Source organism: Bordetella sp. 2513F2 (assembly GCF_054642735.1).
Window position 1 is genome coordinate 2,223,476 of record NZ_CM137755.1, and the last position, 56,201, is coordinate 2,279,676.

At 69.9% G+C, this 56,201-nt stretch carries 51 protein-coding genes (2 of these 51 running past the window's edge); 30 read left to right on the forward strand and 21 right to left on the reverse strand.

From position 1 onward, the window contains the following. On the reverse strand, window positions 1-374 hold the 5' portion of the coding sequence (locus ACYBYQ_RS10500) for a pirin family protein (protein ID WP_459614072.1). The gene continues 334 nt to the left of window position 1, outside the view; the window shows 374 of its 708 coding nt (coding positions 1-374); the start codon lies at window positions 372-374; the stop codon falls past the left edge of the window. Between the two features lie 144 nt (window positions 375-518). On the opposite strand from ACYBYQ_RS10500, the gene ACYBYQ_RS10505 reads away from it, so the two are divergent. Further along, window positions 519-1,442, forward strand: a complete 924-nt coding sequence (locus ACYBYQ_RS10505) for a LysR family transcriptional regulator (protein WP_459614074.1) — start codon at window positions 519-521, stop codon at window positions 1,440-1,442. Window positions 1,443-1,482: 40 nt separating this feature from the next. Here the strand turns inward: ACYBYQ_RS10505 and ntrC are convergent, their stop codons facing one another. The 7 genes from ntrC to ACYBYQ_RS10540 form a co-directional block, all read right to left on the reverse strand. Beyond that, the gene (gene ntrC / locus ACYBYQ_RS10510) at window positions 1,483-2,973 is read right to left on the reverse strand and encodes a nitrogen regulation protein NR(I) (RefSeq protein ID WP_459614076.1); all 1,491 of its coding nucleotides are present in this window, start codon (window positions 2,971-2,973) and stop codon (window positions 1,483-1,485) included. Further along, window positions 2,970-4,037, reverse strand: coding sequence for a nitrogen regulation protein NR(II) (gene glnL, locus ACYBYQ_RS10515; protein ID WP_459618755.1), 1,068 nt, complete (start codon window positions 4,035-4,037; stop codon window positions 2,970-2,972). The genes ntrC and glnL overlap by 4 nt, the downstream gene beginning before the upstream one ends. Before the next feature lie 81 nt (window positions 4,038-4,118). Further along, window positions 4,119-5,531, reverse strand: coding sequence for a type I glutamate--ammonia ligase (glnA, locus tag ACYBYQ_RS10520; protein WP_459614077.1), 1,413 nt, complete (start codon window positions 5,529-5,531; stop codon window positions 4,119-4,121). Window positions 5,532-5,708: 177 nt separating this feature from the next. Next, a complete protein-coding gene (gene hemW, locus ACYBYQ_RS10525) occupies window positions 5,709-6,929 on the reverse strand; it encodes a radical SAM family heme chaperone HemW (protein WP_459614079.1) in 1,221 nt (406 codons plus the stop codon). 9 nt (window positions 6,930-6,938) lie between these two features. Continuing rightward, window positions 6,939-7,562 (reverse strand): RdgB/HAM1 family non-canonical purine NTP pyrophosphatase, encoded by a 624-nt coding sequence (gene rdgB / locus ACYBYQ_RS10530; RefSeq protein ID WP_459614081.1) that lies wholly within the window; start codon window positions 7,560-7,562, stop codon window positions 6,939-6,941. A 59-nt stretch (window positions 7,563-7,621) separates the two neighbouring features. Beyond that, window positions 7,622-9,280, reverse strand: coding sequence for a methyl-accepting chemotaxis protein (locus ACYBYQ_RS10535; RefSeq protein ID WP_459614083.1), 1,659 nt, complete (start codon window positions 9,278-9,280; stop codon window positions 7,622-7,624). Window positions 9,281-9,364: 84 nt separating this feature from the next. Next, window positions 9,365-10,282, reverse strand: a complete 918-nt coding sequence (locus tag ACYBYQ_RS10540) for a LysR family transcriptional regulator (protein ID WP_459614085.1) — start codon at window positions 10,280-10,282, stop codon at window positions 9,365-9,367. Between the two features lie 127 nt (window positions 10,283-10,409). On the opposite strand from ACYBYQ_RS10540, the gene ACYBYQ_RS10545 reads away from it, so the two are divergent. From ACYBYQ_RS10545 to ACYBYQ_RS10620, 16 genes are all read left to right on the forward strand, one after another. Then, window positions 10,410-11,573 carry an acyl-CoA dehydrogenase family protein gene (locus ACYBYQ_RS10545; protein ID WP_459614087.1) on the forward strand — a complete coding sequence of 388 codons (1,164 nt, stop codon included), beginning with the start codon at window positions 10,410-10,412 and terminating at the stop codon, window positions 11,571-11,573. A gap of 7 nt (window positions 11,574-11,580) precedes the next feature. Next, complete coding sequence (locus ACYBYQ_RS10550; protein ID WP_459614089.1) at window positions 11,581-12,948, forward strand: MmgE/PrpD family protein; 1,368 nt, start codon at window positions 11,581-11,583, stop codon at window positions 12,946-12,948. Between the two features lie 83 nt (window positions 12,949-13,031). After that, window positions 13,032-13,889, forward strand: a complete 858-nt coding sequence (locus ACYBYQ_RS10555) for an N-acyl homoserine lactonase family protein (RefSeq protein WP_459614091.1) — start codon at window positions 13,032-13,034, stop codon at window positions 13,887-13,889. Between the two features lie 9 nt (window positions 13,890-13,898). Further along, a complete protein-coding gene (locus ACYBYQ_RS10560; RefSeq protein WP_459614093.1) occupies window positions 13,899-14,864 on the forward strand; it encodes an ABC transporter ATP-binding protein in 966 nt (321 codons plus the stop codon). Beyond that, window positions 14,861-15,574 carry an ABC transporter permease gene (locus ACYBYQ_RS10565; RefSeq protein WP_459614095.1) on the forward strand — a complete coding sequence of 238 codons (714 nt, stop codon included), beginning with the start codon at window positions 14,861-14,863 and terminating at the stop codon, window positions 15,572-15,574. The genes ACYBYQ_RS10560 and ACYBYQ_RS10565 overlap by 4 nt, the downstream gene beginning before the upstream one ends. Next, window positions 15,571-16,914 (forward strand): Gldg family protein, encoded by a 1,344-nt coding sequence (locus ACYBYQ_RS10570; RefSeq protein WP_459614096.1) that lies wholly within the window; start codon window positions 15,571-15,573, stop codon window positions 16,912-16,914. Before ACYBYQ_RS10565 ends, ACYBYQ_RS10570 begins: the two co-directional genes overlap by 4 nt. Beyond that, window positions 16,911-17,450, forward strand: coding sequence for an electron transporter SenC (locus tag ACYBYQ_RS10575; RefSeq protein ID WP_459614098.1), 540 nt, complete (start codon window positions 16,911-16,913; stop codon window positions 17,448-17,450). Before ACYBYQ_RS10570 ends, ACYBYQ_RS10575 begins: the two co-directional genes overlap by 4 nt. 75 nt (window positions 17,451-17,525) lie before the next feature. After that, complete coding sequence (locus tag ACYBYQ_RS10580) at window positions 17,526-18,851, forward strand: ABC transporter substrate-binding protein (protein WP_459614100.1); 1,326 nt, start codon at window positions 17,526-17,528, stop codon at window positions 18,849-18,851. A 54-nt stretch (window positions 18,852-18,905) separates the two neighbouring features. Continuing rightward, window positions 18,906-19,811, forward strand: coding sequence for a branched-chain amino acid ABC transporter permease (locus ACYBYQ_RS10585; protein WP_459614101.1), 906 nt, complete (start codon window positions 18,906-18,908; stop codon window positions 19,809-19,811). Then, entirely contained in the window at window positions 19,811-20,791 is a 981-nt protein-coding gene (locus ACYBYQ_RS10590; RefSeq protein ID WP_459614102.1) for a branched-chain amino acid ABC transporter permease, read from the forward strand. Before ACYBYQ_RS10585 ends, ACYBYQ_RS10590 begins: the two co-directional genes overlap by 1 nt. Continuing rightward, window positions 20,791-21,534, forward strand: coding sequence for an ABC transporter ATP-binding protein (locus ACYBYQ_RS10595; protein ID WP_459614104.1), 744 nt, complete (start codon window positions 20,791-20,793; stop codon window positions 21,532-21,534). The genes ACYBYQ_RS10590 and ACYBYQ_RS10595 overlap by 1 nt, the downstream gene beginning before the upstream one ends. 3 nt (window positions 21,535-21,537) lie before the next feature. Next, complete coding sequence (locus ACYBYQ_RS10600) at window positions 21,538-22,209, forward strand: ABC transporter ATP-binding protein (protein ID WP_459614106.1); 672 nt, start codon at window positions 21,538-21,540, stop codon at window positions 22,207-22,209. A gap of 40 nt (window positions 22,210-22,249) precedes the next feature. Further along, window positions 22,250-23,689 (forward strand): aldehyde dehydrogenase family protein, encoded by a 1,440-nt coding sequence (locus ACYBYQ_RS10605; RefSeq protein ID WP_459614108.1) that lies wholly within the window; start codon window positions 22,250-22,252, stop codon window positions 23,687-23,689. A 1-nt stretch (window position 23,690) separates the two neighbouring features. Then, window positions 23,691-24,440: an SDR family oxidoreductase gene (locus ACYBYQ_RS10610; RefSeq protein ID WP_459614109.1), complete on the forward strand. Its 750-nt coding sequence runs from the start codon at window positions 23,691-23,693 to the stop codon at window positions 24,438-24,440. 61 nt (window positions 24,441-24,501) lie between these two features. Continuing rightward, the gene (locus ACYBYQ_RS10615) at window positions 24,502-25,626 is read left to right on the forward strand and encodes a zinc-dependent alcohol dehydrogenase family protein (protein WP_459614111.1); all 1,125 of its coding nucleotides are present in this window, start codon (window positions 24,502-24,504) and stop codon (window positions 25,624-25,626) included. Between the two features lie 39 nt (window positions 25,627-25,665). Next, window positions 25,666-27,324, forward strand: a complete 1,659-nt coding sequence (locus tag ACYBYQ_RS10620; protein WP_459614112.1) for a VRR-NUC domain-containing protein — start codon at window positions 25,666-25,668, stop codon at window positions 27,322-27,324. 25 nt (window positions 27,325-27,349) lie between these two features. Here ACYBYQ_RS10620 and rph read toward each other — a convergent pair whose 3' ends face one another. Next, window positions 27,350-28,090: a ribonuclease PH gene (gene rph / locus ACYBYQ_RS10625; RefSeq protein ID WP_459614113.1), complete on the reverse strand. Its 741-nt coding sequence runs from the start codon at window positions 28,088-28,090 to the stop codon at window positions 27,350-27,352. Window positions 28,091-28,195: 105 nt separating this feature from the next. Here rph and ACYBYQ_RS10630 point away from each other — a divergent pair, with 105 nt between their 5' ends. Then, window positions 28,196-29,131, forward strand: a complete 936-nt coding sequence (locus tag ACYBYQ_RS10630) for a YicC/YloC family endoribonuclease (protein WP_459614115.1) — start codon at window positions 28,196-28,198, stop codon at window positions 29,129-29,131. A 29-nt stretch (window positions 29,132-29,160) separates the two neighbouring features. Here the strand turns inward: ACYBYQ_RS10630 and ligD are convergent, their stop codons facing one another. The 3 genes from ligD to ACYBYQ_RS10645 all read right to left on the reverse strand — a co-directional run bounded on the left by ligD (window position 29,161) and on the right by ACYBYQ_RS10645 (window position 33,135). After that, window positions 29,161-31,689 (reverse strand): DNA ligase D, encoded by a 2,529-nt coding sequence (ligD, locus tag ACYBYQ_RS10635; protein WP_459614117.1) that lies wholly within the window; start codon window positions 31,687-31,689, stop codon window positions 29,161-29,163. 2 nt (window positions 31,690-31,691) lie between these two features. After that, a complete protein-coding gene (ku, locus tag ACYBYQ_RS10640; RefSeq protein ID WP_459614119.1) occupies window positions 31,692-32,588 on the reverse strand; it encodes a non-homologous end joining protein Ku in 897 nt (298 codons plus the stop codon). A gap of 130 nt (window positions 32,589-32,718) precedes the next feature. Next, a complete protein-coding gene (locus tag ACYBYQ_RS10645) occupies window positions 32,719-33,135 on the reverse strand; it encodes a YbaN family protein (protein WP_459614121.1) in 417 nt (138 codons plus the stop codon). 180 nt (window positions 33,136-33,315) lie between these two features. Between ACYBYQ_RS10645 and ACYBYQ_RS10650 the strand changes: the two genes are divergently transcribed. The 7 genes from ACYBYQ_RS10650 (at window position 33,316) to ACYBYQ_RS10680 (ending at window position 41,321) form a co-directional block, all read left to right on the forward strand. Further along, window positions 33,316-34,200 (forward strand): hypothetical protein, encoded by an 885-nt coding sequence (locus tag ACYBYQ_RS10650; protein WP_459614122.1) that lies wholly within the window; start codon window positions 33,316-33,318, stop codon window positions 34,198-34,200. Between the two features lie 285 nt (window positions 34,201-34,485). Then, window positions 34,486-36,153: an ABC transporter substrate-binding protein gene (locus ACYBYQ_RS10655; protein ID WP_459614124.1), complete on the forward strand. Its 1,668-nt coding sequence runs from the start codon at window positions 34,486-34,488 to the stop codon at window positions 36,151-36,153. A 71-nt stretch (window positions 36,154-36,224) separates the two neighbouring features. After that, entirely contained in the window at window positions 36,225-37,178 is a 954-nt protein-coding gene (locus ACYBYQ_RS10660) for an ABC transporter permease (RefSeq protein ID WP_459614126.1), read from the forward strand. A 4-nt stretch (window positions 37,179-37,182) separates the two neighbouring features. Beyond that, entirely contained in the window at window positions 37,183-38,076 is an 894-nt protein-coding gene (locus ACYBYQ_RS10665) for an ABC transporter permease (protein WP_459614128.1), read from the forward strand. Next, entirely contained in the window at window positions 38,073-39,122 is a 1,050-nt protein-coding gene (locus ACYBYQ_RS10670) for an ABC transporter ATP-binding protein (RefSeq protein ID WP_459614130.1), read from the forward strand. The genes ACYBYQ_RS10665 and ACYBYQ_RS10670 overlap by 4 nt, the downstream gene beginning before the upstream one ends. Next, window positions 39,119-40,132 (forward strand): ABC transporter ATP-binding protein, encoded by a 1,014-nt coding sequence (locus tag ACYBYQ_RS10675; protein ID WP_459614132.1) that lies wholly within the window; start codon window positions 39,119-39,121, stop codon window positions 40,130-40,132. Before ACYBYQ_RS10670 ends, ACYBYQ_RS10675 begins: the two co-directional genes overlap by 4 nt. Before the next feature lie 13 nt (window positions 40,133-40,145). Continuing rightward, window positions 40,146-41,321, forward strand: a complete 1,176-nt coding sequence (locus ACYBYQ_RS10680) for an amidase (RefSeq protein WP_459618756.1) — start codon at window positions 40,146-40,148, stop codon at window positions 41,319-41,321. Between the two features lie 36 nt (window positions 41,322-41,357). Here ACYBYQ_RS10680 and ACYBYQ_RS10685 read toward each other — a convergent pair whose 3' ends face one another. The 4 genes from ACYBYQ_RS10685 to ACYBYQ_RS10700 form a co-directional block, all read right to left on the reverse strand. After that, window positions 41,358-42,734: a type II toxin-antitoxin system HipA family toxin gene (locus ACYBYQ_RS10685; protein WP_459614134.1), complete on the reverse strand. Its 1,377-nt coding sequence runs from the start codon at window positions 42,732-42,734 to the stop codon at window positions 41,358-41,360. Continuing rightward, window positions 42,731-43,036, reverse strand: coding sequence for a helix-turn-helix domain-containing protein (locus ACYBYQ_RS10690; RefSeq protein WP_459614136.1), 306 nt, complete (start codon window positions 43,034-43,036; stop codon window positions 42,731-42,733). Before ACYBYQ_RS10690 ends, ACYBYQ_RS10685 begins: the two co-directional genes overlap by 4 nt. A 115-nt stretch (window positions 43,037-43,151) precedes the next feature. Next, window positions 43,152-44,645: an AMP nucleosidase gene (locus tag ACYBYQ_RS10695; protein WP_459614138.1), complete on the reverse strand. Its 1,494-nt coding sequence runs from the start codon at window positions 44,643-44,645 to the stop codon at window positions 43,152-43,154. Between the two features lie 115 nt (window positions 44,646-44,760). After that, a complete protein-coding gene (locus ACYBYQ_RS10700; protein ID WP_459614140.1) occupies window positions 44,761-44,889 on the reverse strand; it encodes a hypothetical protein in 129 nt (42 codons plus the stop codon). Here ACYBYQ_RS10700 and ACYBYQ_RS10705 point away from each other — a divergent pair. Then, complete coding sequence (locus ACYBYQ_RS10705) at window positions 44,888-45,484, forward strand: C40 family peptidase (RefSeq protein ID WP_459614142.1); 597 nt, start codon at window positions 44,888-44,890, stop codon at window positions 45,482-45,484. The two genes, ACYBYQ_RS10700 and ACYBYQ_RS10705, sit on opposite strands and share 2 nt — an antisense overlap. A 56-nt stretch (window positions 45,485-45,540) precedes the next feature. Here ACYBYQ_RS10705 and ACYBYQ_RS10710 read toward each other — a convergent pair whose 3' ends face one another. Then, window positions 45,541-47,574 (reverse strand): alkaline phosphatase D family protein, encoded by a 2,034-nt coding sequence (locus tag ACYBYQ_RS10710; protein WP_459614143.1) that lies wholly within the window; start codon window positions 47,572-47,574, stop codon window positions 45,541-45,543. 138 nt (window positions 47,575-47,712) lie between these two features. Further along, window positions 47,713-48,480: an SDR family oxidoreductase gene (locus ACYBYQ_RS10715; protein ID WP_459614144.1), complete on the reverse strand. Its 768-nt coding sequence runs from the start codon at window positions 48,478-48,480 to the stop codon at window positions 47,713-47,715. A 142-nt stretch (window positions 48,481-48,622) separates the two neighbouring features. On the opposite strand from ACYBYQ_RS10715, the gene gmk reads away from it, so the two are divergent. Genes gmk through ACYBYQ_RS10730 form a run of 3 tightly spaced genes read left to right on the forward strand, consistent with a single transcriptional unit; the run spans window position 48,623 to window position 51,809 of the window. Further along, window positions 48,623-49,258 (forward strand): guanylate kinase, encoded by a 636-nt coding sequence (gene gmk, locus ACYBYQ_RS10720; RefSeq protein ID WP_459614146.1) that lies wholly within the window; start codon window positions 48,623-48,625, stop codon window positions 49,256-49,258. Between the two features lie 51 nt (window positions 49,259-49,309). Beyond that, a complete protein-coding gene (gene rpoZ / locus ACYBYQ_RS10725) occupies window positions 49,310-49,513 on the forward strand; it encodes a DNA-directed RNA polymerase subunit omega (protein WP_459614148.1) in 204 nt (67 codons plus the stop codon). Window positions 49,514-49,535: 22 nt separating this feature from the next. Continuing rightward, window positions 49,536-51,809 (forward strand): RelA/SpoT family protein, encoded by a 2,274-nt coding sequence (locus ACYBYQ_RS10730; protein ID WP_459614150.1) that lies wholly within the window; start codon window positions 49,536-49,538, stop codon window positions 51,807-51,809. Between the two features lie 22 nt (window positions 51,810-51,831). On the opposite strand, the gene ACYBYQ_RS10735 is transcribed toward ACYBYQ_RS10730, so the two are convergent. Together ACYBYQ_RS10735 and ACYBYQ_RS10740 are read right to left on the reverse strand one after the other, a co-directional pair. After that, the gene (locus tag ACYBYQ_RS10735; RefSeq protein WP_459614152.1) at window positions 51,832-52,800 is read right to left on the reverse strand and encodes a tripartite tricarboxylate transporter substrate binding protein; all 969 of its coding nucleotides are present in this window, start codon (window positions 52,798-52,800) and stop codon (window positions 51,832-51,834) included. A 72-nt stretch (window positions 52,801-52,872) separates the two neighbouring features. Further along, a complete protein-coding gene (locus ACYBYQ_RS10740) occupies window positions 52,873-53,754 on the reverse strand; it encodes a fumarylacetoacetate hydrolase family protein (RefSeq protein ID WP_459614153.1) in 882 nt (293 codons plus the stop codon). 139 nt (window positions 53,755-53,893) lie between these two features. On the opposite strand from ACYBYQ_RS10740, the gene ACYBYQ_RS10745 reads away from it, so the two are divergent. After that, complete coding sequence (locus ACYBYQ_RS10745) at window positions 53,894-54,589, forward strand: FadR/GntR family transcriptional regulator (RefSeq protein WP_459614155.1); 696 nt, start codon at window positions 53,894-53,896, stop codon at window positions 54,587-54,589. Between the two features lie 105 nt (window positions 54,590-54,694). Here the strand turns inward: ACYBYQ_RS10745 and ACYBYQ_RS10750 are convergent, their stop codons facing one another. Continuing rightward, a protein-coding gene (locus ACYBYQ_RS10750) for a hydantoinase B/oxoprolinase family protein (RefSeq protein WP_459614157.1) crosses the window boundary here: on the reverse strand, window positions 54,695-56,201 show its 3' portion. 2,117 nt of this gene lie beyond the right edge of the window; 1,507 of the gene's 3,624 nt are visible here — the last part of the coding sequence; its start codon lies beyond the right edge, outside the window; its stop codon occupies window positions 54,695-54,697.

Consider the following 56,201-nt stretch of genomic DNA (forward strand, 5'->3'; position numbering starts at 1 on the left):
CCGGTGACGTCGGGCTCGATCCAGATCTGCAGCAGGTGGGTCGGCCTGTCGGGCTGCGGGTTGAACTCCGAATGCAGCACGCCCCGGCCGGCGCTCATGCGCTGGACGTTGCCCGGCAGGATGGTGGAGCCGCTGCCCATGCTGTCCTTGTGCGCCACGGCGCCTTCCAGCACATAGGTGATGATCTCCATGTCGCGGTGGCCGTGCGTGCCGAAGCCGCGTCCGGCCGCGATGCGGTCGTCGTTGATCACGCGCAGCGGCCCGAAACCCATGTGGGCGGGATCGTAGTAGTTGGCGAAGGAGAAAGTGTGGTGGGTATCGAGCCAGCCGTGGTTGGCGTGGCCGCGCTCGGCACTGGGACGCAGGGTGATCATGGCGTACTCCTAGGTGGAAGGTTGATGCAGGCGGGGAGCCGTCCTGCACGTCATGGATGCCATTGTGCGCGCCGGTCCGTGCATTGAGAGCGCAAGGGTTTGATGAGATCATTCAAAACATTCGAACGATCCTGGAGGCCGGGAATGGCCGAGCACCCCATCACTCCCGAGCTGCTGGCCATGGTGGACACCATCGCGCGCCATGGCAGCTTCGCCCGGGCGGCGCGCGAGCTGGGCAAGGTGCCGTCCGCCGTGACCTATGCCGTACGCAAGCTGGAAGACCGGCTCGACGTGTTGCTGTTCGACCGCAGCGGCCATCGGGCCCGCCTGACGCCGGCGGGCGAGGCGCTGCTGCAGGAAGGCCGGCACGTGCTGCAGTCGCTGGAAGAGCTGGCCTACCGCGTCAAGCGCGTGGCGACCGGCTGGGAAGTGGAACTGCGCATCGCCGTCAGCGCGGTGCTGCCCTGGGGCCCGCTGTACGACCTGATCGAACAGTTCCGCGTGGCCGGCCCGGGCACCACGCTGCGCTTTTCCAGCGAGGTGCTCAGCGGCACCTGGGATGCGCTGGTATCGGGCCGCGCCGACCTCATCATCGGGGCGGATGCCGCCATCGCGCCCGCGGGGCGTTTCCGCGTGCAGGCCATGGGCCAGGCGCAGTTCGGGTTCTGCGTGGCGCCCCACCATCCGCTGGCCGCCCTGGGCCGGCCGCTCACCGCGCACGATATCGCCGCGCATTGCGCCGTGGTGGTGGGAGACACCTCGCGTGCGCTCCCGGCCCGCACGCGCGGCCTGCTGTCACGCCAGCCCATGATCGTGATGCCCAGCATGCAGGCCAAGATCGACGCCCAGATACGCGGCCTGGGCTGCGGCTACCTGCCCCTCACGCTGGCGGCGCCCTACCTGGCCCAGGGCCTGCTGGTGGCGTGCCCGACCGACGACACCAGCGTGCCGCTGAACGAGAACGTGGTCTATGCCTGGCAGGACCGCGCGCCGGGCGCCGCCCTGCAGTGGTGGCTGGAGAAACTGCGCTCGCCGCGCCTGTGCGAGCGCCTCCTGGGCCTGGCCTGAAGCCGGAGGCCGGGCCGCGGCATGGCGCGCGGCCGGCGCTTCACTCGTCTTCGATGCCGAGTTCGCGCAGCTTGCGCGTGATGGTGTTGCGGCCTATGCCCAGGCGGGAAGCCGCCTCGACGCGCCGGCCGCGGCTGGCATCCAGGGCGCTCTGCAGCAGGATCTTCTCGAACTGGCGCGTGAGCGTGGCCATGACGGCCGGTTCGCCCCGCTCCAGCCGGTGCTGCGCGTCGCGCAGCAAGGCATCCTGCCAGCTGTAGGCCGAGCCGTCGGACGTGGCGGGCAGCACCGTGCCGCCGCCCGCCGCCGGCTCCGCGCCGGCCGCGCGCGGCGCCGCCATGGCGGGCTGCTGGTGCTCCATGGCGCGGATCTCGGGCGGCAGGTCGTTGCGGTCTATGGTCTGGCCCGGCGCCATCACGGTTAGCCAGTGGCAGAAGTTCTCCAGCTGCCGCACGTTGCCGGGGAAATCGAACTTGGTGAGCACGGCGGTGGCTTCGGGCGTGAGCCGCTTCACCGGCACGCCCAGGGCCCGGGCGCTGGCCGCGAGGAAATGATTGGCCAGCGCGGGAATGTCTTCGACGCGCTCGCGCAGCGGCGGCAGGCGCAGCCGGATGACGTTGAGCCGGTGGAAGAGGTCTTCGCGGAACAGGCCCTGCTCGACGCGCTGCTCGAGCGGCTGGTGGGTGGCGGCCACGATGCGCACGTCCACGCGCACCGGCTGCGATCCGCCCACGCGGTAGAAGCTGCCCTCGGCCAGCACGCGCAGCAGGCGCGTCTGCAGCTCGATGGGCATGTCGCCGATCTCGTCGAGGAACAGCGTGCCGCCGTGGGCTTCCTCGAAGCGGCCGCGGCGCAGCGTGTTGGCGCCGGTGAAGGCGCCGCGTTCGTGGCCGAAGAGCTCGGCCTCGAGGAGGTCGCGGGGGATGGCGGCGGCATTCAGCGCCACGAACGGGCCGTTGGCGCGCGCGCCATGGCCGTGCAGTGCCCGCGCCACAAGTTCCTTGCCAGTGCCCGACTCGCCGGTGATCAGCACCGTGACCTTGGACTGCGCCAGCCGGCCGATGGCGCGGAAGACCTCCTGCATGGCCGTGGACGAGGACTGGGTCATCATCCAGCGCTCGCCGGTCTGCTGGCCGTCGCCGGCCCCGGCCGGCGCGTCGGGCTGCGGCTCGGATTCTTCCATCGCCCGCTGGATCAGCGCCACCGCCTCGTTCACGTCGAAGGGCTTGGCCAGATAATCGAAGGCGCCGCCCTGGAAGGCCGACACCGTGCTGTCGAGGTCGGCGAAGGCCGTCATGACGATCACCGGCAGCCCCGGATGGAGCTCCTTGATCTGGCGCAGCAATTCCAGGCCGTTGCCGCCGGGCATGCGGATGTCGGACACCAGCACCGAGGGCGTCTCGCGGCCCATGGCCTCGAGGACGTCGGACGCCTGGAAGAAGCTGCGGGTGGCGATGCCGGACCGCGCCAGCGCCTTTTCCAGCACCCAGCGTATGGCCTGATCGTCGTCGACTATCCAGACAGGTTTCATGAGTTGGGGGGCTCCATCGGTAGGATCAGGCGGAATTCCGTATGACGCGGGCGGGATTCGAATTCGATGATGCCTCCATGCTGCTGCACGAAATCCTGGGCCAGGCTCAGGCCCAGGCCGGTGCCGCCGGGACGGGCGGTGACCAGGGGGTGGAAGATGCGCTCCCGGATGTGCTCGGGCACGCCCGGGCCGTTGTCGATGATGGACAGCACCAGCGCCAGGCGGTGGTGCCGGTGCGCCAGCATGACCTGCCGCGCCACCCGGGTGCGCAGCGTGATCTGCGCGGGAGGAACGTCGGGGCCGGGTTTCTGCAGGGCGAGCTCCTGCGCGGCGTTGCGCGCCACGTTGAGCACGGCCTGCATCAGCCGTGCGGCGTCGCCGTGCAGGTCCGGCACGGAGGCGTCGTAGTCGCGCACCAGGCCCACGCTGTCGCGGAACTCGGCCTGGATCAATGCGCACACGCGCTCGCAGATCTCGTGGATGTTGACCGGCCGGGCGTTCAGCGGCACGCGCTGCGGGCCGCTGAGGCGGTCGACCAGGGCCTGCAGGCGATCGGCCTCGGAAATGATCACCTGGGTGTATTCGGCCAGCGCCGCACTGGGCAGCTCGGCTTCCAGCAGCTGGGCGGCGCCGCGCAGGCCCCCCAGCGGATTCTTGACCTCGTGCGCCAGGTTGCGCAGGAGCTCGCGATGCGATTCGATCTCGTCGACCAGCCGGCTGTTGCGGTCGGCCAGCATGCGTTGCTCGATTTCGCGGGTTTCGATGAGCACGGGCCAGGACTGGCCCGACAGCGCCACCGTGGTGACGGTGACTTCGACGGATTCGGTGTGCCGCCGCACGGACGACAGCTGGCGCACGTCGGCGAACTTGCCGGCGACTGCGCCGTCGATCGAGGATTGCAGGTCTTCGGGATGATCGAACAGCGACACGGCGGACTGCCCGCGCAATTGCTTGCGGGAGCGGCCGAACAGGTCTTCGGCGGCCGCGTTGGCGTATTCGATGTGGCCGCGTTCGTTCAGCAGGAAAACGGACGTGGCGAGTAAATCGAAGGCATCTACATTCATCATTCGAAGCACCGGGGCGGGAAAGTCGGCGGGCCGACCGGCCCGCCCCTATTGGGCGCGATGCGCCCTAGGCCACGCGCATCACAGGCTGTAGTACATGTCGAACTCGACCGGATGCGTGGTCATGCGCAGACGCTGCACGTCGGCTTCCTTCAGCGCGATGTAGGCATCGATCATCTCGTTGCTGAACACGCCGCCGCGGGTCAGGAACTCGCGATCCTTGTCGAGGGCTTCGAGCGCCTGGTCCAGCGACGCGCACACGGTCGGGATCTTGGCGTCTTCGTCCGGCGGCAGGTCGTACAGGTTCTTGTCGGCGGGATCGCCCGGGTGGATCTTGTTCTGCACGCCATCCAGGCCGGCCATCATCAGGGCCGAGAACGCCAGGTACGGATTGGCCAGGGGATCCGGGAAGCGGGTCTCGATGCGGCGGCCCTTGGGGTTGCCCACGTAGGGGATGCGGATCGAGGCCGAGCGGTTGCGGGCCGAGTAGGCCAGCTTGACCGGGGCTTCGAAGTGCGGCACCAGGCGCTTGTACGAGTTGGTGCCCGGGTTGGTGATGGCGTTGAGCGCGCGGGCGTGCTTGATGATGCCGCCGATGTAGTACAGCGCGAACTCGGACAGGCCGGCGTAGCCGTTGCCTGCGAACAGGTTCTGGCCGTCTTTCCAGATGGACTGGTGCACGTGCATGCCGGAGCCGTTGTCGCCGACCACGGGCTTGGGCATGAAGGTGGCCGTCTTGCCGTAGGCATGGGCCACGTTGTGCACAACGTACTTCAGGACCTGGTTCCAGTCGGCGCGCTTGACCAGCGTGTTGAACTTGGTGCCGATCTCGAGCTGGCCGGGGCCGGCCACTTCGTGGTGGTGCACTTCGACGGGCACGCCCATCTGCTCGAGCACCAGGCACATTTCATTTCGCATGTCGAAGAAGGAATCGACCGGGGGCACGGGGAAGTAGCCGCCCTTGATGCCGGGGCGGTGGCCCAGGTTGCCGCCTTCGAACTCGACGGCCGACGACCAGGTGGCCTCTTCCGACTTGATCTTGACGAAGGTGCCCGACATGTCGGTGTTCCAGGTGACGCCGTCGAACACGAAGAACTCGGGTTCCGGACCGAAGTAGGCGGTGTCGCCCAGGCCGGAGGACTTCAGGTAGGCTTCGGCGCGCTTGGCCAGCGAGCGCGGATCGCGGTCGTAGCCCTTCATGTCGGAAGGTTCGACCACGTCGCAGGTGAGGATCAGCGTGGGCTCTTCACGGAACGGATCCAGGTTGGCGGTATCCAGGTCGGGGATGAGCAGCATGTCGGAGGCTTCGATGCCTTTCCAGCCCGCGATCGACGAGCCGTCGAAGGCCTGTCCGCTTTCCAGCTTGTCTTCGTCCACGACGGTGGCGGGCACGGAAACGTGATGCTCGCGTCCCGCCGTATCGGTGAAGCGGAAATCCACGAACTTGACTTCATTGTCGGCGATCTGTTTCAGAACGTCTTTGGGGCTTGCCATGTCATCTCCATTAATAAAAGCGTCGAGGGCGTGCACGCCCGACTGGCACGGCTAGTGAAGCAATATGCGTGCCAAGTCCATTCCTTCGGGATACCCCGGGGGTGGCCCCACAACGGAAAAACAACGCACTAATTTAGTGCAAATCACGGTGCAAAAACGCACCATTTTGGACAAACATCAGGACAGGAACATTTCCTGCAGGTCGTTCAGGAAGCGCCATCCCAGGGCAGTGGCCTTCAGGCGGGTGGGATCCGCGTCGAGCAGCCCGCGCCGGGCGGCTGCTTCCAATTGGTGCGCGATCGCGGCAAGCGACATTCCGGTGCGTTCCTCGAACAGTGCCGTCGGCACGCCCTCTTTCAGGCGCAGCGCGTTGAGCATGAACTCGAACGGCAGGTCCTCGGGGCCCAGGGCGCGGGTCTCGACGATGTGGCTGGCGTCGCGCGCCATGGCCCGGGCCATCCAGGACTCGGGCTGGCGCGCGCGCGTTTCGCGCAGGATGCGGTCGTGGAAGGACAGCTTGCCGTGGGCCCCGGGCCCCAGGCCGAGGTAATCGCCGAACTCCCAGTAATTGAGGTTGTGGCGGCAGCGCGCGCCGGGGCGCGCATAGGCAGACACCTCGTAGCGCTGCAGCCCCGCGGCCGCCAGGGCCTCCTCCACCGCGTCCTGCATGGCCGCGCTGGCATCGTCGTCGGGCAGGTCCCGGGGCGGATACTTGGCGAACACCGTGTTGGGCTCCATCGTGAGGTGATAAAGCGACATGTGTTCGGTGCCGAAGGCCAGGCCCTGGCGCAGGTCGGCCAGGCAGGCCGCGAGATCCTGGCCCGGCAAGGCGAACATCAGGTCTAGGTTGACGCGCGGCACGGCGCGCTGCGCCATCTCGATGGCGGCGCGCGCCTGGCCGGCGTCATGGATGCGGCCGAGCCGGCGCAGCTGTGCATCGTCGAAGCTCTGGATGCCCAGCGACAGCCGGGTCACGCCGCTGGCGGCGTAATCGCGGAAGCGCCCGGCCTCGGCCGTACCGGGATTGGCCTCCATGGTGATCTCGGCGTCGGGCAGCAGGTTGAGGCAGGCGCGCAGCATGGCCAGCAGGCGGTCCAGCCCTGCCGGCGACAGCAGGCTGGGCGTGCCGCCGCCGATGAACACCGACATCACCTGCCGTCCCCACACCGAAGGCACGGCCTGCTCGAGATCGGCCTGCAGCGCGTCGAGGTAGGCTGCCTCGGGAATCTCGTCGGCCGCATGCGAGTTGAAATCGCAATACGGGCATTTGCGCACGCACCACGGCACGTGCACGTACACCGACAGCGGCGGCAGGCTGGTGAGCGCGGCCTTGCCCGGGGGCATGGCCACGCGCGGGCGTGCCGGCGTGCCGGCGGGATGCAGGGGGATCGTGACCATGCTGGGGGCTCAGGCGGCGCGCAGCTTCCCGAGCAATTGCGCCAGGGCGCGGGCGCGGTGGCTGAGACGGTTCTTTTCGTCGGGAGGCAGCGCCGCGGCCGTAGCGCCCTGCTCGGGCAGGTAGAAGTGCGGGTCGTAGCCGAAGCCGTGCCCGCCCTGCGGCGCATCGACGATCTCGCCATGCCAGGTGCCCTCGCCGATCAGCGGCTGGGGATCTTCGGCGCTGCGCAGCAGGACCAGCACGGCGACGTACCAGGCGCGGCGGTCGGCCTGGCCGGCCAGCCGCTCCACCAGCAGCGCGTTGTTCGCCGCGTCGCTGCGAGGGCCGCCGTCGCGCTGGGCGTAGCGCGCGGAATGGACGCCGGGCGCGCCGCCCAGGGCGGCCACGCACAGGCCGGAATCGTCGGCCAGGGCCGGCAGGCCGGTATGCCGGCTGGCATGGCGGGCCTTCTCCAGGGCGTTCTCGACGAACGTGGCGTGGGGTTCTTCGGCCTCGGAGACGCCGAGTTCGCCCTGGGGAATGAGCTCGATGCCCAGCGGGGCGAACAGCGCGGAGAATTCGCGCAGCTTGCCGGGATTGTTGGAGGCCAGCACGACCCGGCGCAGTGTGGAAGGCACGGAAATGGCAGTCATGGGCGCGATTGTATAGCCCGCTCCCGGGCGCCGCACCGGCCGCAGGCGGCGCCGCCCGGCTAGGACGCTGCAGGCATGGGCACGAGGGCGCGGCCCGGCGCGCCCTGCCCCGTGGCGTCGTGCGCCAGCCCCAGGCGGGCAGGCGACGCGGCGCCGTCTTCGTGCGCCAGGCGGAACACGGCCACGGCTTCGCGCAGCCCATGGGCCTGCTCGGCCAGCGAGCCCGCGCCCGCCGCGGTCTGTTCCACCATGGCGGCATTCTCCTGCGTGCCGCCCTCCAGGTCGGCCACGGCCCGCTCGACGGCTACCACGTCGTCGGCCTGGCGCAGGCTGGCCTGGGAAATGCCGGCCACCAGCTGGGCGATGCGGTCGACCGCCTGCACCACCTCCTGCATGGTCGTGCCGGCCCGGCCGATCTGGCGGGCGCCGGCGTCCACGCGCCCGCCCGCCTCGTCGATCAGGGACTTGATCTGCTGCGCCGCCTGCGCGCTGCGCTGGGCCAGCGTGCGGACCTCGCCGGCCACCACCGCGAAGCCGCGGCCATGCGTACCGGCGCGCGCGGCCTCGACGCCGGCGTTGAGCGCCAGCAGGTTGGTCTGGAAGGCGATGCCGTCCACGACGGCCACGATTTCCGCGATGCGGCGCGACGCGTCGGCGATGCCGTGCATGGTCTGCACCGCGCCGTCCACCTCCACCCCGCCCCGCCGCGCCAGTTGCGCGGCCGCCTCGGCTTCGCGGCTGGCATGGCCTGCGTCCTCGGCGTTGGCGGCCACGGTTGCGGCCAGCTGCGTGAGGTTGGCGGCGGCATCCTGCAGGGCGCCGGCCTGGCGGGCGGCGCGCTCGGACATATGGGCGCCGGCCGCGGCGATCTCGCCCGAGCCGGCATGTATCTCTTCGACGCCCTGGCGCACGGCGTGCACCGCCCGGCTCAGGCCTGCCTGCATGCGGCGCATGGCCGCATACAGCACGCCGATCTCGTTGTCGCTGCGCGAGGCGATGGCGCCGGTGAGGTCGCCGTCGGCAATGCGATCGAAATGCCGGCCCGCCTCGTTCAGCGGGCGCAACACGCGCCGCTGGAAGGCCAGGCGCACCAGCAGCGCCAGCAGGGCCACGCCGGCCAGCATCGCCAGGGCGGCAGCCAGCGCCTGCTGCTGCATCCGGGCGGCCTGCGCAACGGCCGCCCTGCCCTGGGCCCGCACCTGGTTCTGGTAGGCTTCGACGGCGGTCACGTAGCGCTTGCCCGCCTGCGCCAGTGCGGGCCCGGCCAGGCGATTGGCCTCGATGCCGTTCCAGCCCTGCACCGCGGCGCGCAAGGGCACCAGCACGCCGGTTTCAAGCGCCTCCGCCGCCTTCATCATTTCGGCATACAGGGGCTGGCCCTGCGGGTCGGTGGCCGGGTTTCCGGCCAGGCGTGCGCGGCTCGCCTGCGCGCCCTGCAGCAAGGCATCGGCGCGCGCCAGCGCCTCGTCGCGCTCGGCCTCCATGCCGCCTTCCATGTACGTCTTGGCATCGGTGAGATCCGCGCGCACCTGGAACAGCCGGCTGCTCAGGTCGCTGAGGTCGCTGGCGCGCTCGATGTTGGCCCGCCCCAGCTCCTCGATCGTGTGGCGATGCTGCTGCAGCAGCCATATCGTTGCGCCGCACGCCGCGGCGAAGCACAGCACGAATCCCACCAGCGTTGCATTCAACGCGGTTCCCACTTTGAAGCTAGCGCGCATGCGTGTTCCTGCGTGGCCCGGTGCGACATGCCCGGGTAGGCAGGATTATGGACATGAAATTTGGCAACCGTTTGACACTATCGGTCACTCGCAGGCGCGCTCGTCGGCGGGTACGTCGTCGATCAGGGCCTGCACCAGGGTCCGGCCGAACGCCGGCAGTGCATCGAGGCTCTTCACACAGATGTGGAGGCGGCGCAGCGCCCAGGGATCGGTGAGCGGCACGATGGCGATGCGCATCGCGCGGGCATAGCGCAGCGCCACCGACTCCGGGATCACGCCGATGCCCACGCCGTTTTCTATCATGCGGCATACCGCTTCGAAGTTGCCGACCTCGACACGGAAGCGGAAGGTCCGGCCCAGCGCGGCAGCGGCCTGCACCAGGAACGGATGGATGGCGCTGGTCTCGGACAGGCCCACATAGTCGTCGGACAGGGTGTCGGCGAACGACACGGCCTGCGCGCCGGCCAGGGCGTGGTCCTGCGAGGTCACCAGCACCAGGCGGTCGCGCCGGTAGGGAATGAACTGCACCTGGGGGTCGGGGCCGCCCGCGGCCGAGATGCCGATGTCGGCAGAGCCCTCGGCCACCGCCCGCACCACCAGATAGCTCAGCCGTTCGCGCAGTTCCACGTGCACGTCGGGATGCTCCGCCAGGTAGCGGCCCAGCACCACGGGCATGAACTCGGTCATGGCCGTGGTGTTGGCCAGCACGCGCACGTGCCCCTTCACGCCGCGGGCGTATTCCTGCATGTCGCCGCGCAGCTGCTCGATCTGCTGCATGACCGCGCGGGCGTGCCGCACCAGGGCCTCGCCCGCCGGCGCCAGCGTGACGCCCTGGCTGGAGCGGTACAGCAGCTGGGTGCCGAAGTGCTCTTCCAGGTTCTTGACCCGCGTGCTCGCCGCCGGCAGCGACAGGTGCATCTTCTCGGCCGCGCGCGTGAGGCTGCGCCAGTCGCCGATGTGCGCCATCAGCTGCAGGTCGGTCAGATCGAAATGACTGGCCATGGCCATCCCCTCCTCTTCGGGTTTGGGAAACCCCGTATTCGTGATTGATGAATTGGCAGCCAGCCTGCGCTGCGGCACAGTTGCCGCAGGGAGCCGCCCTGTTGCGGCCATCATTAGAACACTCGCCATGCCCGACACCGCAGTCCCGCCCTTTACCGACATCCGCGAAGCCGTGCGCGACCTCTGCGCCCAGTTTCCGCCAGAGTACTTCCGCCAGGTCGACGCCGAACAAGGCTACCCCGACGCCTTCGTGCGCGCCCTCACCGAGGCCGGCTGGCTGGCCGCCCTGATCCCGCAGGAATACGGCGGCTCCGGGCTCGGCCTCACGGAGGCGTCCGTCATCATGGAGGAGATCAACCGCAGCGGCGGCAATTCGGGGGCCTGCCACGGGCAGATGTACAACATGGGCACCCTGCTGCGGCACGGCTCCGAGGCGCAGAAGCGCGAGTACCTGCCGCGCATCGCCAGCGGCGAACTGCGGCTGCAGTCCATGGGCGTCACCGAGCCCACCACCGGCACCGACACCACGCGCATCAAGACCACCGCCGTGCGCAGGGGCGACCGCTACGTCGTGAACGGCCAGAAAGTGTGGATCTCGCGGGTCCAGCATTCCGACCTGATGATCCTGCTGGCGCGCACCACGCCCCTGGACCAGGTGGCGCGCAAGTCCGAGGGCATGTCGATCTTCCTGGTGGACCTGCGCGAGGCCATCGGCCACGGCATGGAAGTGCGGCCCATCGCCAACATGGTCAACCACGAGACCAACGAGCTGTTCTTCGACAACCTGGAGATTCCCGCCGAAAATCTCATCGGCGAGGAAGGCAAGGGCTTTCGCTACATCCTCGACGGGCTCAACGCCGAGCGCGCGCTGATCGCCGCCGAGTGCATCGGCGACGGCTACTGGTTCGTCGACAAGATCACGGCCTACGCCAAGGAGCGCGTCGTGTTCGGCCGGCCCATCGGGCAGAACCAGGGCGTGCAGTTTCCCATCGCCCGCGCCTACATCAACGTGGAGGCGGCCAGCCTCATGCGCTATGAAGCATGCCGGCTGTTCGACGCGGGCCAGCCCTGCGGCGCCCAGGCCAACATGGCCAAGCTGCTGGCCGCCGACGCTTCCTGGGAGGCGGCCAACGCCTGCCTGCAGTTCCACGGCGGTTTCGGCTTCGCGCACGAGTACGACGTGGAGCGCAAGTTCCGGGAAACCCGCCTCTACCAGGTGGCGCCCATCTCGACCAACCTGATCCTCTCCTACGTGGCCGAGCACGTGCTGGGCCTGCCCCGCTCATTCTGATCCCGCCATGGCCGCCTCCCCGTCCTCTCCCAGCGCCGCGCTGGCGCATTTCGCCGCCAGGCTGTCGCACGCCGAGATCCCGGCGCCGGTGCTGCGCCGCACCGAAGACCTGCTGCTCGACTGCCTGGGCTCCGTCCTGGCCGGCGCCACGCAGCGCCCGGTGCGTGCAATCGCCGCATACGCCGCCGCCATGGGCCCGGGCGACGGCCCGGCCGAGATCCTCACCGAGCGGCGCGGCAGCTCGCCGCTGTTCGCCGCCATGGTGAACGCCGCCTCGGCCCACGTGGTGGAACAGGACGACGTGCACAACGGCGCCGTGTTCCATCCCGCGGCAGTGGTCTTCCCCCCTGCCCTGGCGGTGGCCCAGGCGCTCGGCCGCTCCGGCAAGGACCTGCTCACGGCCGCGGTGGCCGGCTACGAAGTCGGCATCCGCGTGGGCGAGTTCCTGGGGCGCTCGCACTACAAGGTGTTCCATACCACGGGCACGGCCGGCACCCTCGCCGCTGCGGTCGCGGTGGGGCGGCTGCTGGAGCTCGATGCCGAACGCATGCTGCACGCCATCGGCTCTGCCGGCACCCAGGCCGCCGGCCTGTGGGAGTTCCTGCGCGATGCGGCCGACTCCAAGCAGCTGCACACGGCCAAGGCCGCTGCCGACGGCCTGACCGCAGCCTACCTGGCGCGCGACGGCTTCACCGGGGCGCGCCGCATCCTGGAAGGCCCACAGGGCATGGCGGCCGGCATGTCGCGCGATGCCGATCCCGCCAGGCTGCTCGACGGCCTGGGCAGCCGCTGGACCGTCACCGAGACCTCCTTCAAGTACCACGCCTCCTGCCGCCATACCCATCCGGCGGCGGACGCACTGCTGCAGGCCATGCAGCAGCACGCGCTGCAGCCGGACGACATCGACCGCGTCGTCGCGCACGTGCACCAGGGCGCCATCGACGTGCTCGGCCCGGTCACCGACCCTCGCACCGTGCATCAATCCAAGTTCTCCATGGGAACGGTGCTGGCGCTCATCGCGCTGCGCGGCCGCGCCGGGCTGGCCGACTTCGACGCCGCGCCGGACGACCCCGCCGTGGCGGACTTCCGCGCAAGGGTCGCAATGCAGCTCGATGCCGAAGTCGACGGCGCCTATCCGAACCGCTGGATCGGCAAGGTCACCGTGCACACGCGCGACGGCCGCATCCTGCCTGCCCGCGTGGACGAGCCCAAGGGCGACCCCGGCAACACGCTGAGCCGCCCCGAGATCGAAGACAAGGTCCTGCGCCTGGGCACCTATGCGGGCGCCGCCACCGAAAAGGAGATACGCCTGCTGATAGACACCGTCTGGAGCCTGGAGGGCCTAGACCGCGTCGGCGCGCTGCTGCGCCGCTGACGCACGCATTGCCGAGTCCGGGGCACACCGGGCCGCTGCAAGCCGCACCCCTCGGGTGCGGCCACCACTCGAGGAGACGCACCATGAAATACAGTCTGAAAATGCTGTTGGGCGCTGTCGTCGTTGCGGGTTCCGGCCTGGCGCATGGCGCCGCGCCGACGCCCGACATCAAGATGTGGCAGCTGTCGGTGGGCGCCATCGAACTCGACAAGGGGTTCATGACCGCCATGGTGGACGTGGGCACGAAGATCAAGATCCCCGTGCCGGCCTACGTGATTCAGCATCCGCGCGGGCTCGTGCTGTTCGACACGGGCATGAACCAAGCCACGGCCGACGGCAATTGCGCGAACTACTGGGGCCAGGGCTTGTGCGGCGCGTTCAACTCGATCCAGGGCCGCGACGAAGTCATCGACCGCCAGCTCAAGTCCATCGGCTTCAGCGCCGAAGACGTGAAGTACGTGGTCTATTCCCACTTCCACCTCGACCACGCGGGCAACATCAAGATGTTCCCCAACGCCAGGCACGTGGTCCAGAAGGCCGAGCTGCGTGCAGCCTGGTGGCCCGAGAAGTTCCAGCGCGCCGCCTACGTGCTGAAGGACTTCGACACTACGCGCGACTACGACTTCATCCAGGTCGAGGGCGATTTCGACCTGTTCGGCGACGGCTCGCTGGTGTTGCTCGACACCCAGGGCCATACCCAGGGCCACCAGTCGCTGCAGGTCACGCTGAAGAACACGGGCACGGTACTGCTGGCCGCGGATGCCATCTACACCGCCGAGAACGAAGCCGGGGTGATACCCGGCATCACCTGGAACACCAACGCGTCGATGCGCGCCATCGACCGCCTCAAGCAGATACGCGACGCGCGGCAGGGCCAGATCTGGTACAGCCACGACGCCGCGCAGCACGCCGCGAACGCCAAGACCAGCGTCTTCGACTGACGGGCCGCCATGGCACCGACCGTCACGCTGCAAGGGGTGGCCAAGTCGTTCGGCAGGCACACCGTCCTGCACGGGCTGGATCTGGCGATCGGGCCCGGCGAGATCGTGGGCCTGCTCGGCCCGAACGGCAGCGGCAAGACCACCACGCTGCGCCTGATCGCCGGCGTCTACGCGCCCGAACGGGGCTGCGTGCACGTCTGCGGCGAGCCCCCGCCCGCCGGCCGCGGCAGTGCGCGCATCGGCTACCTGCCGGAGCGCGTGCCGCTGTACGACGCGCTCACCGTCACCCAGTACCTGGACTACGTCGCGCACCTCAAGGTGGCGGGAGGCTGGCGTGTACGGCGCCGGGCGGTGCAGCAGGCGCTGTCCGACTTCGGCCTGGGCGGCGTGGCCGGCAAGGCCATCGGCCGGCTGTCCAAGGGCTTTCGCCAGCGCGTCGGCCTGGCGCAGGCCGTGCTGAACGATCCGCCTGTGCTGTTGCTGGACGAGGCCACCAATGGGCTGGACCCGCTCCAGATCGTGGAAGTCCGCCAGCTGATACGCCGCTGCGCCCAGGGTCGGGCCGTGTTGTTCAGCAGCCATCTGATGCAGGAGGTCGAGGCGCTGTGCACGCGCATCGCCATCCTGCGCGACGGCCGGCTGATCGAAGACACCACCCTGGCGCCGCCGCAGGCCGCCGGGGTGCGTCTGGTGCTGCGCCTGCAACCCGGCGCCGGCCCTGCGCTGGACGGCGCGCTGCAGGCATGTCCCGCCATCCGCCAGGCGCGCCGCGAGGCGTTGCCGCAGGATGGGCTGTCGGCCTGCGACCTGGTGCTGGCCGATATGGGCGACGGCCTGGACGCGGCGCTGCGCGCCGTGCTGCCGCATGCCCAGGTGCTGGACCTGTCGCGCGGCGCCGGCGGCGTGGAGGCGCGCCTGCTGGCGGCGGTACGCGCCGCGGATGCCGCGCGTGCGGCACAGGAAGGCCGCCCATGAACGGTGTCTGCGCCACCTATATGAAGGAACTGCGCAGCGATTTCGGCACGCCCATCGCGCTCGCCGTGGTCGCCGTGTTCTGGGCGCTGTCCGGCTACCTGTTCAGCTTCAACCTGTTCTTCGTGAGCACCGGCCAGATGGTCACCTCGTTCCACAACATGACCATACTGCTGATGCTGGTGATGCCCCTGGTGAGCATGCGCGCCTTTGCCGAAGAAGCGCGGCTGGGAACGCTGGAGCTGGTGCTGACGCTGCCCGTCAGCGACCTGGCCACGGTGCTGGGCAAGTACGCGGCGGGCCTGACCATCTTGCTGCTGATGCTGGCGGGCACGGCCGCCGCAGTACTGCCGCTGGCCTGGTACGGCCGCCCGGACTACGGCCCCATCGTGGGCGGCTATGTCGGCGTATTCGTGTTCGGCGCACTGTTCCTGGCCATCGGGCTGGCCGTCTCCAGCGCCTGCAGCAACCAGATCGTGGCCGCCATGGGCACCTGGGGCCTGCTGGTGCTGCTGTGGTTCATCGACTATCCCGCCGCGCTGGACGTCCTTCCGGCGCTCTCGCCGCTGTTCCGGCATCTCTCGCTGTCGGCCCAGCACGTGGACTTCATCCGCGGCGTGCTGCCCGGCCCTGCGCTGGCGCTGTTCGCCAGCCTGATCTGCCTGGGGCTGGCGATTGCGGTGGCCAACCTGAAGGCGCGGAGGCTGCGATGAAACGCCTGGCTGAGGTATGGCTGCCCGTGGCCGCGCTCGCCGCCGTCCTGCTGGCCGCCAACATCTGGGCCGTGCGCCACCTCGGCCGCCTGGACCTCACGGCCACGCGGGTGTACAGCCTTTCCGAGGACAGCCTGCAGGTGGCGCGGGCCGTGCCGGGCGGAGTTTCCGTGACCTGGTTCTACGACGCGCGCAACAAGAGCATGACCGACGCGCTGGACCTGCTGCGGCAATATGCGCGCGCCAACCCGCGCATCGCGGTGCGCGGCGTGGATCCCGGCCTGCGGCCGGCCGAGGCGCGTGCGGCCGGCGTGCAGTTCGCCGGCACGGCGGTATTCCAGTCGGAGGCGCGGCGGCTAGTGGTGCACGGGGGCACCGAGACCGACTTCACCAATGCGCTGATCCGCATCAGCCAGGCCGACGCGCAGCGCGTGTGCTTCACGCAGGGGCACCTGGAGGCCGATCCGTACAGCCTGGCCGCGCTGGACGACCTGGAGGATCACAACGAGGACGAGAACCTGGTCGCGCGGGTGGAAGTGCATGAGCAGCACGGCCTGGCGATGGCGCGGCAGGGCCTGGAAACCCTGGGCTACGAAGTCGCGGCGGTGCAGGCGGGCTCTCTGCGGGCCTCGCTGGACGGATGCGCCGTGGCCGTGGTGGCGGGGCCTCGCGTGCCTTTCGGCGCCGACGATGCGCAGGCGCTGCACGATTGGACGCTGCGCGGCGGCAAGACGCTGCTGCTGCTGGAACCCGACGCCGCGCACGGCCTGGACGCGCTGCTGGCCGGGTTCGGCATCGAGCGTGCGCCCGGCGCGGTGGCGGACCCCCAACGCCATTACCGCAGCGACCCGGGTTCGCCCGCCGTGAGCGACTACCCGCGGCACAAGCTCACGCGGGGGGTGCCGATGAGCGTATTCCCCGGCGTGGCCGCCCTGCAGCCGGCAGCTGCGGGCATCCCCGCCGACGTGAGCGTGACGCCATTGGCGCAGACCAGCCCGCAGGCGCGCACCCGGGGCGGCGAACCGCAGGTGCACACGCTCATGGCGCTGGCCGTGCGCACCGGGCCCGCGCAGCGCCGCCCCATGCTGCTGGTGGCGGGCGACAGCGATTTCGCCACCAACCGGCACTACGCGACCCTGGGCGATGGCACGCTGTTCCTCAACGGCATCAGCGTCCTGGCCGAGCAGGACCCGCTGCTGGCCATCCGGCCGCGCCACTATGCGGATGCCCGCGTGGAACTGTCGAACCAGCAGATGCGCGCCGTGTTCTGGACCAGCGCCGTACTGCTGCCGCTGCTGGCCCTGGCCACGGGCCTGCTGCTGTGGTGGAGGCGCAGATGAGGGCCGCCCGCCATGCCACCCCGGCCTGGGCCGCGCTGCTTGCAGCCGGGCTGGCGCTGTCCGCCTGGCAGCTGATCCATCACGAAGAAGCGGGAGACGCGATGCACGCCGGCCACCGCCATGCCGAGGCACACCGGCCTGTTCTGCTGCATGCCTGGCAGCCGGCCGACGCCGTCGAAATCCGCCTGGAGGGTCCCGCCGGCACGCTGCGCTATCTGCGCGGCGCAGCCGGCTGGGAAACCACGGGCCGGCCCGCCGCGGCGCTGGACCCGGACGCCTTCCTGACGCACTACGCCGCGGCGCGCCGCGACCGGCTGATCGGCCGGTACGCGCCTGAAGCCTACGGACTGGAGCCCGCGCGGCTGCGCATCACGATTTCCGGCGTCGACGGTGGTGTGCTGTCGGCCTACGACGTGGGCGACCTGCTGCCCGACGGCCTGGGCCGCTACCTGCGGCCCGCGGACGGCGGCGACATCATCGTGGTTCCCGATTACCAGACCCGGCCTGCGCTGCTCGCGGCAGGCCGGGGACCCTAGGCGCTGCGCAACCCGGTTCCGCGCAGGCCCCTGCAGTCCCCACCGATGCAACACCCAAAAGCACGAGGAGACATCATGAAGAATCCGTTCCTGCATCGACTTCCCCGCTGGCTGGCCGGCACAGCCGGCGCGCTCGCGCTGGCCTGCGCGCTGCCCGCGCCGGCCCAGGACAAGCCCGCCGAACTCAAGGTTGGCATTGCCACCTTCCTGTCGGGGCCCGCATCCGTGTTCGGCGTGCCGGGCAAGGCGGCCGGCGAGATCCTCATCGACCAGATCAATGCCGCCGGCGGCATAGGCGGCGTCAAGGTCGCCCCCACCTGGCTGGACGAAGGCGTGGGCGGCGACCGGCTGCTTTCGGAATACCGGCGCCTGGTGCAGGAACAGGGCGTGAAGGTGATGCTCGCCACCATCTCCAGCGGCAACTGCCTGATCGTCGCGCCCGTGGCCGAAGACCTCAAGGTGCTGAACCTGGCCTGGGACTGCGGCACGGAGAAACTGCTCGAAGAGAGCCGGCGCCAGTATGTGGTGCGTCCGGCAGGCAACGCCACCACCGAAATGATGGCGACGCTGGTCTACCTGCTGCGCACCAAGCCGGACTTCAAGACGGTGGCCATCGTCAACCAGGACTACTCCTGGGGCCGCGACTCGCGCGACATCCTGGTCGACGGCCTGAAGGTGCTCAAGCCCGACGCCAAGGTCGTGGCAGAAATGTTCCCGAAATTCGGCGCCTCCGATTTCTCCACGGAGATCAGCCGGCTGCAGGCCCTGCGGCCCGACGTGATCATCTCTACCTCGTGGGGCGGCGACCTCGATACCTTCGTGCGCCAGGCGGCCCAGCGCGGCCTGTTCTCGCGCTCGACTTTCGTGCTGCCGCTGGCCGAGAGCTCGATCGAGCGCCTGGGCTCGGTGCTGCCCGAAGGGGTGATCGTGGGCGGGCGCGGCGACCACTACTTCCTCCATCCCGAAACCAAGAGCGACCCGGCGCACCAGGCGTTCATCAAGGCCTTCCGCGAGAAGACCGGCGCCTATCCCATCTACCCCACCTACCACATGGCGCAGTCGATCAAGGCCCTACAGGCCGGGTATGAAAAAGCCATGGCCGACAACGGCGGCAAATGGCCCTCGGTGGAGCAGGTTGGCCAAGCCATACGGGGGCTGACGGTGCAGGCCTACGGCCGGCCCATCGCCATGCGCGAGGACGGCCAGGGCCTGGAGGCGCAGTTGCTGGGCACCACGCGCAAGGTGGACGGCTATCCCTTCCCGGTCATGGACGACATGATGATCGTGCCGGCCGAGATCGTCACGCCGCCGGTGGGCCAGAAGACGCACGACTGGATCCGCAGCGTGACCCCTGCCCTGCTCCAGAACGACCAGATCAAGACCTACTCCTACAAGCCCTGAGCATGGCGGGGCCGCCGCGGCGGCCCCGCCGGCCCGCACCGACCTGGGGAATACATGACATTCGATCTGTTCCTGCTCGCGACCCTGGACGGCATCTCGTATGCCGCCCTGCTCTTTCTCGTGGCGCTCGGCCTGACGCTGATCTTCGGCGTCATGCGCATCCTGAACGTGGCCCATGGCAGCCTGTACGCGTGCGGCGGCTACGTCGCCGCCACCCTGGGGCTCTATCTCACGCAGAACCAGGGGCCGGCGTGGCTGGCTCTGCCCGCGCTGTTCCTGGCTGCCATCATCGTCGGCGCGCTGCTCGGCAGCGCGCTGGAGATCGGCCTGCTGCGGCGCATCCTCGACAAGGATCCCATCCTGCAGCTGCTCGTGACCTTCGCGGCCTTCATGATCCTCGAAGACCTGCAGCGGCTGATCTGGGGCACCCAGCCCGTCTTCGTTTCCACGGTGGTGGACCAGCTGGGCACGGCCGACGTGCTGGGCATCGTCTACACCCGCTACCAGCTCTTCGTGCTGCCGCTGGCGGCCGTGTGCGCCTACCTGGCGCTGCGCTACTTCCTGGCGCGCACCCGCACCGGACGCCAGGTCACGGCGGTGACCTTCAACCGCGAAGTGGCCGTCGCCATGGGCGTCAACGCGCCGCGTGTGCTGCTCGTGACCTTCGTGCTGGGCGCGGTGCTGGGCGCCCTGGGCGGCGCGCTGTCCTCGCCCATCACGTCCCTGGTGCCGGGCATAGGTGCCGATATGATCGTGCTCTCGTTTGCCGTGGTGGCCACCGCCGGCCTGGGGCACCTGGGCGGCGCGGCGATCACCGCGCTCATGATAGGCCTGGCCCGCGCCTTTGCGGTGTACCTGTATCCGGAGATGGAAGTGCTGGCGCCGTACCTCATGATGGTGCTGGTGCTGCTGGTCCGCCCGCAGGGCATGTTCGCCGACGTGCAGGCAAGGAGGGTGTGATGCGGCTGCGATTCCTCGTCCTCGCCCTGGCGGCCCTGGTGCTGCTGGCGCCGCTGGCCCAGCCCTGGCTGAAGACGCCGTTCATCATGGCCCTGGCCAACGGCCTGGCCGTGCTGGGCGCCATCGTGCTGATCCGCGCCGGCCAGGTCTCCTTCGGCAGCGCCATGTATGCCTGCATCGCCGGCTATGCCGCCACCTTCGCCGCCCGCGCATGGCACCTCGACGCAGTGCTGCTTGTGCCACTGGGCACGGCGGCGGGCGCGCTGCTGGGCGCCCTCGTCGGGCTGTTCATGGTGCGCTACCGCGGCATCTTCTTCGGCATGCTCAACCTGGCCTTCTCGATGGTGCTCTATTCCATCATCGTGAAGTTCAGCCGCATCACCAACGGCACCGACGGCCTGCGGCTGGAGCGGCCCATGGTGGCGGGCATGGAACTGGGCCGGGACGCCTACGAAACGGTGCTGCTGGCCACCGCTGTGGCGGCCGCGGTGCTGTGCGGGCTGGCGGTCCAGCGCTATTTCTCCTCGGCCGCAGGCCAGGCGCTGGCCGCCATCAAGACCAACGAGACCCGCCTTGAGTACCTCGGCATCTCGGCCAAGCGGATCTTCTGGTTCGGCTATGTGCTCTCGGCCGCGCTCTGCGGGCTGGGCGGCAGCCTCTTCGCGCTGACCCAGGGCCTGGTCACGCCCGAGATGGGCTACTGGGTGCGCTCGGCCGAGATCGTGTTCGTGGCCATCCTCGGCGGCGCCGGGCACGCGCTGGGCGCTTTCCTGGGGGCCTTCGTGTTCGAGTTCGCCAAGCTGTACCTGGCCGCCTACATCCAGGGCGCGTGGCAGATGGCGCTCGGCGCGGTGCTCCTGCTCATCATCTTCGCCGCCCCTGCCGGCCTGTACGGACTGGTGGCGCGGCTCGGCGGCGCGCGCAAGGCAGGCAGCCCGGCCGCCGCGCCCATCGGGCAACTCTCCAAAGGAGGCCAGTGATGCGCACTCCGCTATTGCAGACCGAGGGGCTGTCGCTGTCCTTCGGCGGCGTGGTGGCCGCCGACGGCATCGACTTCAGCCTGGACCAGGGCGAACAACTGGCGGTGGTGGGCCAGAACGGCGCCGGCAAGACCACTTTCATCAACATCTGCACCGGCTATCTCAAGCCCACTGCCGGACGCGTGCTGTTCGACGGCAGCGACATCACGGGCCGCTCGCCGCGGGTGATCACCCGCCGCGGCCTGTGCCGCTCCTTCCAGATTCCCCAGTTGTTCACCGAACACACCGTGCGCGAATGCCTGCTGATCGCGGCCGCCTCGCGCACCCGCAGCTGGAACCCCTTCGTACCGCTGGAGCGCAGCGTGGACGCAGAAGGGGTGGAGGCCACGCTGGCACTGGTCAAGCTCGCGGAACGCGCGCATCATCGGGCAGCGGACCTGCCCGAAGGGCAGCGCAAGCTGCTGGACGTGGGCATGGCCTTGATGCTGCAACCCCGGCTGCTCATCATGGACGAACCCACCAGCGGCGTGTCCAGCGAAGAGAAGCACGGGCTGATGGACACCCTGATGCAGGCCCTGGCCGAGCGCCAGGTCACCAGCATCTTCGTGGAACACGACATCGACATCGTGCGGCGCTACGCCACGCGCCTGGCGGCATGGATCGCCGGCCGCATTGCCGCCGACGGCCCGCCGGAGGACGTCCTGGCCGACCCCGAAGTCGTGCGCAACGTGATTGGAGGCTGAACCATGCTGGAACTGCAGAACGTCTCCGTCAGCATCGCGGGCATCGCCGTGCTGCGCGGCATCGACGCGGCCGTGGCCAGCGGCGACATCGTCGCCCTGGTGGGCCGCAACGGCGCGGGCAAGACCACGCTGCTGCGCAGCGTCATGGGGCTGCTCGCGCTGCGCGAGGGCGCCATCAGCCTCGACGGCCAGGACATCAGCCGCCTGGCGGCGCATCGTCGCCCCGCGCTGGGCATGGGCTATGCCCCGGAAAACCGCGTGCTGTTCCCGAACTTCACCGTGGAAGAGAACCTGCGCTTCCCGTGCGAGGCCCAGGGCATGGCGCCGCGCGCGATCGCCGCGCGGCTGGACGAGGTCATGGACATCGTGCCGGAACTCAGGCCCATGCTGCCCCGCTCCGCTGCCGCCCTCTCGGGCGGCCAGGGCAAGATGGCGGCGCTGGGCCGGGCCCTGATGGTGGGCACCCGCCTGGTCATGCTGGACGAGCCCTTCCAGGGGCTGGCCCCCGTCCTGGCGGCCCAGTACGGCGCCTCGCTGCGCCGGCTGCGCGAAGCCCGTCCTCAGCTCGCCACGCTCATCACCGAATCCAACCAGGAATTGCTGCGCGGCGTGCAGACCGCCACACTGGTGCTCGAGCGCGGCGCGCTCGCGGCGCCCTGCCCCGCGCCTGCCTGAACCCGCAAGCCCGACCCATCCACACAACGAGGAGACTACCGTGCACAAGCTATACATCAATGGCAACTGGGTGGACGCCGCAGAGCCCGGCGAACCGCTGGACGTGATCGATCCCGCCACCGGCCAGCCCTTCGACGCCATCACCGCCGGCGGCGCCCGCGACATCGACCGCGCCGTCGCGGCGGCGCGCGCGGCCCTGGACGGGCCCTGGGGCCGCATGACCGCCGCCGAGCGCGGCCGCATCATGCAGAAGATGGCCCAGGGCATCCTGGACCGTGCCGACGCGCTCACCGCGCTGGAGGCGCGCGACACCGGCAAGCCCATGGCCCAGGCGCGCGCCGACGTGCTGGCGGTGGCGCGCTATTTCGAGTTCTTCGGCGGCGCCGCCGACAAGGTCCACGGCCAGGTGATCCCCTACCTGAACGGCTACAACGTCTGCGTGGTGCGCGAGCCCTACGGCGTCACGGGCCACATCCTGCCCTGGAACTATCCTGCCCAGATGTTCGGCCGCACGCTCGCGCCGGCGCTGGCCATGGGCAACGCCACCGTGCTCAAGCCCTCCGAGGACGCCTGCATGTCCTCGCTGGTGCTGGCGGAGATCGCCGCCGAGGCCGGCGTTCCGCCGGGCGTGATCAACATCGTCACGGGCCTGGGCGAGACCGCCGGCGCAGCCCTGGCGGCCCACCCGGGCATCGATTACCTGTCGTTCACCGGCTCGCCCGAAGTCGGCACGCTGGTCCAGCAGGCCGCCGCGCGCAACCATGTGAAGTGCGTGCTTGAGCTGGGCGGCAAGTCGCCCCATCTGGTGTTCGAGGACGCCGACCTGGACCTGGCCCTGCCGGTCATCGGCAAGGCCATCACGCAGAACGCCGGCCAGACCTGCTCGGCCGGCTCGCGCCTGCTGGTGCAGCGCAGCATCTACGACAGCTTCGTGGAACGGGTGGCCGAGCGCTTTGCCCGGCTGTCGGCCGGCACGCCGGAGATGGACCTGGACTGCGGCCCGCTCATCAACGCCGCGCAGCAGCGGCGCGTGCGCGGCTTCCTGGACCGGGCCCGCGACAGCGGCGTGCCGATGCTGGCCCAGGGCCGCATCGCCGACGGCGCGCCCTCGGGCGGGTACTTCGTGGCGCCGACCCTGTTCGGGCCGGTGGACCGCAGGCACGAACTCGCCTGCGACGAAGTGTTCGGGCCCGTGCTCTCCGCCATCCCCTTCGACGACGAGGCCGATGCCGTGCAGCTCGCCAATGCCACCGAATACGGCCTGGTTGCCGCCGTCTGGACCCGCGACGGCAGCCGCCAGGCGCGCGTGGCCAAGCGCATGCGCTGCGGCCAGGTCTTCATCAACTGCTACGGCGCCGGCGGCGGCGTGGAGCTGCCGTTCGGCGGCGTGAAGAAGAGCGGCCACGGCCGCGAGAAGGGTTTCCTCGCGCTCGAGGAAGTCAGCGTGCTCAAGACTGTCGTCCAATTTCATGGAGAATGAGATGAAGCTCAAAGACAAGGTCGCCATCATCACCGGCGCGGCCAGCGGCTTCGGCGCCGAGATCGCCCGCAGCTATGCCAGGGAGGGGGCCCAGGTGGTGGTCGCCGACATCAACGAGCAGGGCGCCAACCGGGTCGCCGCCGAAATCGGCTCGGTGGCGCTGGCCGTGCGCTGCGACGTGACGCAGCGCGCCGACATCGACGCCGCCGTCGCCGCCACGCTGGAGAATTTCGGCAGCGTGGACATCGTGGTCAACAACGCCGGCTACACCCATCGCAACCAGCCGCTGCTGGACGTGGACGAGGCCACCTTCGACCGCTGCTTCGCCGTCAACGTGAAGGCCATCTACCACATGGTGCAGGCCGTGGTGCCCCTGATGCGCGAGCAAGGCGGCGGCTGCATGATCAACGTGGGATCCACTGCCGGCATACGGCCCCGCCCCGGCCTCACCTGGTACAACGGCTCCAAGGGCGCCGCCAACCTGCTGTCCAAGTCGCTGGCCGTGGAGCTCGCGCCCGACCGCATCCGCGTCAATGCCATCTGCCCCGTCATGGGCGATACCGGCATGCTGCAGGACTTCATGGGCGTGCCCGACACGCCCGAGAACCGCGCGCGCTTCATCGCCACCATCCCGCTGGGCCGGCTCAGCGTGCCCCGCGACATCGCGCGCGTGGCGGTATTCCTTGCGTCGGAGGATGCCGAGTTCCTGACCGGCGTGGAGCTGCCCGTGGACGGCGGGCGCACGATCTGACGCGGCAATCCGGCCTGGCGCCGGCGCCAGGCCGTGCCACCGAACCCCAGGAGACACCACCGTGAAGACACGCGCCGCCATCCTGCAGCAAGCGCCGGTCGAGCCGCCCTACGCGGATACCCGGCCGCTGGCCATCGAGACCGTGGACCTCGCCGATCCGGGCCCCGGCGAAGTGCTGGTGCGCATACGCGCCGCCGGCCTGTGCCATTCCGACCTGTCGGTCATCGACGGCGCGCGGCCGCGGCCCACGCCCATGGTGCTGGGCCACGAGGCGGCCGGCGTGGTCGAAGCGCTCGGGCCGGGCGTGCACGACCTCGCGCCCGGCGACCGCGTGGTGCTGGTGTTCGTGCCTTCCTGCGGCCATTGCCTGCCCTGCGCCACCGGCCGGCCCGCGCTGTGCGAGCCGGGCAACGCCGCCAACGGCGAAGGCATGCTGCTGTCGCGGGCGCGCCGGCTGTCCTGGCGCGGCAAGCCCGTGCATCATCACGTGGGCGTGTCGGCGTTTTCGCAATACGCCGTGGTGTCGCGCAATTCCCTCGTCAGGCTCGAGGCCGACCTGCCGCCGCAGGTCGCCGCCCTGTTCGGCTGCGCCGTGCTCACGGGCGTGGGCGCCGCCGTCAACACGGCGGGCGTGCGGCCCGGGCAGAGCGTGGCCGTGGTGGGCCTGGGCGGCGTGGGGTTGAGCGCGCTGCTCGGCGCGCTCGCCTGCGGCGCGCATCCCGTGGTGGCCGTGGACCTCAGCGAGGACAAGCTGCGCTTCGCCCGCCAACTGGGCGCCACGCATACGGTGAATGCTGGCGCCGCCGACGTCGCCGAGCAGGTGCGTGCGCTCACCGGCGGCGGCGTCGACCATGCGCTGGAGATGGCCGGCGCGGTCAAGGCGCTGGAGCTGGCCTGGCACATCACGCGCCGTGGCGGCACTACCACCACCGCGGGCCTGGCCCATCCCCGGCACACGCTGGCCCTCTCGCCGGTGCAGCTGGTGGGCGAGGAGCGCACGCTCAAGGGCAGCTACATCGGCAGCTGCATCCCCGTGCGCGACGTGCCGCGCTACGTGGCCCTGTACCAGGCCGGCCGACTGCCCGTCGACAGGCTGCTGACCTCCACGGGCACCCTGGACGACATCAATGCCGGCTTCGACGCGCTGGCGCAGGGCCGCACCATCCGGCACGTGGTGCTGATGTAGGCGTCAGGCGCAGCGCGTGGCACGCGCTATCATCACTGGATGGCCATACAGTCGTTCGCCGCGTCCGCGCTGCCGCCTCACCGCTACTACTACCTGCACAATTTCCAGCGCGCGCTGGACTGGATCGCCGCACATCACGCCGACCTGCTGGACGCGTCCGAGGCTGATTTCCTCAGCCGCTTCGCCGGCCTGCCGCTGGCTTCCCGCGCCCTGCTGGTGCGGCTGGCGATGCGCAAGGGCCCGTATTTCCGCGCGGCGAGGCTGCGCTACGACGAGATACCCGACCTGCACCAGGCGGCCGCCCCGCTGGCGCAGGCAGGCTGGCTGGACGCCGCACCCAGGCTGGAGCTCGCCGCGCTGTTCGCCCTGCACACGCGCGCCGAGCTGGCTGCCCTGTTTCCCGGAAGCGCGCGGCCCGGGCTGCGCAAGGCCGAATGGCTGCAGGCCCTGCTGCCGCACCATGCCGAGGCCCGCCCGTACGCCGCGTGGCGGCCCGGCTGCGGCGAAGCCGTCTGGCAATTGCGCATCGGCGCGCTCTGCGATCGCCTGCGCCTCATGTTCTTCGGCAATCTGCGCCAGGACTGGTCGGAGTTCGTGCTGGCGGACCTGGGGATCTTCCGCTACGAGCCCGTGGCATTCGACGCGACCTCGCGCGCCTTCCGCTGCCGCGCCGACGTGGACGCCTACCTGCAATTGCACGCCTGCAGGGAGGCGCTGGAGGCGGACGCAGCGCCGCTGGGCGAACTGCTGGCCCAGGCGCAGGCCTGCGCCGGCGAGCATCCCTGGCTGCAGCAGCGGCGCGACAAGCTGCTGTTGCGCATCGGCCAGGCTGCCGAGCGCCGGCGCGACTGGGACACCGCGCTGCAGGCCCATGCACTCAGCCGCCACCCGGAAGCCCGCCACCGGCGCCTGCGCGTGCTTGAGCGCCAGGGCCGCCACGCCGAGGCGCTGGAACAGGCCGAGACGGCGTGCGCAGCCCCCGGAAGCGAAGCAGAAGCCCAGCGGCTCGCACGCATGCTGCCGCGCCTGCGGCGCGCGGCCGGACGTCCGGCAGTACCTGCGCCCGCTTGCCCGGCGCCGCCCGTGACGCAGTTGGCGCTGCCCGTCCCTGCCTCCGCCACGCGCGTGGAGATCGCCGTGCGGAATTACCTGGCCACGCCGCAGGCGCCGGTGCATTACGTCGAGAACGCGCTGATCAACGCGCTCTTCGGCCTGCTGTGCTGGGAGGCCATCTACGCGCCGCTGCCCGGCGCGTTCTTCCATCCGTTCCAGCGCGGTCCGGCGGACCTCCATGCGCCGGACTTCGCCGCGCGCCGCGCGCCGCTGCTGCAGGCCTGCCTGGCCAGGCTCGAGGGCCCGGCGTATCGCGACACCATCCTGCGCCGCTTCCACGACAAGGCTGGAACCCAGTCGCCCTTCGTGGCCTGGGAAGCGCTCACGCCCGCACTGCTGGAAACGGCGCTGGAATGCATGCCGGCAGCCCATCTGCGCCGCCTGTTCGAACGGCTGCTGGCCGACCTGCGCGCCAATTGCAGCGGCCTGCCCGACCTCGTCCGCTTCTGGCCGGCGGAACAGCGCTACGAACTCATCGAGGTGAAGGGGCCGGGCGACCGCCTGCAGGACAACCAGCGACGCTGGCTGGCCTACTGCATGGCGCACGGCATTCCCGTGCAGGTGTGCCACGTGCGCTGGACCTGAACGGCCCGGCGCGCCGCGCTGCGCCTCACGCCGCCAGGGCGGCGCGCTGCGCCTGCACCAGGCGCGCGATGCCGCCCTCCGCCAGCCCCAGCATCGCGTCGAGTTCGGCGCGCGTGAAGGTGGCTTCCTCGCCGGTGCCCTGCACTTCCACGAAGGCGCCGCCGCCGGTCATCACCACGTTGACGTCGGCCTGGCAGGCGGCATCCTCTTCGTAGTCCAGGTCCAGCACGGGACGCCCCTGGACCAGCCCGACGGACACCGCCGCCACCGCGTCGCGGATCGGGTTGGCGGCCAGGTCGCCGCGCTCCATCAGCAGCGCAACCGCGTCGGAAGCGGCCACCCAGGCGCCGGTGATGCTGGCGCAGCGCGTCCCGCCGTCGGCCTGCAGCACGTCGCAATCGAGGTGCAGGGTGCGCTCGCCCAGCAGCTTCAGGTCGAACACGGCGCGCAGGCTGCGGCCGATCAGGCGCTGGATCTCCTGCGTGCGGCCGCTCTGCTTGCCGCGCGCGGCCTCGCGGTCGCCGCGGGTGTGCGTGGCGCGCGGCAGCATGCCGTACTCCGCCGTGACCCAGCCCTCGCCGCGGCCCTTCAGGAAAGGAGGCACCTTGTCGAGCACGCTGGCCGTGCACAGCACGTGGGTGTTGCCTGCCTTCACCAGCACCGAGCCCTCTGCATACCGGGTGTAGCCGCGTTCCAGCGCAAAGGGACGCAGTTCGTCGGGACGGCGGCCGGACGGGCGGGCAATGGCGGCGGGCGATGAAGTCACGGAGACACTCCTGGTTCGATGGGGATGGGGCGATTGTACGGGCCGGCTTGGGTTATCCTGCCTGCATGTGCGGGCCATGCCCGCCTTCGCCACACAGGACACCCCATGATCCGTAGCATGACCGCCTTCGGCAACGCGCGCGCCGACCTCGAACAGGGCTCGCTCGCCCTCGAGCTGCGCAGCGTCAACAGCCGCTATCTCGACCTGTATTTCCGCCTGCCCGACGAACTGCGCCACGTGGAGACCCCGCTGCGCGAACTGCTCAGCGCCAACATCGCGCGCGGCAAGGTGGAAGTGCGGGCCTCGTTCACGCGGGCCGCCAGCGCCGAGCTCGGCGCGCTGGACCCGGACTGGCTGCGCAGCCTGGCCGCGCAGCTCGAGTCGGCGCGCCGCATCATCCCGGACGTGGCGCCGCCGCGCCTGGCCGAACTCTACAACTGGCCGGGCCAGCGCAACGCCGACGCGCTGGACCCCCAGGCCTGGGGCGCCGCCTGCATGCAGGCGGCCCGGCAGGCCCTGGCGCAGATGCACGAGGCGCGGGCCCGCGAAGGCGAGCGCCTGGCCGCCATGATGCGCGAATGCGCCGACGGCGTGGCGCGCATCGTCGACGGCGTGGAAGCCCACCTGCCGCAGCTGCTGGCGGACCACCGCGAGAAGCTCGCCAGCAAGCTGCGCGAGACCGTCGAGAACGCCTTCCCGGGCGGCTTCGCCCACATCAGCGGTCCCGAACTCTCCGAACGCCTGGCGCAGGAAGCCACGCTCTTCGCCCTGCGCATCGACGTGGCCGAGGAACTGTCGCGCCTGCGCTCGCACCTCGAGGAACTGCGTCACCTGCTGGGCGACGACGCCGCGCCCGGCAAGGGCGGCAGCGGCAAGCGCGGCGGCAGCGCGGGCAAGCGGCTGGACTTCCTCTTCCAGGAAATGAACCGCGAGGCCAACACCCTGGGCTCCAAGGCGGGCAGCCTGGAAGTCACCCGCGCGGCCATGGATCTCAAGCTGCTGATCGAACAGATGCGCGAACAGGCGCAGAACATCGAGTGATCCATCGCGGGGCTGCCTGAGGCCCCGCCCTACTCCCCCGGCCTGTAGCCCAGGCGCTTCATCGCGGCGCCCAGCGCCTGCGGCCGGTAGTCGTCCCAGGGGGCGTTGCCCTCGTCCAGCCGGGTATGGATGTTGGCGAGCGTCCATTGCGCCGCGCTCTCGAGCTTGGGCACTTCGTCCCAGCGCACCGGCACCGATACCCCCAGCCCGGGACGCGCGCGCAGCGACCAGGCAGCCACCGTGGTGGCGCCGAAACCATTGCGCAGATAATCCACGAAGATGCGCCCCACGCGATTGCGCGGGCCGCTCTTGGCCACGAACACCTTCGGCAGGGTCCGGGCCAGGTGCTGGGTGATGGCCTGCGAGTAGCCCTTGACGGCGTCCCAGTCGTAGTGCCGGCGCAGGGGCACGACCACGTGCATGCCCTTGCCACCGCTGGTCTTGGCGAAACTGGCCAGGCCCAGCTCCTCGAGCAGCGCCCGCACCAGCAGGGTGGCCTGCTGCACCGCCTTCCAGCCCACGCCCTTGCCCGGGTCCAGGTCGAACGTCATGCGGTCGGGCCGGTCGATCGCGGTCTTGGTGGCGTTCCAGGTGTGGAATTCCAGCACGTTGGCCTGGGCCGCGGCCAGCACCGCGGCCGGCGTGGGCACTTCGATGAGCGGAGGATGGCCCGGGTCCAGCTTGCGGTCGAGCTTGCGGACGCCCGGCATGGCGCCCTCCAGGTGCTTCTGGAAGAACAGCTGGCCGTCGATACCGGCCGGTGCGCGCACCAGGGAGGTGGGCCGGCCCTGCAGGTGCGCCAGCAGCAGCGGCGCCACCAGGGCGTAGTAGCGCACGACGTCGAGCTTGGTGGTGCCGGTGGACCTGTCGACCACGCGCTCGGGATGGGTCACGCGCAGCGAGCCGGCCGCCTTGTCTGCCGCAGCCCCGGACTTGCGCGGAGCCGGCCGGGCAGCCTCGCCGGCCGCGGCATCGACCTCGCCCGCACGGATGGCCTGCTCGCGGGTGATGCGCCGGGCCGGCTTGTCGCGCCGCACGCCCCGGAAGACGGCATGGCGGATATGCCCGGACCGGGTCCACTCGCCGAACGACACCTCGACCACCAGCCTGGGCTCCACCCACTGGATGCGCTCGCGCGGCACCGCGCCAGCCAGGTCGGCGCGGGGGGCATGCAGCTTGCCCAGCCGCTGCGCCAGGTCCGCCAGCATGGACTCGTCGAAGCCCGACCCCACCTTGCCTGCGTAGCGCAGCGCGCCCTGCTCGTCGTGCACGGCAAGCAGCAAGGCCCCCAGCCCCTGGCGCCGGCCCTTGGGCGCGGTATAGCCCACCACCACGAACTCCTGGCGCTGGCTGCACTTGAGCTTGATCCAGCTTTCCGAGCGGCGCGACACATAGGGCGCATCGCGCCGCTTGCCGATCACGCCCTCCAGGCCCATGCGGCAGGCCGAGGCCACCAGATCGCGCGGCGCCACGTCGAAGGCCTCGCTCAGGCGCAGCGGCGCGGGCGGGGTTTCGCCCAGCGCCTGCTCGAGCAGCGCGCGCCGCACCGTGAGGGGCTCGGCGCGCAGGTCGCGACCGGCCAGGAAGGGGGCGTCGAACAGGTAGTACAGGATGCTGCCGGTACGGCTGGCTTCGAAGGCATTCTGCAGCGCCTGGAAGCTCGGCACGCCATGATCCGACAGCACCACGATTTCGCCGTCCAGCCAGCCCGACGGCAGGCCCAGTTCGCGCACCGCGCGCGCCAGGTGAGGCAGCCGGTCGGTCCAGTCGTTGCCGTTGCGCGTGTAGAGCTTCACCGAACGCCGCTGCACCCGGGCCAGCAGCCGGTAGCCGTCGAGCTTCATCTCGAACAGCCAGCCAGCCGGATCGGCCGGTATGCCCTCCACCAGCGTGGCCAGCTGCGGCTTGAGCGTGGCCGGGAGGCGGGCGGCCACGCCAGGCACGCGCGGCGCCTCGGCAGCCGGCGCGGCTTCTCCGTCGCGGCGGCGCGATCCGCGGCGCGCGCGCTTCTTGCGCAAAGGCACCACGCTGTCCGGCATTTCGTCGACCACGCTGAATTCCTCCGCGGGCCGGGCATGCTCGTCGCGCTCCTTGATGAGCAGCCACGGCGGCTGCTTCTCGCTCTCGCGGCCCTTCATGCGTACCAGCGTCCAGTGGCCCTGCAGCTTGGCGCCATGCAGGGCGAACTTCAGCTTGCCCTGCCGGTAGCCGCGCCGCGCATCGCCCTCGGGCTCCCACGTGCCCTCGTCCCAGATGATGACCTTGCCGGCCCCGTACTGGCCCGGCGGTATGGTGCCCTCGAAATCGTTGTACGAAACGGGATGGTCTTCCACCTGGACCGCCATGCGCTTGTCGTGCGGATCGAAGCTGGGGCCCTTGGGCACGGCCCAGCTCTTCATCACGCCGTCGAGTTCCAGGCGCAGGTCGTAGTGCAGCCGGCTGGCCCAGTGCTTCTGGATCACGAAGGCGCGGCCCTGCGCCGACTTGCCGCCGCCCTTGGGCTCCGGGGTGGCGGCGAAATCACGCCGGCTGCGGTAGCGCTGCAGTGCGTCCGCCATGCTCAGGCCGCCTTGCGCGTGCCGGCCCGCTTGCCCGAAGTGCTGCGCTTGCGGGCCGCCGTCTTGCGGGCGCGCGGCGCCCGGGCCGGCTTGTCGGACTTGCCCTTGAGACTGCGCGCGAGCAGTTCGGTCAGGTCGATGATGTTGTCGCCGCCCACGCTGGGCGCTTCCTCTGCGGGTTCGATCACCGCCTTGGTCTTGCCGGCGCGGGCCTTCTTCTCCACGAGCTTCATGATCTCTTCGCGGAATTCGTCCTTGAATGCCTCAGGTTCCCAGGGCCCGGTCATTTCAGCCACCAGCTGCTCGGCCATCTTCTTCTCGGCCTCGCTGAAGCGCGGCCCCTTGGCGCCCGCGGCAGGCAGGTCCAGCCCCTCGAAGGACTTGACCTCGTCGCCCCAGCGCAGCAGGTTCAGCACCAGCGCCGGCCCGGAGGGCACCACCGCCGCCAGGTGCTGCTTGGTCTGGATCACCACCTTGGCCAGCGCGATCTTGCCGGTGCGCGCCAGGGTGTCGCGCAGCAGCGCATACACTTTGTGACCATTGTTGATGGGCTCCAGGTAGTAGGGGCGCTCCAGGTAGACGAACGGAATCTCGGCCGCCTCCACGAACCGCTGGATCTCGATGGTCTGGGTGGTGCGCGGGTAGGCGGCCTCGATCTCCTCGGGCGAGACGATCACGTACTGCCCGTCTTCGTATTCCACGCCCTTGACGATGTTGTCGCCGGAGATCTCGCGCCCGGTGCGCTTGTTGATGCGCTTGTAGCCCACGCGATCCATGGTGCGCCTGTCCAGCCAGTCGAAGTCCACGCCCTGGTCGCGGCTGGCCGTATGCAGGCCCACAGGGATCAGGACCAGCCCGAACGTGATCGCGCCCTTCCACAAGACTCGGCCCGTTGCCATATGCCTACCCCCTGCGTCAGCTTGCCCTGGGGCGGGCGCATGTGCCCGCCAGAAGCAACCAGCTTACGGCAATCGGCCTGCGAGAGGCCTACGGCTTATGGCGAAAACGCGCTGTGTGTAACGAGGGCAGTCAGGCCTGGCCGCGCGGCGTCGGCCGGCGCACCAGCCACAATGCGCATGCGGCCATGGCAAGCGTCACCAGGACGCCCAGCCATGGCGCCGGCCGGCCATACCAGAACACCGCCAGGCCCAGCATCATGCCGGCCACGGCCCAGCACTTGGCCCGCGTGGAAACTGCCCGCTCGTAGCGCCAGGCGCGCAGCGCCGGCCCGTAGCGCGGATGTTGCAGCAGACAGGTCTCCCAGCGCGGCGAGGCGCGCCCGAAGCAGGCCGCCGCCGCGATGAGGAAAATGGTGGTCGGCATCACGGGCAGCACCACGCCGATCAGGCCCAGCACCAGCATGAGCATCCCTGCGGCGAAGTACAGGCGGCGCTTCCAGGGGCTGGGCGCCGCGGCCCGGTGCGGAGCCGGCGGCGGGCCGCTCATGGTGCAGCCCCGCCTGCGTGCCGATATCGCCCCACGTTGCGCACTGCCTGGCCCTCTCCTGCCCTGGCGCCGCCGGGTGGCGCGCCGATACGGGCGCAGTGTAGTGCGGCCCGCCAGGCGCGTCGAGCGCGCCGCGGCGCACTGCTAGAATCCCCACACCCCTGCCCCATCGCCCGCCAGATGACCTTGCTGGACCTGCTGATGCACGCCTACTACCGGGTGGGCGACCCCTTGCTGGTGCGCCTGCGCAAGCATCGCCGCCTGCGCGGCGCACAGGTGGGCCTGCCGCTGCCTACCCTTGCGCTGCGCCTGCAGCCCGGGCTGGCCCAGGGCCCCGGGTCGGCGCAGGCGCTGCGACGCATGCTCCGCGTGGCGGGGCGCTACGACATGCAGCGCCAGGGCGAATCCGGCGCGGCCGCCGGCCGCCGCGCCACCCCGATGATGCTAGACCTGGCCGCCTGCGGCGACGTCGCCGGCTTCCATGCGCGCCTGCGGGCGCAGTCCTCGCGCACCCTGTCGAAGATCCGCCGGGCCGAGCGGCTGGGCTATCGCGTGCAACCATTTGCATTGGCCAACCACGTGCATGACGTGCACGCCGTCAAGACCTCCATGCGCGTGCGCAGCGGCGGGCCGGTGCTGGCGCACTGGCTGCTGCGGCCGGCGCACGTGGGCCATCAGGCCGACACGCCCCAGCCCGTTCCGACGCCGGGCTGCCCCACCCACTGGACATGCTGGTGGGGCGTATTCCAGCCGGCGCCGGGCCACCACAACGGCACGCTGCGCACCGACACGCGCCTGGTCGCCTACGTGAAGCTCACGCGCTGCGGCGACATCGTGCACTACCTCGATCTCATGGGCCACCGCGAACACCTGGGCGACGCGGTCATGCTGCTCATGCACGCGCACATCGTCGCCTGGCTGCTGCGCGGCGATTCTCCGCAAGCCCATGGCGTGCGCGCGGTATGGTACGGCGCGCTCGAGCACGGCGGGCATGGCCTGCTGACCTGGAAGCGCCGCGCAGGCTTCGCGCCGGTGCGCGTCAGGCTCGATATTCCCGCCGATTGACCACCGGAATCGCGCGCGGGCGTATGCCTGCACCATAGCGGCGCTGCCATGCACCAGCCTAGAGCATGCCGCATGCGATGCACCCGCAACCTGCGCGGTGCATGCATGCCGGCCGGGGCCCCGGCCCGGGGCAATCGCTGGCACGCATATTGCTTCCCTTGAAGCTTGTGTACGAAGCCTGTGTACCAAACCTCGGCAGGCCGAAGCCCGCCGCGGCGCATCCGTTGTCCCCAATCCGTTGTCCCCACTTACTGGCCTACGCCGAACGACACTGGAGAAATCACAATGCACAAAGGGAGCATACGCATCAAATCGCTGGCCGCCGCCCTGGCCATCGCGGGCCTGACGGCGCTGGCGCTGCCCGGCGCCGCCCATGCCGAATCGGTGCTGCGCATCGGCATGACCGCCGGCGACATCCCCCGCACGCTCGGGCAGCCCGACCAAGGCTTCGAGGGCAATCGCTTCACCGGCATCCCCATGTACGACGGCCTCACGCAATGGGATCTCTCCAAGGCCGATGCGCCCAGCGAGCTCATCCCCGGGCTGGCCGAATCCTGGGAGGTCGATGCCAAGGACAACACCAAGTGGGTGTTCAAGTTGCGCAAGGGCGTGAAGTTCCACGACGGCTCCGACTTCAACGCCGATGCCGTCGTCTGGAACGTGGACAAGGTGCTCAACAAGGAGGCCGAGCAGTTCGATCCCAGCCAGGTCGGCGTCACCGCCTCGCGCATGCCCACCCTGCGCTCGGCCCGCAAGATCGACGACTACACCGTCGAACTCACCACGTCCGAGCCCGACTCCTTCCTGCCGATCAACCTCACCAACCTCTACATGGCCTCGCCGGCCCACTGGAAGAAGAAGCTCGAGGCCGTCCCGGCGTCGGTCACCGACAAGGCCGAGCGCTCGCAGCAGGCCTGGGCCGCCTTCGCCGCCGACGCATCGGGCACGGGCCCGTTCAAGATGAGCAAGTTCGTGCCGCGCGAGCGGCTCGAGGTCGTGAAGAACGAGCAATACTGGGATCCCAAGCGCAAGCCCAAGATCGACCGCGTCGTGATGCTGCCGCTGCCCGAAGCGAATTCGCGCACGGCGGCGCTGATGTCCGGCCAGGTCGACTGGATCGAGGCGCCCGCGCCCGACGCCTTCGACACCATCAAGAGCCGCGGCTTCGTCATCTACCACAACGTGCAGCCGCACGTGTGGCCCTGGCAGCTTTCGTTCGTCGAAGGCTCGCCCTGGCTCGACAAGCGCGTGCGCCACGCGGCGAACCTGTGCGTGAACCGCGCCGAGCTCAAGGAGCTGCTGGGCGGCATGATGGCCGAACCCAAGGGCACGGTGCCGCCTGGCCACCCCTGGTGGGGCAACCCCACCTTCGACATCAAGTACGACCCCGATGCGGCGCGCAAGCTCATGACCGAGGCCGGCTATTCCAAGAGCAAGCCCATCAAGGTCAAGGTGCAGACTTCCGCATCAGGCTCGGGCCAGATGCAGCCGCTGCCCATGAACGAATACGTGCAGCAGAACCTGAAGGACTGCTATTTCGACGTCGAGTTCGACGTGGTGGAGTGGAACACGCTCTTCACCAACTGGCGCAAGGGCGCCAAGGATCCGTCGGCCAACGGCGCCAACGCCACGAACGTCAGCTTCGCGGCCATGGACCCCTTCTTCGCGATGGTGCGCTTCTCCAGCACCAAGGCCTTCCCGCCCGTGTCGAACAACTGGGGTTACTACGGCAACGCCGAGATCGACAAGCTCATCGCCGACGCCCGCACCACGTTCACGCCCAAGGAACGCGACGCCGCGCTCGCCAAGCTGCACGCCCGCATCGTCGACGATGCGCCCTTCGTCTGGATCGCCCACGACGTCGGCCCGCGCGCCATCTCGCCGAAGGTCAAGGGCGTGGTGCAGCCGCAGAGCTGGTTCATCGACATCGCCACCATGTCGATCGAGCCCTAGGCGCACCAGCCGTTCCCCGCAGGCCGCCATGGCGCGGCCTGCTCTCACCGCCTTCATTGCACATACCGCCTATGCTGTCATATATCGTCCGGCGCGTGGTGTATGCCATCCCCATCATGGTTGGTGTCTCGCTGCTGTGCTTCCTGCTGGTCTACCTGGCGCCCGGGGATCCGCTGGTGTCCATACTGCCGCCCGACGCTTCGGCCGACCTCCAGAAACAGCTCATGCAGCTCTACGGCTTCGACCGGCCGCTGTACGAGCAATTCTTCTCGTGGCTGTGGCGCGCCCTGCATGGCGACCTGGGCACGTCCATCGCCACCGGCCGCCCCGTGTCGGCGGAGGTCTTCAATGCCGTGGGCAATACGCTGATGCTGGCCTGTGTGGCCACCGCCATCGGCTTCTTCTTCGGCTGCCTGTTCGGCTTCGTGGCGGGCTACTACCGCAACTCGCTGGTCGACCGCGCGGCCTCGCTGCTGTCCGTGGTGGGGGTCAGCGTGCCGCACTACTGGCTGGGCATGGTGCTGGTCATCATCTTCTCTGCCCAGCTGATGTGGCTGCCGCCCACCGGCGCCGGCCCCGGCGGCTCCGCCAGCTGGGCGCCGGACTGGGCGCACGTGCGTCATATGATCCTGCCGGCGGTCACCATGTCGGTCATCCCCATGGGCATCATCGCGCGCACCGTGCGCGCGCTGGTGGCCGAGACGCTGTCGCAGGAGTTCGTGGTGGGGCTGCGCGCCCGCGGCCTCACCGATACCGGCGTATTCCTGCACGTGGTGAAGAACTGCGCGCCCACTGCCCTGGCCGTCATGGGCCTGCAGCTGGGCTACCTGCTGGGCGGCTCCATCCTCATCGAGACGGTGTTCTCCTGGCCGGGCACCGGCTTCCTCCTCAACAGCGCCATCTTCCAGCGCGACCTGCCGCTGCTGCAGGGAACCATCCTGGTGCTTGCGCTGTTCTTCGTCGTGCTGAACCTGCTGGTGGACATCCTGCAAGGGCTGTTCGACCCGCGCATCGAACGGAGCTGAAGCCATGAATCCCGCCACCTGCGCCGCCTCTCCCGCAATCGCCGCCCCCGTCCTGCGCTCGCCCGGCTACTGGTCCAATGTGCTGCGCCGCCTCGGCCGGGATCCGGTGGCCCTGGCGGCAGGCGCCGTGATCCTGCTGCTGGTCCTCATGGCCATCCTGGCGCCCTGGATCACCCCCGCCGATCCCTTCCAGGCCTCGATGCTGCGCCGCCTCAGGCCCATCGGCACCGAAGGCTACCCGCTGGGCTCCGACGAGCTCGGCCGCGACCTGCTCTCGCGCCTCATGCTGGGCGCCCGCCTGTCGCTCTTCATGGGCATCACGCCGGTGATCGCGGCCTTCGTGCTGGGCAGCGCCATCGGCATCCTCGCGGGCTATGCGGGCGGGCTGACCAACACGCTCATCATGCGCACCATCGACGTGTTCTATGCCTTTCCCTCGGTGCTCCTGGCCATCGCCCTGTCGGGCACGCTGGGCGCCGGCATCCTCAACGCGCTGATCTCCCTCACCATCGTCTTCATCCCGCAGATCGCCCGCGTGGCCGAAAGCGTCACCACGCAGGTGCGGCGCAGCGATTACGTCGACGCGGCCCGCGCCTCGGGGGCCGCGCCGTTCACCATCGTGCGCGTGCATGTGCTGTCCAACGTGCTGGGCCCCATCTTCGTCTACGCCACCAGCCTCATCTCGGTATCCATGATCCTGGCCTCGGGCCTGTCTTTCTTGGGCCTGGGCGTGCGCCCGCCCGAGCCCGAATGGGGCCTGATGCTCAACACCCTGCGCACCGCCATCTACACCCAGCCCTGGATCGCCGCGCTGCCGGGCGTGATGATCTTCATCACGTCCATGTCCTTCAACCTGTTGTCGGACGGATTGCGTTCGGCCATGGAGGTGAAAGAATGAGCGCCCTCCCCAGCCCTGCCCACCACGCGGACCTCGGCGGCCCCGCCCAGCCGCTGCTCAGCGCGCGCGGCCTGGTGAAGCACTTTCCCCTCAAGAAAGACCTGCTGGCGGTCCGCAAGGGCGGCAATGCCGTGCGCGCGGTCGACGGCGTGGACTTCGACGTGCGCAAGGGCGAGACGCTCGGCGTGGTCGGCGAATCGGGCTGCGGCAAGTCCACCACCGCCCGCCTGGTCATGCAGCTCATCGCCCAGGACCGCGGCGAACTGGTGTTCGACGGCGTCACCGTCGGCTCGCGCGGGCTGCCGCTGCGCGAGTTCCGCCGCCAGGCGCAGATGGTCTTCCAGGACAGCTATTCCTCGCTGAATCCGCGCATGACCATCGAGGACTCGGTCGCGTTCGGCCCCGCCGTCCACGGCATGCCGCGCAGGCAGGCGGTGGCCGCCGCCCGCAGCCTGCTCGACCGCGTCGGGCTGGAGGCGCGCCGCTACGCGGGCCGCTATCCGCACGAGCTCTCCGGCGGGCAGCGCCAGCGGGTCAACATCGCCCGCGCCCTGGCGCTGCAGCCGCGCCTGGTGATCCTGGACGAGGCCGTCTCGGCCCTGGACAAGTCCGTGGAAGCCCAGGTGCTGAACCTGCTGCTGGACCTCAAGAGCGACTTCGGGCTCACCTACATGTTCATCAGCCACGACCTCAACGTGGTGCGCTACGTTTCGGACCGCGTCATGGTGATGTACCTCGGCGAGGTGGTGGAGCTGGGGCCCGTGGCCCGCGTGTTCGACGATCCCCTGCACCCCTATACACGCGCCCTGCTCCAGTCCATGCCTTCCATGGACCCGACCCAGCGCACCGAGACGGCGCCGCTGTCGGGCGACCCGCCCAATCCCATCGACCCGCCGCCCGGCTGCCGCTTCCACACCCGATGCGCCCATGCCCGGGCGGTCTGTCGCGAGCAGGCGCCCGAGCTGCGCCGCCACGGCGACCACGCCGTGCATTGCCTGATGCACCAGCCCGATTCGGGCTATGCGCAATCCGGAGGCCTGGCATGAACGCGCCTGCATCCGACCTTCCCCTGCTGCGCGTGCGCGACGTCGCCGTGACCTTCCGCGGCGGCGGCAAGACCGTCCAGGCCCTGAGCGGCGTCGATCTCGACGTGCGCCGCGGCGAGACCGTGGCGCTCATCGGCGAATCCGGTTCCGGCAAGAGCGTCACGCTGCGCACCCTGATGCGCCTGCATCCGCCGCGCCGCACCGAGATCCGCGGCGAGATCCGGGTCGACGGCCGCGATGTCCTGGCCATGACGCCGCGCCAGCTGGCGGCCATGCGCGGGCCGGTGGTGTCCATGGTGTTCCAGGAGCCCCTGCTGGCGCTCGACCCGGTCTATCCCATCGGCGCCCAGATCGTCGAGATGATCCGCCGCCATGAGCCCGTGTCGGCCGCCCAGGCCCGCGCGCGGGCGCTGGCGCTGTTCGAGCGCGTGCGCATCCCCAGCCCGGCGCGCCGGCTGGAAGCCTACCCGCATGAAATGTCGGGCGGCATGCGCCAGCGCGCCATGATCGCCCTGGCGCTGTCCTGCAATCCCAGGCTGCTGCTCGCCGACGAGCCCACCACTGCGCTCGACGCCACGGTGCAGATCCAGATCCTGCTGCTGCTGCGCGAACTGCAGCGCGAGCTGGGGCTTTCCATCGTGTTCGTCACGCACGACATCGGCGCGGCAGCCGAAATCGCCGACCGCGTCGCCGTCATGTACGGCGGACGCATCGTCGAGCAGGGCACCATGGCGCAACTGCTGCGCACGCCGCGCCACCCGTACACCCTGGCCCTGCTCAAGAGCCGCGCACACGGCGCGCTCGACAAAGGCCAGCGGCTGGAAACCATCGCGGGATCGCCGCCCGACCTGGCCGCGCTGCCGCCAGGCTGCGCCTTTGCCGAGCGCTGCAAGCTGGCGCTGCCGGCCTGCCGCGCAGCCGTTCCGCCCCTCGCCGCCGTGGCCCCCGGCCACGACGCGCGCTGCATCCGCGTCGACCAGACGGCCGGCGCCCCCATCGTCTACGCCTGACACCATCATGCTGCTGCCCTCCCCGGATCCCGCCCACTGCTTCATGCCCTACCCGGCCGTGCCGGTGGACAACGCCCCCGACGGCCCGCTGGCCGGCCTGACCTTCGCCGTGAAAGACCTCTTCGATGTGGCCGGCTATCCCACCGGCGGCGGCAATCCGCACGTCCTGGCCATGTCGGGCATCAAGACGGCCCATGCCCCGGTGGTGGCGCGGCTGCTGGCGGCCGGCGCCCGCTTCGTGGGCAAGACCCACACCGACGAGCTGGCCTTCTCCCTGAACGGCCAGAACGCGCATTATGGCGCGCCCCGCAACGGCGCCGCTCCCGACCGCATCACCGGCGGTTCCAGCTCCGGCTCGGCCTCCGCGGTGTCGAATGGCCTGTGCGATTTCGCGCTGGGCACCGACACGGGCGGCTCGGTGCGGGGGCCCGCCAACCACTGCGGCCTGTACGGCCTGCGCCCCACGCATGGGCGCATCAGCCTGGAGGGCTGCATCGATCTGGCGCCCAGCCTGGATACCTGCGGCTATTTCGCGCGCGACCCGGCCGTGTTCTCGCAGGTGGGCGAGGTCCTGCTGGGCGCCGATCCGACGCCGCTGCCCGAGCGCCCCCGCTGGCTGCTGGCCCAGGATCTCCTGGCCATGCTGGACCCCGCGGTGCGCGCCGCGCACGGCCCCGGGCTGCAGCGCCTGGCCGCGTGCCATGGTGCGCCCACGCCCGTGCAGGCCCTGGCCGTGCCGGTCGACACCCTGTACTGGGCCCTGCGCCATATCCAGGGCCGGGAAGCCTGGCAGACCGACGGTGCCCTGATCGAAACGCATGCCCTGGCCCTGGGGCCGGGCGTGAAAGAGCGCTTCGCCTGGTCGCGCGGCGTCACCGAGGCCCAATACCAGGAGGCCTGCGCCGTGCGCGAGCGCTGGCGTGCGGCGTTGGGCGCCCTGCTGGGCAGCGACGGCGTGCTGGTGCTGCCCACCATGCCGGGGCCGGCGCCGCTGCGAGACGAGTCCGAGGCGGTGCTCGACGTCTATCGCAACGATGCCATCCGGCTGCTGTGCCTGGCCGGGTTGTCCGGCTTCCCGCAGGTGAACGTGCCGGCCGGCACGCATGCGCAGGCGCCCCTGGGCCTGTCGCTGATCGGCCCCGCCGGCAGCGACGCCTCGCTGGTGGCGCTGGCGGGCACCCTGGGCTGAATCCGCCCGCGGCCATCGCGGCCGGCGGGCGGCGCGTCATGGCCGGGCAGCGCGCGCCTGGCGCCGGCCCAGCGAGGCAACCAGGGGATGCGCCTCGAAATGGGCCAGCAGCTTGCCGCGCTGACGCTCGGTGAGCGTGGCCCCGGAGATCATCGCGGGCCAGCGTTCGCACGCCGCCCTGACGCAGCTTTCGACGGCCCTGGCGGCCGGTTTCTCGGGGATGCCCAGGTGCCCGCAGAACGCCCGCAGCATGGCCGGCGCCAGCTGCGGCTTGGCCTGGGCGCGTCCGCCGGCCGCGGCGGCGGGCCGGCGCGGGGCCAGCTCGGGCGGCAGGATGTGCAGCGCATGGCCGCGGCATGGCTGGTAGGCCGCGTAGCCCACGACGTCATAGGCGGGCGCCAGCTGCGGATTGCGCCCGTCCGGATACAGCACGCCCAGGTTCTTCAGGTGCATGTCGGGATTGCCGAGCATCTCGTTCACCGCCATGCGCCGCAGCAGCTCATGCACGGCCGATTCGCCCAGCCCCGGGAAAGCCAGCATCGCCGCGGCCACGTCCAGGTACGATGCCGCGACGTATTTCTCTTCCGGCATCGCGCCCAGGATCTGGGCGAAATCCTCGCAATGCACGCGTCCCCCCGGCTGCCGGTCGTAGCGCACCACCGCCAGGAAATGCGTATCCTGCCCCGCGTCGCCCAGGTCGTAGCCGTGCTCGACCTCCAGCTTGCGCAAGGGCTCCAGGCGCGCTTCGCACACCGTCACGCCGGCGGCCCGCGCCAGGCCCAGCGACAGCGCCTCGAGTTCGGGCAGCAGCGGCTGGCCCACCACCGGCAGCTTGGCGATGATGTGCGTGTCCCGATCCTTGGTGCGGCCCACATAGCGGCCGCGCTCGTGCACCACGCCCACCTTGGGCTGCACGCCCGACAGCGAGACGCCGTCCTCCATGGGATCGGCGGTCACGGTCATCTCCAGGGCGTCCTGGTTCTGGGTGACGTAGTTTGCGAGTTCGTCGCGCGAGAGCGCCACCGGCCGCGCATGCACATTGCCGGGCAGGTCTGCGCCGCAGGCCGCCAGCATCTCGAAGTGGTCGCGGGGATCGCAGCCGCGCACGCGGGCCACGTGGTCGCGGAATACGCCTTCCGGCAGCAGGTTCTGGAAGAATGCCGGCAGCAGCCAGCCGTTCTGGGGGGAATGGCGTCCATTGAGCGGCTGGGCCCGCACGTCGGCCCAGAATGCGCGCTGCTCCTCGGGCGTGTCCGCCAGGAAGGAGGCCGACAGCACGGGCGCGCCAGCATCGCGCGCATAGGCCGCGTCGGCCACGAAGCGCGTCACCACCTCCGCCCCCGGCATGGCGTATTGGAACAGGACGCCGGCCCGCACTTCGCCGATATGGATGGCGAGCGCCTTGACGTTCATCGCCCGCTCCCGCGCACGCGCTGCAAGGCGCGATCCACCCGGGTGGGGATGCGTGCGGGCGGCGCGTCGGAGCCTGCCGGCTCCAGCGAAGCCCGGGCGCCCTTGGGAACCAGCACCAGCTCCAGCCCGAGGCGGTCGGCCAGCGCGAGCAGCGTGCTGAGCTTGAAGTCGTGCGTGCCGCCCAGCACATTGGTGAGCGTGCGCTGCGAAATGCCGGCGGCCTCGCGCAGTTCGGCCTGCGTTAGCTTTTGCCCGGCCATGCGCCGGCGCAGCAGTTCAGCGATTTCACGATGGGTAGCCATGGCATTGAAGTAATGCAATTTTATCAATCACTACTATAGCGCCATAATCACGCGAATAAAAATAGCATTAAAGTAGAATTCAGCACAAATACACTACTTTAATGCTATCAATATCCTACTGAAAGGCGGTTTCCATGAACGTGCGCAGCTTGCGCGAATGCAGCCGTTCAGGCGGCATCTCGCGCAGGCGCTCGAGCGCCCGGATGCCGATTTCCAGATGCTGGTTCACCTGCCTCCGGTAGAACGCGCTCGCCATGCCGGGCAGCTTCAGTTCCCCATGCAGCGGCTTGTCGGACACGCACAGCAACGTGCCGTAGGGCACGCGGAACCGGAAGCCGTTGGCCGCGATCGTGCCCGATTCCATGTCCAGCGCAATGGCCCGCGACTGCGCGAAACGCCGCACCAGTTCTTCCTGGTCGCGCAGCTCCCAGTTGCGGTTGTCTATGGTGGCCACCGTGCCGGTGCGCATGATGCGCTTGAGCTCCCACCCCGACAATCCCGCCACTTCCTCCACTGCCTGCTCCAGCGCCACCTGCACTTCCGCCAGCGGCGGCACCGGCACCCAGGTGGGCAGGTCGGCGTCGAGCACGTGGTCGTCGCGCACGTAGCCATGGGCCAGCACGTAGTCGCCCAGCCGCTGGGAATCGCGCAGCCCCGCGCAGTGGCCCAGCATCAGCCAGGCATGGGGACGCAGCACGGCGATGTGATCGGTGATGGTCTTGGCGTTGGGCGGCCCCACGCCGATATTGACCAGCGTGATCCCGGAATGATTCGGCCGCACCAGATGATAGGCCGGCATCTGCGGCAGGCGTATCGGCAGGCCGGGAGGCGGCTCCTGCTCGCCGCGGCGCGTGATGCGGTTGCCGGGCTCGACCAGAGCCTCGTACTCGGTGTCTCCCGCAGCCATCAGCGCCCTCGCCCGGGCGCAGAATTCGTCCACGTAGAACTGGTAATTCGTGAACAGCACGAAGTTCTGGAAGTGGACCGGGGCGGTGGCGGTGTAGTGCTGCAGGCGATGCAGCGAATAATCGATCCGCGTGGCCGTGAACGGCGCGAGCGGCCTCGGTTCGTCCGCACTGCCGCGCCAGGTGCCGTTCACGATGGCATCGTCGGTGAGCGCCAGGTCTGGCACGTCGAAGAGGTCGCGCAGCGGGCGCTTTACGTTCTCGATGTGCTCGCCTTCCACGTAGCTGCCCTCGGGAAAGGCGAAGTGCAGCGGAATCGGCGTATCGGACTCGCCCACTTCCACGGGCCGGTCATGGTTGTGGACCAGCAGCCGGATCTGCTCGCACAGGTATTCGCGGAACAGCAGCGGCTGCGTGATGGTGGTCTGGTAGAGCCCCGGTTCGGCCACATGCCCGTACGAGAGGCGCGAGTCGATCAGGTCGTGGGTGGCCACGGCAATGCGCACCGCCGGGTAGCAGGCGCGCGGGCGGCCTCCTGGCGTGCGCCCCGCCACCACGTCCTGGAAGGCCTGGCGCAGGAAGGCGGTGTTGCGCAGATAGATTTCCACCAGCCGGTCGACGGCGGCGGCCGCGTCGCGGAATGGCTGGAAAGGCACCGGCTCTGGCCGGTCGACGGCCGACAGGCCGGGCACTGCATTGCTCATCGATGGCGCTCCCGCAGAACCGCCGCCACCGGGAACTGCCGGCCGCGGCGTGCTGTCTCGATTATGCCCCAGCGGCCGCGCCCGGGCACCGGAATCGCCCTGAAATATTGTTCTACTATAATAAAGCGCCAGATCGGGCTTCTTTTCCAGAAGTTACCGGCTGCTTGCCGAACTTTCGCTCTTTTTCGCCGGCTTTCGCCATATCTGTCGTCATCTCCCCGTCTGTACCGTCTTTGTTGCCCATGACCCCGCCTACGCGAAAAAAACGAATCACTGCACCCCGCTTTTGTCTTCCCCTGCTGGCCGCCTGCGCCGTCGCGGCCGGCATGCTGTCCTCCCCCGCCCATGCCACCCCGTCGCCGCAGGCCCGTCCGGACCTGCATGGACTGCGGCTGGCCGGGGAACCCACCGTGCCCACCCTGCGCGACATGGTGGTGCGCGCCGGCCTGGACGCCGTCGGCACCCCCTACGTCTGGGGCGGCGACGACCCCGACGACGGTTTCGATTGCAGCGGGCTCGTCCTGTTCGTCTACCGCCAGATCGCCGGCGTGACCCTGCCGCGCACGGCGCGTGCGCAGCGCAGCAGCGGCAAGGCCGTCGAACGCAAGCAGCTCGAACCCGGCGACCTGGTCTTCTTCCGCACCCGTGGCCGCCGGGGCGGCGTATCCCACGTCGGAATCTATATCGGGCAGGGTCAGTTCGTGCATGCGCCCACCCGGGGCGCCAAGGTGCGCGTCGACCGCCTCGACAACACCTACTGGTCGCGCCACTACGCCGGCGCGCGCCGCTACCTCGAGCCTGGCCCGGCCGGCCGCCTGGTGGCCCGGGCCGCCGACTGACGCAGTGCGCGCGCCGCCGGGCCGCGCGGCCCGGCAGGCTGCGCGCCTGCGCCGGCTCAGGACACGACCGTCACCGCCGGCGTACCGGCATCGATGCGCAGCTGCACCTGGCTGGCTGCCGCCGGCAGGGCCGGGGCGGCGTCGCCCTGCAGGGGCTTGAGCTTGTTGAACGTGCACACCAGCGCGTCGCGCGTCACGGTGACCACGGCGTAGCCCTGCGCATCGGTGTCGATGTACTTCAGCCAGTCGCCGTTGAACTGCCGCAGCGTATCGTTGAACGTGTTGGTGACCACGCCGCCGCTCTCGGTATAGATCAGCGGGCGGGCCTGGCCGAACGCCGGGTCGGTGTCCACGACGCTCTTGAAATAGCTGAAGAACGAATTGCTCGACACGCCGGCCGTCACCAGGTCCACCATCACCGGCTGCGGCGTGGCGGCATCGTAGTCGGCCATCACCGGGCCGGCGAAGAAAGCGTGTATGTCGCCCGTGAGCGCCACCACGTTGGCGATGCCCTCGTCGCGCAGGAACCCCAGCATGTGCTTGCGTTCGGCATCGTAGCCGTCCCACTGGTCGGCGTTCAGCACATAGCGGCCGAGGAGCAGCGAAGGCGGCAGCTGCGCATCCAGCGCGGGCTTGATGTTGGCGGCGAACACGGCCGCCGGAATGCCCGCCTGCGCCTCGAGCAGCGCCGCCAGGTTCGGATACGCCGTCACCGGCACGCCGCTGCTGTGATCCGCGGCCGCGAGGTCCAGCGCCAGGGCTGCGCTCATGGCCGGGGTGAGCGCCGGCGGCGAACCCAGGCTGGCCTCCAGGCCCCGGGCCAGCAGCCCGGCCACGGCCTGCGTGCCGTCGAACTGCATGCGCAGCAGCGACACCTCGTTGCCCCACAGCTTCCAGGTTGCCACGCTCTCGCGCATCTGGGTCTTCCACCATTCGCGCTGCGCGTCGCCCAGCATGGAGACCGGCGTCAGCGCGCCGCCCGCGGCGGCCATTTTCGCGGCTTCGGTCTGCGCCAGCATGGCCGCCGGCACGAAATAGCGGCTGCCGATGTCGCTGTCCGCCGCGCTCTCCGGGATCACATGGTCGGCCCGGTAGAGGCGCTCGTCGGTCATCACCAGGCTGGCCAGGTCGCCGAACTGGAAAGCCCGATACAGCTGGATGTTCTGGAACGAGGGATTTTCCAGGTCCAGGCTCACGTCGGCGGGCATGAACTCGAACCACGCCTGGCTTGCCCCGCGCCGGCGCGCGAGCTGCGACGCGCCGTCGTCGGCCGGGTCGTAGGTCTGCCGCTCCTGCCAGCAGTCGTCCGAGAATTCGTGGTCGTCCCAGATGGCGATCATGGGAAAGCGCGCATGCAGGGCCTGCAGGCGCGGGTCGGAACGGTACTGCTTGTACAGGGCCCGGTAGTCGGCCAGCGTCGTCGCATAGCGGGCGCCGTCGCTGCGCGGCGTGCCGTCGGGCAGCGACAGGGCGGTGTGGGCCGCCTCGGCCGCGCCGCTCTGGAAATCCGCATCCACGGTCTCGTACACATAGTCGCCCAGATGCACGATGAAATCGAAGTCCAGCGCCGCCAGGTCCTCGAACGCTGCCCAATGGTTCACGCTCCAGTCCTGACAGGAAATGAAGGCAAACTTCAGCTCCGCGGGCGAGGCGTTGCGATCCGGCGCGGTGCGGGTGCGGCCCGCGGGGCTCGTGCTGGCGCCCGCCAGGAAGCGGTAGTAGTACGTGGTGCCGGCCGCCAGGCCTTCGACCTTGTGCCGCACGGTGTAGTCCCAGTCGGCCTCGGCCGTCACGGAAGCATCGACCAGCAGCCGGGTGAACGCCTCGTCCTCGGCCAGCTGCACGGTGACGCCCACCGACGAGGCGGCGGCGCCTTCCACGCGGGTCCAGAGGATCACGCTGTCCGGGCGCGGATCGCCCGAGGCCACGCCCTGCGGGAAGGCGTAGCGGGTGGAATCCCCGCCGCCGTTGCCGCCATCGCCGTTGCCGCCATCGGCGTCGTCATCGTCGCCATGGCATCCGGCCAGGCCCGCCGTGGCGGTCGATACGGTGAGAAAGCTGCCCCATTTGAGAAATTGTCTGCGGTCCATGGCCTGGGTGTGCGTGTGAGGTGGTTGATCGGGCAGGCAGGCTGAGCCTGCCTGCCGGCGCCGGTATTAGCGCACCACCCCATTGCACGGCCATGACACCCGCGGCCGGGACGAGCCGCGGCCCCGGCCCGGACCGGATCAGCCGCGCCCGACGAACGGCATGGCCGTGGCCATGATGGTCATGAACTGCACATTGGCATCGAGCGGCAGCGCGGCCATGTGCGCCACCGCGGCGGCCACGTGCGCCACGTCCATGCGCGGTTCCACCCGCACGCTGCCGTCGGCCTGCAGGATGCCCGCAGCCATGCGTTCAGTCATCTCGGTGGCCGCATTGCCGATGTCGATCTGGCCGCAGGCGATGTTGTCCTTGCGGCAATCCAGGGAGATCGACTTGGTCAGGCCCGTGACCGCATGCTTGGTGGCCGTGTAGGCGATCGAGTACGGCCGCGGCGCATGGGCGGAGATGGAGCCGTTGTTGATGATGCGCCCGCCCTGCGGCGTCTGTGCCTTCATCACGCGGATCGCGGCCTGGGCGCACAGGAACATGCCGGTGAGATTCACGTCCACGACTTCGCGCCAGGTCTCGACGGGCAGATCCTCGATGGGGACGGCAGGCGCACCCCGCCCCGCGTTGTTGAACAACACGTCCAGGCGGCCGTAGGCACGCTGCGTCTCGTCGAAGAGCTCGCGCACCGAGTTCTCGTTGCAGACGTCGGTGGGCACCACCAGGGCGCGGGCGCTGTCGTCGCCGGCCGCGACCCGGGTCTGCTCGAGCATGTCGCGCCGGCGTCCGGCCAGCACCACCCGGTATCCCTGGGCCAGCAGTTCCAGGGCCACGGCCCGGCCTATGCCGCTGCCGGCTCCGGTCACCAGCGCAACCTTGGCGGGCTTGTCGTTGGTCTGCATTGCATCCTCCTCGTGTCGTCGTGCGGGGTACGCGGCATGCTACTCCAATCCCGGCCTGCCATTGCAAGCGGCCGTGACTGCCGGCCCTTGCCGGCCGGCCGATTTGCTATGCTTCGCCTCTCTCCCGTCGTGTTTCCGTTTTATGTCTTCCGACCATTCCGGCAACGTCTTCATGGTGGTGGCCCCCAGCGGCGCCGGCAAGTCCAGCCTGGTGCGCGCGCTGCTCGACCACGACCCCTCCATCGTCCTGTCGATTTCCTGCACCACCCGCCCGCCCCGTCCCGGCGAGGTCGATGGCCGCGAATACCGCTTCGTCTCGCCCGAGGCGTTCCGGCAGATGCGCGACGAACAGGCCCTGCTCGAATGGGCCGAGGTGCACGGCAATTTCTACGGCACGCCGCGCGACCGCATCGATGCGGCCACCCGTGCCGGCCAGGACGTGCTGCTGGAGATCGACTGGCAGGGCGCCCGGCAGGTGAAGCAGCGCTACCCCGACGCCATCGGCGTGTTCATCCTTCCGCCCTCCATCGAAGAGCTGGCCCACCGGCTGCGCAACCGCGGCCAGGACGACGACGCCGTGATCACGCGCCGGCTGCTGGCTGCCGGGGGCGAGATCGCCCATGCGCCCGAGTGCGAATATGTTATTATTAATCAAGAATTTAGCGTGGCCTTGTCAGAGCTGACCCAAATCGTCAGCGCAGCACGGCTGCGTTTTTCGTCCCAGGCGGTCCGTCATGCCCAATTGTTTGCGCAACTGGGCATTCCGGCGGCGCACTAGCCGCCTGCCGCCGGTTCCCCCCTCAATCGTCAGCATCCAGGTTATTGCCCCATGGCCCGTATCACCGTCGAAGATTGTCTGAACAGGATTCCCAATCGCTTCAAGCTCACGCTGGCCGCCACCTACCGCGCCCGCGAGCTGGCGCAGGGCCATGCCCCGCGCCTCGATACCAAAGACAAGCCCACGGTCACCGCCCTCCGGGAAATCGCCGCCGGCCAGACCGGCCTGGAAATGCTGCGCAAAGTCCCGACCTGATCGGTGCCTGGGAGGCGGCAGCATGGCATTTCCCGGGCTGAAGTACGCATCGTCCGGCCTGCTGGCTGCCCTACGCGCAGGTTCGCGGCTGGGCCGGCGCAAAGGCCGCGGCCCGGCCGCGATCCCGGCGCCCGCCGAGCCGCCGGCAGCCTCTCCCGTCGCCTCGCTGGCCCCCCTCACCGAGATCATCGCCACCTACCTCGACCAGAAAGACGTCGAGCGGGTACGTGAGGCCTATCGCTTCGCCGACCAGGCCCATCTCGGCCAGTTCCGCGCCAGCGGCGCGCCCTACATCTCCCACCCCATCGCCGTCACGGAAATCTGCGCCGGCTGGAAGCTCGACGCCAACGCGCTGTCGGCCGCCCTGCTGCACGATGTCATCGAGGACCAGGGGGTGGCCAAGCACGAGCTGGCCGACCGCTTCGGCCCGGAAGTCGCCGAGCTGGTCGACGGCCTGTCCAAGCTCGACCGGCTCGACTTCGCCACCAAGGCCGAGCAGCAGGCCGAGAGCTTCCGCAAGATGCTGCTGGCCATGGCGCGCGACGTGCGCGTCATCCTCATCAAGCTGGCCGACCGCCTGCACAACATGCGCACGCTCGACGCGGTCAGCCCCGAGAAGCGGCGCCGCATCGCCCGCGAAACCCTGGAGATCTACGCGCCCATCGCGCACCGGTTGGGCCTGAACCTGCTGTTCCGCGAGCTCCAGGACCTCTGCTTCGCCGCCATGTACCCCAACCGCTACCAGGTGCTCTACAAGGCGGTGCTGGCCGCGCGCGGCAACCGGCGCGAAGTCATCGGCAAGATCGAGGATGCGGTGCGCGCCGCGCTGCCCGCCGCCGGCATAGAAGCCGAAGTCACGGGCCGCGAGAAAACGCTCTACGGCATCTACCGCAAGATGGTGGAGCAGAAGAAGTCCTTCTCCGAAGTGCTCGACATCTACGGCTTTCGCGTCATCGTGCACACGCTGCCGGAATGCTATCTGGCGCTGGGCACGCTGCACCAGCTCTACCGGCCCGTGCCCGGCAAGTTCAAGGACTACATCGCCATCCCCAAGCTCAACGGCTACCAGTCCCTGCACACCACGCTGGTCGGCCCCTACGGCACGCCGGTGGAGTTCCAGTTCCGCACGCGCGACATGCACCACATCGCCGAGGAAGGCGTGGCGTCGCACTGGCTCTACAAGGAATCGGACGTCAGCCTGAACGACCTGCAGAAGCGCACTCACCAGTGGCTGCAGTCCCTGCTCGACATCCAGAGCCAGACCGGCGACTCGGGCGAATTCCTCGAACACGTCAAGGTCGACCTGTTCCCCGACGCCGTCTACGTCTTCACCCCGCGCGGCAAGATCATCTCGCTGCCGCGCGGCGCCACGCCGGTGGACTTCGCCTACGCCATCCACACCGACATCGGCAACCAGGCGGTGGCGGCCAAGATCAACAACGAGTTCGTCCCGCTGCGTACCGAGCTCAACAGCGGCGACACCGTGGAGATCGTCACCTCGCCGGCCTCGCGGCCCAATGCGCAGTGGCTCAACTACGTGCGCACCGGACGCGCGCGTTCCGAGATCCGCCACTACCTGCGCACCGTCAAGTACGAAGAATCCGTGGCCTTCGGCGAGCGGCTGCTGCAGCAGGCGCTGCAGGAACTGCACCTGCCGCTTCCGCCCGCCGACGATCCGCAATGGGCCAAGCTGGCGCGCAGCACCGGCGCCAGCTCGCGCGACGAGATCCTGGCCGACATCGGCTTGGGCAAGCGGCTGGCCGCCGTGGTGGCGCGCCGCTTCGAGCCCGAGAATTCCCTGGTCGCCACCACCGCCGCCGCCGTGGACGAGATCACCTCGGCGCGCGCGGCGCCCATCCTGATCCAGGGCAACGAGGGCCAGGCGGTGCAGCTTGCGCCGTGTTGCGGCCCGCTGCCCGGCGATACCATCATCGCCGGCATGCGCCTGGGCCAGGGCCTGGTGGTGCATACCACCGACTGCCCCGTGGCCCAGCGCGCCCAGGCGCGCGAACCGGAACGCTGGGTGCCGGTGGCCTGGGACACGCAGACGGCCAAGCACCTCGCCACGCGCCTCGACATCGTCACGCGCAACGAGCGCGGCGTGCTCGGACGGCTGGCGGCGGAAGTCACGGCGGCCGACGCCAACATCGTGCACGTGACCATGCACGACGACGCCATCTCCACCGTATCGCTGCATCTCACCGTGCAGGTCGACAGCCGCACGCACCTCGCCCAGGTCATCCGCGCCATCCGCCACGTGCCGCAGGTGCAGAAGATCGTGCGGGTGAAGGGCTGAGCCGCTGCGGCGCTGCCCTGCCCTATTCGACCTTGCCGATGCGCTGCACCGCCTGCGCCATGGCCTGGGCGTCGGTTTTCCAGTAGGCCGTGAACTCGGGCGCGTCCAGGTACTGCACCGGGCTGCCCGCGGCCAGGATGGCCTGCTGCACCTTGGGATCGCGTGCCGCCTTGCCCACGGCGGCGCGCAGGCGTTCGATCACGTCGGCCGGCGTACGCGCCGGCACGAAGATCCCGGACCATTGCACGAACTTCGCGTCGTAGCCCAGCGATCCCAGGCTGGGCACCTGCGGCAATGTCGCCAGCGGCGCATCGCCCCAGTGCGCCAGCGCCCGGAGTTTGCCGGCCTGGATGTGCTGCACCACGCTCGACGGGCCGCTGGCGATGGCGTCGACCTGCCCGCCCAGCAGCGCCGCCACGGCCGGCCCCGCGCCGGTGAAGGGCACGTGCGTCAGCGTGATGCCCGCAGCCGCCTCCAGCATTTCCATGGGCACGTGCATCGAACCGTAGATGCCGGAGCTGCCGTAGTTCAGCGCGCCCGGCCGGCGCCGCGCCTCGGCCAGGAAGTCGTCCAGGCTGCGCCATGGCGAGTCGGCGCGCACGATGAGCACGGTGGGGTCCGCGGTGATGCGCGCGATCGGCGCGAACTCGTCGAGCTGGAAGGCCGCCTTGCGGCCCAGGATCTTGTCGGCCTCGGGCAGCACCGAGATGGACGACAGGCTCATCAATACGGTGTAGCCGTCGGGCGCCGCGCGCGCCGCCTGGCCGATGCCCACCGAACCGCCGGCGCCGGCCTTGTTCTCGATCACCACGCTCTGTCCCAGTTCGCGCGACAGCGCGTCGGCCACCGGCCGGGCCACGGTATCGGCCACGCCGCCTGGCGGGAACGGCACGATCATCGTGACGGGGCGCTGCGGATACTGCGCGTGCGCGCCGCCAGCCGCCAGCGCCAGCACGGCGCCGCACAGCCACTTGCCTGCGTGAATAACCATGTCTCCTGCCCTCCTCTGATATTGGTATGGGGGCATTGCGGCCTGCCTGCCGACCGTGCAGGCGCGGCTGGGTCAGGCCACGACGGGATTCTCCAGCACTCCCAGCCCCTGGATCTCGATGCGCACCACGTCTCCCGGCCGCAGGAAACGCGGCGGGTCGAAGCCTATGCCCACGCCGGCCGGCGTGCCGGTGGCGATCACATCGCCCGGCTGCAGCGTGATGCCAGCCGACAGCGTCTCGATCAGCGTGGGGATGTCGAAGATCAGGTCGCGCGTATTGGCGTCCTGCCGCAATTCGCCATTGACCCAGCACTTCACGCCGAGGCTGCGCGCGTCGACTTCATCCGCAGTGACCAGCCAGGGCCCCATCGGGCAGAAGCCGTCCAGCGACTTGCCCAGGAACCACTGGCGGTGGTTTTTCTGCAGGTCGCGGGCGGTGACATCGTTGATGATGGTGTAGCCGAACACATGCTCGAACGCGTGCTCGCGACGGATACCGCGTCCGCCCTTGCCGATGACCACCGCCAGCTCGGCCTCGTAGTCGACCTGGGCCGTCACGCCGCGATGCACGGGGATGCCGTCGCCCGGGCCGATGATGGCGCTCGCGGGCTTGGTGAACACCACCGGGGCCTGGGGCGCGTGTTCGCCGGCCTGGGCGCTGCTGTCGAAGCCCGACTTGCTGAACTCCGCGGCGTGCTCGTGGTAGTTCTTGCCCACGCAGAAGAGGTTCCGGCGGGGCTGGTCGATGGGGGCCAGCAAAGTGGCATCGGAAAGGGGCCGGCCCTCGCCGTGCGGCACCAGGCGCGCCTTGATGGCCTCGTATTCCTGAACCAATTGGACCATGTCTCCGCCGAACTCCGGCGCCAGGGTGGGCAGGGGCCAGCAACGCATGCCGTGGCTGTCCACCAGGGCCGGCATCTTGATGCCATCGAGCAGGATATGGGCAAGCTTCATGGGCGGCGTCCGCAGTCGTGAGGGTGAAAATCCGTGTCCACACTCTAGAACCCTATCGCGGGTCCGGCAACCGGTAAACGCCGTTGATTGACCAATTGGTACCCTATCGCTATCCTGCCTCCCCATACCGGAATGGGGCATGGCAATGACGCAGACCACGCTGCGTGCCGAGGGCGCCAAGGCGCTGGCACGCTACCTGATGGAGGCCATGGCAGGCGGAGAGCTGCGCGAGGGCATGCGGCTGCCGCCCGAGCGCCTCCTGAGCCAGCGCTTCGGGGCATCGCGCGGCTCGGTGCGGCGCGTGCTGGCCCAACTGCGCGAACGCGGCCTGATCGTGCAGGCCGTGGGCAGCGGCACCTTCGTCACGGCCGGCGCACGGGCGCTGGCGCCGGCCTCCGCGACCAGCCCGGGGCTGCATACCAGCCCGGCCGAACTGATGCAGGCGCGGTTGCTGATCGAGCCGCAGATGCCCGCGCTGATATCCCGCAACGCCACCCGGGCAGACTTCGCCCGCATGACGGCCTGCCTGGAGCGTTCAGAGGCGGCGCGCAGCATCGAGGAATTCGAGCACTGGGACGGCGAGCTCCACCAGGCCTTCGCCGCCGCCACCCACAATACGTTCTTCCTGCAGGTCCTGGAGCTCGCCAACCGCGTGCGCGAACAGGGCGAATGGGGCCGCCTCAAGCAAAACTCGCTGACGCCGCAACGCCGCGCCCAGTACGAAGTGCAGCATCGCGCCATCGTGCGGGCGCTGCAGGACCGCGACGCGGCCCTCGCGCACACGCTGCTGCAGGCGCACCTGGAGCAGATCCAGCGCAACCTCTTTGGCACCTAGGCCTGCGCGCGGCAGACCTGGCGCCGCGGCGCCGCATCCCGGGAAAGCGCGTGGTTGCGCGCTTGACGCTTGCCGGACGCCGCGGCGCCCGGCAGGCGCGGCGCCTCAGGCCCGGCCGTAGCCGCCGCCTCCCGGCGTCTCCACCACGAAGACGTCGCCCGGCTTCAACTGCGTGCTGTCCTGCGGCCCGAGTTCCTCCACGGTCCCGTCGGCACGCTCGACGTAATTGCGGCCCATCCGGCCCGGCTCGCCGCCAGCCAGGCCGAATGGCGCATGGCGGCGGTTGTTCGACAGGATGGCGGCCGTCATGTCTTCGAGGAACCGGATGCGGCGCACGCCGCCGTCGCCGCCGCGGTAGCGGCCGCCGCCGCCCGAACCATGGCGGATCTCGTACGACTCGAGCCGCACCGGGAAACGCAGCTCCAGCACCTCTGGGTCGGTGAGGCGCGAGTTGGTCATGTGCGCCTGCACCACCGAGGTTCCCGGGAAGCCGGGGTCGTCGGGCCCGGTGGCGTCGATGCGCGCCGGCCCCGCGCCCGTGCCGCCGGAGATGGTCTCGTAGTATTGATAGCGGGCGTTGCCGAAGGTGAAGTTGTTCATGGTGCCCTGGCTGGCAGCCAGCACGCCCAGCGCGCCATACAGCGCATTCACCACGCACATCGAGGTCTCGACGTTGCCGGCGACCACCGAGGCCGGCGGGCGCGGCCGCAGCATCGAGCCTTCCGGCACGATGATGCGGATGGGCTTGAGGCAGCCCGCGTTCATCGGAATCTCGTCGTCGACCAGGGTGCGGAACACGTACAGCACCGCCGCCACCGAGATCGAGCCGGGCGCGTTGAAGTTGTTGTCGAGCTGCGCCGACGTGCCGGTGAAATCCACCTCGGCCGAACGCGACACGGGATCGACGCGCACGGCCACGCGAATGACCGCGCCGTTGTCCAGCGGATACGCGTACGTGCCGTTCTTCAGCACCGAGATCACGCGGCGCACCGCTTCCTCGGCATTGGCCTGCACGTGGCCCATGTAGGCGCGCACCACGTCCAGCCCGAACTGGTCGCACATGCGCAGCAGCTCATGCACGCCCTTCTCGTTGGCGGCGATCTGGGCTTGCATGTCGGCGATGTTCTGGTCGGGATTGCGCGCGGGCCACTTGCCCGACCCCAGCACTTCGCGCACCGCCGCGTCGCGGAACTCGCCGTCGCGCACCAGCTGGAAGTTGGTGAAGAGCACCCCTTCCTCGTCCACCGTGCGCGAGTCCGGCGGCATGGAGCCCGGCGTGGTGCCGCCGATGTCGGAATGATGGCCCCGCGAGCCGACGTAGAAGAGGATCTCGCGGCCCGCGCGGTCGAATACCGGCGTGATCACCGTGAGGTCGGGCAGGTGCGTGCCGCCGTTGTACGGATCGTTGACCACGTAGGCGTCGCCCGGCTTCATGCGGCCGGCGTTCTCGCGCATCACCGTCTTGATGGACTCGCTCATGGAGCCCAGGTGCACCGGCATGTGCGGCGCGTTGGCGATGAGGTTGCCCTCGGCATCGAAGATCGCGCAGGAGAAGTCCAGGCGCTCCTTGATGGTGACCGAATAGGCCGTGTTCTGCAGGCGGTAGCCCATC

Bases quoted from the DNA above. Each gene is read 5' to 3' on its own strand.
- ACYBYQ_RS10570 (WP_459614096.1), top strand. From the start codon at position 15,571: ATGAAACGCCTGGCTGAGGTATGGCTGCCCGTGGCCGCGCTCGCCGCC.
- ACYBYQ_RS10565 (WP_459614095.1), top strand. From the start codon at position 14,861: ATGAACGGTGTCTGCGCCACCTATATGAAGGAACTGCGCAGCGATTTC.
- ACYBYQ_RS10705 (WP_459614142.1), top strand. From the start codon at position 44,888: ATGACCCCGCCTACGCGAAAAAAACGAATCACTGCACCCCGCTTTTGT.
- ACYBYQ_RS10665 (WP_459614128.1), top strand. From the start codon at position 37,183: ATGAATCCCGCCACCTGCGCCGCCTCTCCCGCAATCGCCGCCCCCGTC.
- glnL (WP_459618755.1), bottom strand. From the start codon at position 4,037: ATGAATGTAGATGCCTTCGATTTACTCGCCACGTCCGTTTTCCTGCTG.
- ACYBYQ_RS10650 (WP_459614122.1), top strand. From the start codon at position 33,316: ATGACCTTGCTGGACCTGCTGATGCACGCCTACTACCGGGTGGGCGAC.
- ACYBYQ_RS10655 (WP_459614124.1), top strand. From the start codon at position 34,486: ATGCACAAAGGGAGCATACGCATCAAATCGCTGGCCGCCGCCCTGGCC.
- ACYBYQ_RS10550 (WP_459614089.1), top strand. From the start codon at position 11,581: ATGGCCGCCTCCCCGTCCTCTCCCAGCGCCGCGCTGGCGCATTTCGCC.
- ACYBYQ_RS10675 (WP_459614132.1), top strand. From the start codon at position 39,119: ATGAACGCGCCTGCATCCGACCTTCCCCTGCTGCGCGTGCGCGACGTC.
- ACYBYQ_RS10610 (WP_459614109.1), top strand. From the start codon at position 23,691: ATGAAGCTCAAAGACAAGGTCGCCATCATCACCGGCGCGGCCAGCGGC.
- ACYBYQ_RS10585 (WP_459614101.1), top strand. From the start codon at position 18,906: ATGACATTCGATCTGTTCCTGCTCGCGACCCTGGACGGCATCTCGTAT.
- ACYBYQ_RS10560 (WP_459614093.1), top strand. From the start codon at position 13,899: ATGGCACCGACCGTCACGCTGCAAGGGGTGGCCAAGTCGTTCGGCAGG.
- ACYBYQ_RS10700 (WP_459614140.1), bottom strand. From the start codon at position 44,889: ATGGGCAACAAAGACGGTACAGACGGGGAGATGACGACAGATATGGCG.
- ACYBYQ_RS10535 (WP_459614083.1), bottom strand. From the start codon at position 9,280: ATGCGCGCTAGCTTCAAAGTGGGAACCGCGTTGAATGCAACGCTGGTG.
- ACYBYQ_RS10710 (WP_459614143.1), bottom strand. From the start codon at position 47,574: ATGGACCGCAGACAATTTCTCAAATGGGGCAGCTTTCTCACCGTATCG.
- ntrC (WP_459614076.1), bottom strand. From the start codon at position 2,973: ATGAAACCTGTCTGGATAGTCGACGACGATCAGGCCATACGCTGGGTG.
- gmk (WP_459614146.1), top strand. From the start codon at position 48,623: ATGTCTTCCGACCATTCCGGCAACGTCTTCATGGTGGTGGCCCCCAGC.
- rpoZ (WP_459614148.1), top strand. From the start codon at position 49,310: ATGGCCCGTATCACCGTCGAAGATTGTCTGAACAGGATTCCCAATCGC.
- ACYBYQ_RS10660 (WP_459614126.1), top strand. From the start codon at position 36,225: ATGCTGTCATATATCGTCCGGCGCGTGGTGTATGCCATCCCCATCATG.
- ACYBYQ_RS10715 (WP_459614144.1), bottom strand. From the start codon at position 48,480: ATGCAGACCAACGACAAGCCCGCCAAGGTTGCGCTGGTGACCGGAGCC.
- ku (WP_459614119.1), bottom strand. From the start codon at position 32,588: ATGGCAACGGGCCGAGTCTTGTGGAAGGGCGCGATCACGTTCGGGCTG.
- ligD (WP_459614117.1), bottom strand. From the start codon at position 31,689: ATGGCGGACGCACTGCAGCGCTACCGCAGCCGGCGTGATTTCGCCGCC.
- ACYBYQ_RS10645 (WP_459614121.1), bottom strand. From the start codon at position 33,135: ATGAGCGGCCCGCCGCCGGCTCCGCACCGGGCCGCGGCGCCCAGCCCC.
- ACYBYQ_RS10735 (WP_459614152.1), bottom strand. From the start codon at position 52,800: ATGGTTATTCACGCAGGCAAGTGGCTGTGCGGCGCCGTGCTGGCGCTG.
- ACYBYQ_RS10580 (WP_459614100.1), top strand. From the start codon at position 17,526: ATGAAGAATCCGTTCCTGCATCGACTTCCCCGCTGGCTGGCCGGCACA.
- ACYBYQ_RS10505 (WP_459614074.1), top strand. From the start codon at position 519: ATGGCCGAGCACCCCATCACTCCCGAGCTGCTGGCCATGGTGGACACC.
- ACYBYQ_RS10730 (WP_459614150.1), top strand. From the start codon at position 49,536: ATGGCATTTCCCGGGCTGAAGTACGCATCGTCCGGCCTGCTGGCTGCC.
- ACYBYQ_RS10695 (WP_459614138.1), bottom strand. From the start codon at position 44,645: ATGAGCAATGCAGTGCCCGGCCTGTCGGCCGTCGACCGGCCAGAGCCG.
- rdgB (WP_459614081.1), bottom strand. From the start codon at position 7,562: ATGACTGCCATTTCCGTGCCTTCCACACTGCGCCGGGTCGTGCTGGCC.
- ACYBYQ_RS10630 (WP_459614115.1), top strand. From the start codon at position 28,196: ATGATCCGTAGCATGACCGCCTTCGGCAACGCGCGCGCCGACCTCGAA.
- ACYBYQ_RS10590 (WP_459614102.1), top strand. From the start codon at position 19,811: ATGCGGCTGCGATTCCTCGTCCTCGCCCTGGCGGCCCTGGTGCTGCTG.
- glnA (WP_459614077.1), bottom strand. From the start codon at position 5,531: ATGGCAAGCCCCAAAGACGTTCTGAAACAGATCGCCGACAATGAAGTC.
- ACYBYQ_RS10540 (WP_459614085.1), bottom strand. From the start codon at position 10,282: ATGGCCAGTCATTTCGATCTGACCGACCTGCAGCTGATGGCGCACATC.
- ACYBYQ_RS10740 (WP_459614153.1), bottom strand. From the start codon at position 53,754: ATGAAGCTTGCCCATATCCTGCTCGATGGCATCAAGATGCCGGCCCTG.
- ACYBYQ_RS10670 (WP_459614130.1), top strand. From the start codon at position 38,073: ATGAGCGCCCTCCCCAGCCCTGCCCACCACGCGGACCTCGGCGGCCCC.
- ACYBYQ_RS10545 (WP_459614087.1), top strand. From the start codon at position 10,410: ATGCCCGACACCGCAGTCCCGCCCTTTACCGACATCCGCGAAGCCGTG.
- ACYBYQ_RS10685 (WP_459614134.1), bottom strand. From the start codon at position 42,734: ATGAACGTCAAGGCGCTCGCCATCCATATCGGCGAAGTGCGGGCCGGC.
- ACYBYQ_RS10600 (WP_459614106.1), top strand. From the start codon at position 21,538: ATGCTGGAACTGCAGAACGTCTCCGTCAGCATCGCGGGCATCGCCGTG.
- ACYBYQ_RS10690 (WP_459614136.1), bottom strand. From the start codon at position 43,036: ATGGCTACCCATCGTGAAATCGCTGAACTGCTGCGCCGGCGCATGGCC.
- ACYBYQ_RS10575 (WP_459614098.1), top strand. From the start codon at position 16,911: ATGAGGGCCGCCCGCCATGCCACCCCGGCCTGGGCCGCGCTGCTTGCA.
- ACYBYQ_RS10595 (WP_459614104.1), top strand. From the start codon at position 20,791: ATGCGCACTCCGCTATTGCAGACCGAGGGGCTGTCGCTGTCCTTCGGC.
- ACYBYQ_RS10555 (WP_459614091.1), top strand. From the start codon at position 13,032: ATGAAATACAGTCTGAAAATGCTGTTGGGCGCTGTCGTCGTTGCGGGT.
- ACYBYQ_RS10745 (WP_459614155.1), top strand. From the start codon at position 53,894: ATGGCAATGACGCAGACCACGCTGCGTGCCGAGGGCGCCAAGGCGCTG.
- hemW (WP_459614079.1), bottom strand. From the start codon at position 6,929: ATGGTCACGATCCCCCTGCATCCCGCCGGCACGCCGGCACGCCCGCGC.
- ACYBYQ_RS10620 (WP_459614112.1), top strand. From the start codon at position 25,666: ATGGCCATACAGTCGTTCGCCGCGTCCGCGCTGCCGCCTCACCGCTAC.